Source organism: Pseudoalteromonas neustonica, from assembly GCF_001653135.1.
Lineage (GTDB): Bacteria > Pseudomonadota > Gammaproteobacteria > Enterobacterales > Alteromonadaceae > Pseudoalteromonas > Pseudoalteromonas neustonica.
The window spans coordinates 1-57,671 of record NZ_BDDS01000012.1; the positions used below are offsets into that span (position 1 = coordinate 1).

59 protein-coding genes (1 of these 59 running past the window's edge) are annotated in these 57,671 nt (G+C 39.8%); 15 read left to right on the forward strand and 44 right to left on the reverse strand.

Going from position 1 to position 57,671, the window contains the following annotated elements:
- Positions 1-737 precede the first annotated feature (737 nt).
- Positions 738-1,208 carry a hypothetical protein gene (locus A7967_RS15380; RefSeq protein WP_054206133.1) on the reverse strand — a complete coding sequence of 157 codons (471 nt, stop codon included), beginning with the start codon at positions 1,206-1,208 and terminating at the stop codon, positions 738-740.
- Between the two features lie 187 nt (positions 1,209-1,395).
- Here A7967_RS15380 and A7967_RS15385 point away from each other — a divergent pair, with 187 nt between their 5' ends.
- Positions 1,396-1,932, forward strand: a complete 537-nt coding sequence (locus A7967_RS15385) for a helix-turn-helix domain-containing protein (protein WP_054206132.1) — start codon at positions 1,396-1,398, stop codon at positions 1,930-1,932.
- Between the two features lie 214 nt (positions 1,933-2,146).
- Here the strand turns inward: A7967_RS15385 and rpsQ are convergent, their stop codons facing one another.
- From rpsQ to rpsJ, 11 genes are read right to left on the reverse strand one after another with little or no spacing between them, the layout of a single operon-like run.
- Complete coding sequence (gene rpsQ / locus A7967_RS15390; RefSeq protein WP_054206131.1) at positions 2,147-2,404, reverse strand: 30S ribosomal protein S17; 258 nt, start codon at positions 2,402-2,404, stop codon at positions 2,147-2,149.
- Positions 2,404-2,595 carry a 50S ribosomal protein L29 gene (gene rpmC / locus A7967_RS15395; RefSeq protein WP_054206130.1) on the reverse strand — a complete coding sequence of 64 codons (192 nt, stop codon included), beginning with the start codon at positions 2,593-2,595 and terminating at the stop codon, positions 2,404-2,406. The genes rpsQ and rpmC overlap by 1 nt, the downstream gene beginning before the upstream one ends.
- Positions 2,595-3,008 (reverse strand): 50S ribosomal protein L16, encoded by a 414-nt coding sequence (gene rplP, locus A7967_RS15400; RefSeq protein WP_054206129.1) that lies wholly within the window; start codon positions 3,006-3,008, stop codon positions 2,595-2,597. Before rplP ends, rpmC begins: the two co-directional genes overlap by 1 nt.
- Positions 3,009-3,020: 12 nt before the next feature.
- Entirely contained in the window at positions 3,021-3,722 is a 702-nt protein-coding gene (rpsC, locus tag A7967_RS15405) for a 30S ribosomal protein S3 (RefSeq protein WP_054206128.1), read from the reverse strand.
- Between the two features lie 11 nt (positions 3,723-3,733).
- The gene (gene rplV, locus A7967_RS15410) at positions 3,734-4,066 is read right to left on the reverse strand and encodes a 50S ribosomal protein L22 (RefSeq protein ID WP_004588690.1); all 333 of its coding nucleotides are present in this window, start codon (positions 4,064-4,066) and stop codon (positions 3,734-3,736) included.
- A gap of 14 nt (positions 4,067-4,080) precedes the next feature.
- Complete coding sequence (gene rpsS / locus A7967_RS15415) at positions 4,081-4,359, reverse strand: 30S ribosomal protein S19 (RefSeq protein ID WP_004588689.1); 279 nt, start codon at positions 4,357-4,359, stop codon at positions 4,081-4,083.
- Positions 4,360-4,374: 15 nt separating this feature from the next.
- Complete coding sequence (rplB, locus tag A7967_RS15420) at positions 4,375-5,199, reverse strand: 50S ribosomal protein L2 (protein ID WP_002957895.1); 825 nt, start codon at positions 5,197-5,199, stop codon at positions 4,375-4,377.
- Positions 5,200-5,216: 17 nt separating this feature from the next.
- Positions 5,217-5,519: a 50S ribosomal protein L23 gene (gene rplW, locus A7967_RS15425; RefSeq protein WP_054206127.1), complete on the reverse strand. Its 303-nt coding sequence runs from the start codon at positions 5,517-5,519 to the stop codon at positions 5,217-5,219.
- On the reverse strand, positions 5,516-6,121 hold the full coding sequence (gene rplD, locus A7967_RS15430; protein WP_054206126.1) for a 50S ribosomal protein L4: 606 nt from the start codon (positions 6,119-6,121) through the stop codon (positions 5,516-5,518). The genes rplW and rplD overlap by 4 nt, the downstream gene beginning before the upstream one ends.
- Positions 6,122-6,138: 17 nt before the next feature.
- On the reverse strand, positions 6,139-6,774 hold the full coding sequence (gene rplC, locus A7967_RS15435) for a 50S ribosomal protein L3 (protein ID WP_054206125.1): 636 nt from the start codon (positions 6,772-6,774) through the stop codon (positions 6,139-6,141).
- Positions 6,775-6,801: 27 nt separating this feature from the next.
- Positions 6,802-7,113, reverse strand: coding sequence for a 30S ribosomal protein S10 (rpsJ, locus tag A7967_RS15440; RefSeq protein ID WP_002957900.1), 312 nt, complete (start codon positions 7,111-7,113; stop codon positions 6,802-6,804).
- 408 nt (positions 7,114-7,521) lie between these two features.
- Between rpsJ and plsB the strand changes: the two genes are divergently transcribed.
- Complete coding sequence (gene plsB, locus A7967_RS15445; protein ID WP_064435839.1) at positions 7,522-9,975, forward strand: glycerol-3-phosphate 1-O-acyltransferase PlsB; 2,454 nt, start codon at positions 7,522-7,524, stop codon at positions 9,973-9,975.
- Here the strand turns inward: plsB and tesB are convergent.
- Positions 9,972-10,829 carry an acyl-CoA thioesterase II gene (tesB, locus tag A7967_RS15450; protein ID WP_054206123.1) on the reverse strand — a complete coding sequence of 286 codons (858 nt, stop codon included), beginning with the start codon at positions 10,827-10,829 and terminating at the stop codon, positions 9,972-9,974. The genes plsB and tesB overlap by 4 nt on opposite strands.
- Positions 10,830-10,908: 79 nt before the next feature.
- Between tesB and A7967_RS15455 the strand changes: the two genes are divergently transcribed.
- A complete protein-coding gene (locus A7967_RS15455; RefSeq protein ID WP_054206122.1) occupies positions 10,909-11,367 on the forward strand; it encodes an EVE domain-containing protein in 459 nt (152 codons plus the stop codon).
- 61 nt (positions 11,368-11,428) lie between these two features.
- On the opposite strand, the gene A7967_RS15460 is transcribed toward A7967_RS15455, so the two are convergent.
- Positions 11,429-11,641, reverse strand: a complete 213-nt coding sequence (locus A7967_RS15460) for a hypothetical protein (RefSeq protein ID WP_054206121.1) — start codon at positions 11,639-11,641, stop codon at positions 11,429-11,431.
- A complete protein-coding gene (locus A7967_RS15465; protein ID WP_054206120.1) occupies positions 11,641-12,708 on the reverse strand; it encodes a potassium channel family protein in 1,068 nt (355 codons plus the stop codon). The genes A7967_RS15460 and A7967_RS15465 overlap by 1 nt, the downstream gene beginning before the upstream one ends.
- Positions 12,709-12,869: 161 nt before the next feature.
- On the opposite strand from A7967_RS15465, the gene A7967_RS15470 reads away from it, so the two are divergent.
- Both A7967_RS15470 and A7967_RS15475 read left to right on the forward strand, forming a co-directional pair.
- The gene (locus tag A7967_RS15470) at positions 12,870-13,820 is read left to right on the forward strand and encodes a chemotaxis protein CheV (protein ID WP_054206119.1); all 951 of its coding nucleotides are present in this window, start codon (positions 12,870-12,872) and stop codon (positions 13,818-13,820) included.
- A 65-nt stretch (positions 13,821-13,885) separates the two neighbouring features.
- Entirely contained in the window at positions 13,886-15,196 is a 1,311-nt protein-coding gene (locus A7967_RS15475; RefSeq protein ID WP_054206118.1) for a short-chain fatty acid transporter, read from the forward strand.
- A 48-nt stretch (positions 15,197-15,244) separates the two neighbouring features.
- On the opposite strand, the gene A7967_RS15480 is transcribed toward A7967_RS15475, so the two are convergent.
- The 4 genes from A7967_RS15480 to A7967_RS15495 all read right to left on the reverse strand — a co-directional run bounded on the left by A7967_RS15480 (position 15,245) and on the right by A7967_RS15495 (position 21,599).
- On the reverse strand, positions 15,245-17,401 hold the full coding sequence (locus A7967_RS15480) for a peptidase domain-containing ABC transporter (protein ID WP_082916341.1): 2,157 nt from the start codon (positions 17,399-17,401) through the stop codon (positions 15,245-15,247).
- A gap of 970 nt (positions 17,402-18,371) precedes the next feature.
- Positions 18,372-19,415, reverse strand: coding sequence for an alpha/beta hydrolase family protein (locus A7967_RS15485; protein WP_157756417.1), 1,044 nt, complete (start codon positions 19,413-19,415; stop codon positions 18,372-18,374).
- 75 nt (positions 19,416-19,490) lie between these two features.
- A complete protein-coding gene (locus A7967_RS15490; protein WP_231659072.1) occupies positions 19,491-20,456 on the reverse strand; it encodes an HlyD family secretion protein in 966 nt (321 codons plus the stop codon).
- Positions 20,457-20,582: 126 nt separating this feature from the next.
- Entirely contained in the window at positions 20,583-21,599 is a 1,017-nt protein-coding gene (locus A7967_RS15495; RefSeq protein WP_054206116.1) for a metalloprotease, read from the reverse strand.
- Positions 21,600-21,743: 144 nt separating this feature from the next.
- On the opposite strand from A7967_RS15495, the gene A7967_RS15500 reads away from it, so the two are divergent.
- A complete protein-coding gene (locus A7967_RS15500; protein ID WP_054206115.1) occupies positions 21,744-22,958 on the forward strand; it encodes an EAL domain-containing response regulator in 1,215 nt (404 codons plus the stop codon).
- Here A7967_RS15500 and A7967_RS15505 read toward each other — a convergent pair.
- Entirely contained in the window at positions 22,955-24,031 is a 1,077-nt protein-coding gene (locus tag A7967_RS15505) for a hemolysin family protein (RefSeq protein ID WP_054206114.1), read from the reverse strand. The two genes, A7967_RS15500 and A7967_RS15505, sit on opposite strands and share 4 nt — an antisense overlap.
- A gap of 315 nt (positions 24,032-24,346) precedes the next feature.
- On the opposite strand from A7967_RS15505, the gene A7967_RS15510 reads away from it, so the two are divergent.
- The 4 genes from A7967_RS15510 to A7967_RS15525 all read left to right on the forward strand — a co-directional run bounded on the left by A7967_RS15510 (position 24,347) and on the right by A7967_RS15525 (position 29,775).
- Positions 24,347-26,842 carry an alpha/beta hydrolase family protein gene (locus A7967_RS15510; RefSeq protein WP_064435841.1) on the forward strand — a complete coding sequence of 832 codons (2,496 nt, stop codon included), beginning with the start codon at positions 24,347-24,349 and terminating at the stop codon, positions 26,840-26,842.
- Positions 26,843-27,002: 160 nt separating this feature from the next.
- Complete coding sequence (locus A7967_RS15515) at positions 27,003-27,707, forward strand: response regulator transcription factor (RefSeq protein WP_054206112.1); 705 nt, start codon at positions 27,003-27,005, stop codon at positions 27,705-27,707.
- Positions 27,708-28,130: 423 nt separating this feature from the next.
- Positions 28,131-29,453 (forward strand): hypothetical protein, encoded by a 1,323-nt coding sequence (locus A7967_RS15520; protein WP_054206111.1) that lies wholly within the window; start codon positions 28,131-28,133, stop codon positions 29,451-29,453.
- A 19-nt stretch (positions 29,454-29,472) separates the two neighbouring features.
- The gene (locus A7967_RS15525; protein ID WP_054206110.1) at positions 29,473-29,775 is read left to right on the forward strand and encodes a hypothetical protein; all 303 of its coding nucleotides are present in this window, start codon (positions 29,473-29,475) and stop codon (positions 29,773-29,775) included.
- 281 nt (positions 29,776-30,056) lie between these two features.
- Here the strand turns inward: A7967_RS15525 and A7967_RS15530 are convergent, their stop codons facing one another.
- The 3 genes from A7967_RS15530 to A7967_RS15540 all read right to left on the reverse strand — a co-directional run bounded on the left by A7967_RS15530 (position 30,057) and on the right by A7967_RS15540 (position 33,602).
- Complete coding sequence (locus A7967_RS15530) at positions 30,057-31,568, reverse strand: YifB family Mg chelatase-like AAA ATPase (RefSeq protein ID WP_054206109.1); 1,512 nt, start codon at positions 31,566-31,568, stop codon at positions 30,057-30,059.
- A gap of 34 nt (positions 31,569-31,602) precedes the next feature.
- Positions 31,603-32,217: a trimeric intracellular cation channel family protein gene (locus tag A7967_RS15535; protein ID WP_054206108.1), complete on the reverse strand. Its 615-nt coding sequence runs from the start codon at positions 32,215-32,217 to the stop codon at positions 31,603-31,605.
- 113 nt (positions 32,218-32,330) lie between these two features.
- Positions 32,331-33,602, reverse strand: a complete 1,272-nt coding sequence (locus A7967_RS15540) for an MATE family efflux transporter (RefSeq protein ID WP_054206139.1) — start codon at positions 33,600-33,602, stop codon at positions 32,331-32,333.
- A 39-nt stretch (positions 33,603-33,641) separates the two neighbouring features.
- Between A7967_RS15540 and A7967_RS15545 the strand changes: the two genes are divergently transcribed.
- Positions 33,642-34,673 carry a polysaccharide deacetylase family protein gene (locus A7967_RS15545; protein ID WP_064435842.1) on the forward strand — a complete coding sequence of 344 codons (1,032 nt, stop codon included), beginning with the start codon at positions 33,642-33,644 and terminating at the stop codon, positions 34,671-34,673.
- Between the two features lie 15 nt (positions 34,674-34,688).
- On the opposite strand, the gene A7967_RS15550 is transcribed toward A7967_RS15545, so the two are convergent.
- The 13 genes from A7967_RS15550 to A7967_RS15610 form a co-directional block, all read right to left on the reverse strand.
- Positions 34,689-35,720, reverse strand: coding sequence for a protein-glutamate methylesterase/protein-glutamine glutaminase (locus A7967_RS15550; RefSeq protein ID WP_054206106.1), 1,032 nt, complete (start codon positions 35,718-35,720; stop codon positions 34,689-34,691).
- A gap of 9 nt (positions 35,721-35,729) precedes the next feature.
- On the reverse strand, positions 35,730-36,347 hold the full coding sequence (cheD, locus tag A7967_RS15555; RefSeq protein WP_064435843.1) for a chemoreceptor glutamine deamidase CheD: 618 nt from the start codon (positions 36,345-36,347) through the stop codon (positions 35,730-35,732).
- Positions 36,348-36,349: 2 nt separating this feature from the next.
- Positions 36,350-37,162 carry a CheR family methyltransferase gene (locus tag A7967_RS15560; protein ID WP_054206104.1) on the reverse strand — a complete coding sequence of 271 codons (813 nt, stop codon included), beginning with the start codon at positions 37,160-37,162 and terminating at the stop codon, positions 36,350-36,352.
- A gap of 193 nt (positions 37,163-37,355) precedes the next feature.
- On the reverse strand, positions 37,356-40,076 hold the full coding sequence (locus A7967_RS15565) for a methyl-accepting chemotaxis protein (protein ID WP_064435844.1): 2,721 nt from the start codon (positions 40,074-40,076) through the stop codon (positions 37,356-37,358).
- A 33-nt stretch (positions 40,077-40,109) separates the two neighbouring features.
- Positions 40,110-40,607: a chemotaxis protein CheW gene (locus A7967_RS15570; RefSeq protein ID WP_054206102.1), complete on the reverse strand. Its 498-nt coding sequence runs from the start codon at positions 40,605-40,607 to the stop codon at positions 40,110-40,112.
- Positions 40,604-42,685 (reverse strand): chemotaxis protein CheA, encoded by a 2,082-nt coding sequence (locus A7967_RS15575; protein ID WP_054206101.1) that lies wholly within the window; start codon positions 42,683-42,685, stop codon positions 40,604-40,606. Before A7967_RS15575 ends, A7967_RS15570 begins: the two co-directional genes overlap by 4 nt.
- A gap of 14 nt (positions 42,686-42,699) precedes the next feature.
- Positions 42,700-43,062, reverse strand: a complete 363-nt coding sequence (locus A7967_RS15580) for a response regulator (protein ID WP_054206100.1) — start codon at positions 43,060-43,062, stop codon at positions 42,700-42,702.
- 9 nt (positions 43,063-43,071) lie between these two features.
- Positions 43,072-43,347, reverse strand: coding sequence for an STAS domain-containing protein (locus A7967_RS15585; RefSeq protein ID WP_501193729.1), 276 nt, complete (start codon positions 43,345-43,347; stop codon positions 43,072-43,074).
- Positions 43,348-43,520: 173 nt separating this feature from the next.
- The gene (locus A7967_RS15590; RefSeq protein WP_054206098.1) at positions 43,521-44,132 is read right to left on the reverse strand and encodes an SCO family protein; all 612 of its coding nucleotides are present in this window, start codon (positions 44,130-44,132) and stop codon (positions 43,521-43,523) included.
- A complete protein-coding gene (cyoE, locus tag A7967_RS15595) occupies positions 44,129-45,037 on the reverse strand; it encodes a heme o synthase (RefSeq protein WP_054206138.1) in 909 nt (302 codons plus the stop codon). The genes A7967_RS15590 and cyoE overlap by 4 nt, the downstream gene beginning before the upstream one ends.
- A gap of 8 nt (positions 45,038-45,045) precedes the next feature.
- Positions 45,046-46,035, reverse strand: coding sequence for a COX15/CtaA family protein (locus A7967_RS15600; RefSeq protein WP_054206097.1), 990 nt, complete (start codon positions 46,033-46,035; stop codon positions 45,046-45,048).
- 17 nt (positions 46,036-46,052) lie between these two features.
- Entirely contained in the window at positions 46,053-46,547 is a 495-nt protein-coding gene (locus A7967_RS15605) for a hypothetical protein (RefSeq protein ID WP_054206096.1), read from the reverse strand.
- Entirely contained in the window at positions 46,547-47,284 is a 738-nt protein-coding gene (locus A7967_RS15610; RefSeq protein WP_054206095.1) for an SURF1 family protein, read from the reverse strand. The genes A7967_RS15605 and A7967_RS15610 overlap by 1 nt, the downstream gene beginning before the upstream one ends.
- A 12-nt stretch (positions 47,285-47,296) precedes the next feature.
- Between A7967_RS15610 and A7967_RS23655 the strand changes: the two genes are divergently transcribed.
- Positions 47,297-47,611: a DUF2909 family protein gene (locus A7967_RS23655; protein WP_082379065.1), complete on the forward strand. Its 315-nt coding sequence runs from the start codon at positions 47,297-47,299 to the stop codon at positions 47,609-47,611.
- Here A7967_RS23655 and A7967_RS15615 read toward each other — a convergent pair.
- The 5 genes from A7967_RS15615 to lexA form a co-directional block, all read right to left on the reverse strand.
- Positions 47,511-48,386 (reverse strand): cytochrome c oxidase subunit 3, encoded by an 876-nt coding sequence (locus A7967_RS15615; RefSeq protein ID WP_054206094.1) that lies wholly within the window; start codon positions 48,384-48,386, stop codon positions 47,511-47,513. The genes A7967_RS23655 and A7967_RS15615 overlap by 101 nt on opposite strands.
- Positions 48,387-48,421: 35 nt before the next feature.
- Positions 48,422-48,949 (reverse strand): cytochrome c oxidase assembly protein, encoded by a 528-nt coding sequence (locus tag A7967_RS15620; protein WP_054206093.1) that lies wholly within the window; start codon positions 48,947-48,949, stop codon positions 48,422-48,424.
- Entirely contained in the window at positions 48,949-50,550 is a 1,602-nt protein-coding gene (ctaD, locus tag A7967_RS15625; RefSeq protein ID WP_054206092.1) for a cytochrome c oxidase subunit I, read from the reverse strand. Before ctaD ends, A7967_RS15620 begins: the two co-directional genes overlap by 1 nt.
- Positions 50,550-51,692, reverse strand: coding sequence for a cytochrome c oxidase subunit II (gene coxB / locus A7967_RS15630; RefSeq protein ID WP_064435845.1), 1,143 nt, complete (start codon positions 51,690-51,692; stop codon positions 50,550-50,552). The genes ctaD and coxB overlap by 1 nt, the downstream gene beginning before the upstream one ends.
- A gap of 418 nt (positions 51,693-52,110) precedes the next feature.
- The gene (gene lexA, locus A7967_RS15635) at positions 52,111-52,728 is read right to left on the reverse strand and encodes a transcriptional repressor LexA (RefSeq protein WP_054206090.1); all 618 of its coding nucleotides are present in this window, start codon (positions 52,726-52,728) and stop codon (positions 52,111-52,113) included.
- Between the two features lie 178 nt (positions 52,729-52,906).
- Between lexA and A7967_RS15640 the strand changes: the two genes are divergently transcribed.
- Positions 52,907-53,368 carry a PaaI family thioesterase gene (locus tag A7967_RS15640; RefSeq protein ID WP_054206089.1) on the forward strand — a complete coding sequence of 154 codons (462 nt, stop codon included), beginning with the start codon at positions 52,907-52,909 and terminating at the stop codon, positions 53,366-53,368.
- On the opposite strand, the gene A7967_RS15645 is transcribed toward A7967_RS15640, so the two are convergent.
- Positions 53,346-53,726, reverse strand: a complete 381-nt coding sequence (locus A7967_RS15645; RefSeq protein ID WP_054455401.1) for a hypothetical protein — start codon at positions 53,724-53,726, stop codon at positions 53,346-53,348. The genes A7967_RS15640 and A7967_RS15645 overlap by 23 nt on opposite strands.
- Before the next feature lie 208 nt (positions 53,727-53,934).
- Between A7967_RS15645 and A7967_RS15650 the strand changes: the two genes are divergently transcribed.
- A complete protein-coding gene (locus A7967_RS15650; protein ID WP_054206087.1) occupies positions 53,935-54,645 on the forward strand; it encodes a hypothetical protein in 711 nt (236 codons plus the stop codon).
- 202 nt (positions 54,646-54,847) lie between these two features.
- On the forward strand, positions 54,848-55,501 hold the full coding sequence (locus A7967_RS15655; protein ID WP_054206086.1) for an endonuclease: 654 nt from the start codon (positions 54,848-54,850) through the stop codon (positions 55,499-55,501).
- A gap of 182 nt (positions 55,502-55,683) precedes the next feature.
- Here A7967_RS15655 and hmpA read toward each other — a convergent pair whose 3' ends face one another.
- Complete coding sequence (gene hmpA / locus A7967_RS15660) at positions 55,684-56,865, reverse strand: NO-inducible flavohemoprotein (RefSeq protein ID WP_064435846.1); 1,182 nt, start codon at positions 56,863-56,865, stop codon at positions 55,684-55,686.
- A 22-nt stretch (positions 56,866-56,887) separates the two neighbouring features.
- A protein-coding gene (locus A7967_RS15665; protein WP_064435847.1) for an NnrS family protein crosses the window boundary here: on the reverse strand, positions 56,888-57,671 show its 3' portion. The gene runs 449 nt beyond the window's last position; the window shows 784 of its 1,233 coding nt (coding positions 450-1,233); its start codon lies beyond the right edge, outside the window; the stop codon is at positions 56,888-56,890.

The following is a 57,671-nucleotide window of genomic DNA, read 5'->3' on the forward strand; positions in this document are numbered from 1 at the left end:
TTCAATCTGAGCCATGATCAAACTCTTCAATTAAAAGTTTTTTCTGTTCTCATCCAATAAAGAATGAAGAACCTGCTCAATGAATTCTGAATTTATTTAATATCTTTCGATATTGAATTGACTGTGCCGAATAATTATTAAAAATAACTATTCTGTTGGTCACTCAGTTTCTCTTTCGAGAAATCACATTGAGACTCTAAATTTGTTTGCCTTGCTTAGTAAACTAAGTTCGGCTGTTAGAACTCAATCTGCACGAGTGCCCACACAGATGATTGCTTTATATTGTTAAAGAACGTTGCGATTAAAGCGCTTTGCTTTACGTCGCTAGGGCTGCGCATATTACGCTTTCCTATTTTTTTGTCAACACTTAATTTTTAGTTTCTTTTAAAGAATTTCAAAGTTAAGTTTTACTCGACTCACTGATTAACTCTTGCCCCGCTATGCGTTGCGCTCTGCCGTCTCAGTGGGGTCGCATTATAGGGCGCGGCTGATTTTACGCAAGCGTTATTATCACTAATCTTGCTTTTATTTCGCTTTCATAAGATACACAAAAGAAACTGACATGTTACCCACAAACACCTGTGCATAACATGCACTGTAAAACGATGAAATCGTAATAATCACAATATTCGTTATCCTGAAACATTGATTTATTATTCTATTTTTAAAATCAAACACAGCTAACAATATAAAATATCAACCTCAGTAAACAGATAATAATACTCCAGCGATTACTATTATTGGTTTTGGAAACTAGCTAGACCCAGCTCCTCTGATTCATAACGTGTCCCGGTTAACTTTATCAACCAAACACTATCGATAAAAGTACGGCTAAAATATACAGTTTGACCATTAGGAATGTTAGGCATAAAAGACGTTATTGATTGCCATTGGCCGTCTGTTTTATCTTTTAACTTCATCGCCGCATTAAAAAACGATCCATCTTCGTTTGCCTTTACCTCAAGTGCTGTTAATTGTTTTTCATCTCCTATCTCTATTAATGCACTCTCATTTAATAAGGCTAATAGCACTGGTTGGTGAATTGGAGCCAATGATTTTAGTTTTTTAGCAATTTTACTATCAATTGTTATCTCATTTTTCAATTTATAAATATCGGCTTTAACTGCAAAAACAGGTTCGGCATTAGTTTGATAACTTACCAATAATAAAGCCATGGAGCTAAGTAATAAATAGACGTGTTTTTTCATAATAAAATATATCCTTTCGTTAGTTTGATAATGCTAGCATAATTTAAAACAGCCCATAAAAAACGCTAATCCATTAATATTCATAATATTCTTTTATTCATTTACATGAATATAATCATAAGCTCTATCTCTGGATTAGCTAATTGGTGATAATAATACGGCAAAAATTAAGGAGAGAGTAATAAGTATGCAATCACTAGGAATAGAATTAAAACGTCTTCGAACAAACAAAAAATGGACTCAAGCATTTGCTGCTCGGGAAATAGGCATCCAACAATCTTATTTATCAAAACTAGAGAATGGTCAATTCATTCCCTCTCCTGAAGTGATCGAAAAGCTAAAATTGTGCTACGACGAAGTGTGTTTTAATAACTATTTACCTACAACACCATCAACAAACGTGCCGCTGAAAAAACTGCCCATATTAAGTTTTGTGCTGTTTATAATTGGTCTTATAGTTTGGCTATGTGCAACGTATGAAATTTTTTATTCTGAAACCTACTTTACTTATCAGGCAAAACAAGGTGAATTTTTAGCGTTTAATGTTAGTCAGCAATATCAAGGCGAACGCTTTATTGAAGGTGATGTTACTTACCAAATTGTCGGCGAAAGACAAGTTAGCAGGATCGAAAACCGCTTTCTAATTGTAGGTTCTGTAGTGTGTATTTTACTATCTATAGTTGCAGGTGTATTTTCACAAAGGTATAAGTTTCGTAAATTATAAACCCGATACTTAGTTGTTACTTAATTCTAAGAATATTATTTCAGCGCATTTATGGCGCTCTTTCCTCCTCGGGTTTCTCAATACTCAACCCAAGCTACGGCGCTAACACTTACTGCGAGCAACTGAAAGCTGACAACTTACAGCTTATGGCTTCTTTAAAAACAAAAAGCCCCGGCTAATGCCGAGGCTTTTATAAAACAGACTTAATTAAAAATTAAGCTTGTTTAGGACTAGAAATAACGTCTACTAATGTCCAAGACTTAGTCTTAGAAATTGGAGCGCATTCACGGATAGAAACAACGTCACCCGCTTTTGCTGTGTTATTTTCGTCATGTACGTGTAATTTAGTCGTACGTTTGATGAATTTCCCATAAATTGGGTGCTTCACGTAACGTGCGATAGCGATAGTGAAAGATTTTTCCATCTTGTCGCTGATTACAGTGCCTTGAAGAGTACGGATTTTATCGCTCATTATTGACCTGCCTTCTGGTTAATAATTGTTTTTACACGCGCGATATCGCGACGTACTGTTCTTAGCGTATGTGTCTGAGCTAACTGACCAGTGCTTGCTTGCATGCGCATATTAAATTGCTCACGAAGAAGTCCTAGAAGTTCAGCATTAAGCTCTTCTACGCTTTTGTCTTTTAGTTCGCTTGCTTTCATCACATTACCGTCCGAGTTACGAAAGTTGTTTTGAATGGCAGTTTACGAGCAGCAAGGTTGAATGCTTCACGAGCAAGCTCTTCAGAAACACCTTCCATTTCGTAAAGTACTTTACCAGGCTGAATTTCAGCAACCCAATATTCAACAGAACCTTTACCTTTACCCATACGGACTTCAAGCGGTTTGTTTGTAATAGGCTTATCAGGGAACACACGGATCCAGATTTTACCTTGACGCTTTACGTGACGTGTCATGGCACGACGAGCTGCTTCGATTTGACGAGCAGTCATGCGGCCACGGCCAGTAGCTTTCAAACCGAAAGTACCGAAGCTTACTTTGTTACCGTTTTGCGCAAGACCACGGTTGCGGCCTTTATGCGTTTTACGGAATTTTGTACGTTTTGGCTGTAACATTACTCGCTACCTCTACTTAGCACTTTTCTTGGCTTTCTTTGGTGCGCGTTTAGCTGGCTTCTCTTGCTCTTGTACTAGTGGTAAACCACCAATAACTTCGCCTTTGAAGATCCAAACTTTAACACCAATGATACCATAAGTGGTTAAGGCTTCAGAAGTTGCGTAGTCGATATCAGCACGAAGAGTATGTAGAGGTACACGACCTTCACGATACCATTCTGAACGTGCGATTTCTGCGCCGCCAAGACGACCGCTAACTTCAACTTTGATTCCTTTTGAACCAATGCGCATTGCATTTTGTACCGAACGCTTCATAGCGCGACGGAACATAACACGACGCTCTAGTTGAGAGGCAATGCCATCTGCAACTAACTGTGCATCTAGTTCTGGTTTACGTACTTCAGAGATATTGATCTGAGCAGGTACACCAGCAATCTTAGTTACCGCTTGACGTAATTTTTCTACGTCTTCGCCTTTTTTACCGATAACAACACCCGGACGAGCCGTGTGAATTGTTACGCGGATTGATTTTGCTGGACGCTCAATAACGATTTTAGACACAGAAGCCGCTTTCAATTCCTTAGTAAGGAATGTACGTACTTTGTGATCGCCAAAAAGCTGTGCAGAGAAATCTTTTGAACTCGCGTACCAGGTAGAAACCCAAGGTTTAGATATACCTAGGCGAATACCAGTAGGATGAACTTTTTGTCCCATTACTTATACTCCTAGCTATCTGAAACCACAACAGTGATGTGGCTTGTACGCTTAAGGATGCGGTCAGCGCGTCCTTTAGCACGTGGCATAATACGTTTCATTGTAGGACCATCGTCCACAAAGATCGTTGTTACACGTAGCTCATCAATGTCAGCACCTTCGTTATGCTCTGCGTTAGCAATAGCAGACTCAAGTACTTTCTTAACTAATACAGCCGCTTTTTTAGGGCTGTACGCCAGGATTTCTAGTGCGCGATCGACAGGTAACCCGCGGATCTGATCTGCAACTAGACGTGCTTTTTGCGCCGAACCAGAGGCGAATTTATGTTTAGCTAATGCTTGCATTTATCATTCCCCTCTTAACGTTTCTTCGCTTTCTTATCCGCAGCATGGCCACGGTAAGTGCGAGTTGGTGCAAATTCACCTAGTTTGTGACCGATCATTTCGTCAGAAACGAAAACTGGTACATGCTGGCGACCATTATGGACAGCAATGGTCAATCCGATCATGTTAGGTATGATCATTGAACGACGGCTCCAAGTTTTAATTGGCTTCTTTTCACCGCTTTCCAAAGCTTTCTCTACCTTCTTCAGCAAGTGTAGGTCTATAAAAGGACCCTTCTTGAGAGAGCGTGGCATGGCTATTCCTCAATATTACTTAGTACGACGACGTACTATAAATTTATCCGTACGCTTGTTCTTACGCGTCTTAGCACCTTTAGTCGGCTTACCCCATGGAGACACAGGATGACGACCACCAGATGTACGACCTTCACCACCACCGTGTGGGTGATCAACCGGGTTCATGGCAACACCACGAACTGTCGGACGAATACCACGCCAGCGATTTGCACCTGCTTTACCAAGTGAACGAAGCATATGCTCAGCATTGCCTACTTCACCTAGTGTCGCACGACAATCAGATTCAACTTTACGAACTTCGCCTGAACGAAGACGTAATGTTACATATTGACCATCACGAGCAAGGATTTGAACGTATGCACCAGCAGAACGTGCGATTTGAGCACCTTTACCTGGTTTTAATTCTACGTTGTGAACAGTCGAACCTACAGGCATATTGCGCATAGGTAATGCATTACCAGGCTTGATTGGTGCATCAACACCAGACTGGATTGCATCACCAGCTTTTAAGCCTTTTGGTGCGATAATGTAACGACGCTCACCGTCTGCATATAATACAAGAGCGATGTTTGCGCTACGATTTGGATCATATTCTAAACGCTCAACAGTGGCTGGAATGCCATCTTTAGTACGTTTAAAATCGATTAAACGGTAATGCTGCTTATGACCACCACCGATATGACGAACCGTAATACGACCATTGTTATTACGACCACCTGATTTAGAGTTTTTCTCTAAAAGTGGTGCGTATGGCTTACCCTTATGTAGATCAGAGTTAACCACTTTAACTAGGTGACGACGGCCCGCAGAAGTAGGCTTACACTTTTGAAGTGCCATAATTCTAACTCCCCTTATTACTCGGCGCCGCCGACAAAGTCTAGTTCGCTGCCTTCTTTAAGAGTAACGTAAGCTTTTTTCCAGTCGCTACGACGACCGAAACGTGCGCCAGTACGTTTTGTTTTACCCTTAACGTTAAGTGTGCGAACACCAGTTACTTCCACTTCAAAAAGCTTTTCAACAGCAGCTTTAACTTCAGCTTTAGTTGCGTCATTTACTACTTTAAAAACAATCGTGTTGTTTTCTTCAGCAGCAATGGTGCTTTTTTCAGAGATATGTGGAGCAAGGATCACTTTTAAAAGACGTTCTTCACGGATCATGCTAGCGTCTCCTCAAGTTGCTTAACAGCAGCAGCTGTAATAAGTACCTTGTCGAAAGCAATTAAGCTTACAGGGTCGATACCAGCTACATCACGCGTGTCAACCTTGTACAGGTTACGTGCCGATAAAAATAGATTCTCATCTACTTCTTCAGTTACGATTAGAACATCTTTAAGCTCAAGTTCTTTAAGCTTAGCAACTAGTTCTTTAGTTTTAGGTGCTGCTAGAGCAAAACTTTCAACAACGATTAAACGCTCTTGACGAACTAATTCAGATAAAATGCTTTTGATCGCACCGCGGTACATTTTACGGTTTACTTTTTGGCTGTGGTCTTGTGGTTTAGCTGCAAAGCTAACGCCACCTGAACGCCAAATTGGACTACGGATTGTACCAGCACGTGCACGGCCAGTACCTTTTTGAGCCCATGGTTTTTTACCACCACCGCTTACTTCAGAACGTGTCTTCTGAGCACGAGTACCTTGACGAGCGCCTGCTGCGTATGCAACAACTACTTGATGTACTAATGCTTCGTTAAACTCACGTCCAAAAGTAGCTTCAGAAACTTCAAGACCGCCAGAAGCGTCTTTAATTGCTAATTCCATCACTAAATCTCCAGGACTTATGCTTTAACAGCAGGTTTAACGATAACGTCACCGCCGATAGCTCCAGGTACTGCACCCTTAACTAAAAGCAAGTTACGCTCAGCGTCAACGCGTACTAGTTCTAAGTTTTGAGTCGTTACACGCTCAGCACCCATATGACCGGCCATTTTCTTACCTTTAAACACCTTACCAGGTGATTGGTTTTGACCGATTGAACCAGGAGCACGGTGAGATAGAGAGTTACCATGTGTAGCGTCTTGCATGCTGAAATTCCAGCGCTTAACACCACCTTGGAAACCTTTACCTTTAGAAGTACCGGTTACGTCAACCTTGTTGATTTCGTTGAATAATTCAACAGTAAGCTCAGCGCCTACTTCAAAATCGCCTTCACCACCGTTAAGGCGGAATTCCCACAGACCGCGACCCGCTTCAACACCAGCTTTAGCGAAGTGACCCGCTGTTGCTTTGTTTACACGGCTTGCTTTTTTAGTGCCTGCGGTTACTTGAAGCGCGTTATAACCGTCTGTTGCGTCAGATTTGATCTGAGCAATGCGGTTAGGTGTCGCTTCAATAACTGTCACAGGGATAGATACACCATCTTCAGTGAAGATACGTGTCATACCCACTTTACGACCGACTAGACCTAATGCCATTTTCCTAAAACCTCTCTAATCTTTCGATTAACCCAGGCTGATTTGAACATCAACACCAGCAGCAAGATCTAAACGCATAAGTGCGTCAACAGTCTTGTCAGTTGGTTCTACGATGTCGATCAGACGTTTATGGGTGCGGATCTCGTACTGATCACGCGCGTCTTTATTAACGTGCGGTGATGTAAGTACAGTAAAACGTTCAAAGCGTGTAGGTAGTGGAATTGGACCACGTACTTGTGCGCCAGTGCGTTTCGCAGTTTCCACGATTTCCGCCGTTGATTGGTCAATCAAACGGTGGTCAAAAGCTTTTAGGCGAATACGAATGCGTTGATTTGACATTCTTAAACCTCAATATAAAGAGCATTTAAAAGAGCATAAAAAAACGACCGAAACAATCTTAAAAACATAAGATGCCGGTTGTTGATTTATATCTACGTTGAGTTCCAAATCGGAACTCCTGTTTTATTAGCTTGAAATCCAAGCTTAATGTTCCTTTCAAGTTCCCGGGGGAATTTTGAAAGCCTGCGTATTATAGTGATATTGGTGATAAATGCAACAACTATTTCAATCAACCCGAATGACTGTAATTTATACTGTAAAAAAGGGCCTGTCATCGTGTCGTCATTACTGTGGATTTACTATAGTGAGATCATGCATAGTATGAATGATAATGGTCAGTCCAGTTTTTAATTGTTATTATTCCCCCTTGTTTGCTTTTATCTCTTAATCCTTAACCTTGGTGAGTTGATGCGTATTTTTAATTATTGTTTGAACTTTATCTCAATGGTGACCAACCGCCTGCTTGTAAAAAGTAAGGTGCTGCCAGAGAGCCCTATTGAACAATATGCCCTTAACCCGGCTTATCCCACTTTTTATATCGTTAAACTCAATGCTCGATCTGATTTAGCTGCACTCGCACGCGTATGTAAAAAGCATGGCTTACCAAATCCGACCGAACAACAACTGCTTGGTAATGCCTCATTAGATCGCTTTATTGGCCTACAGAACCCACCACCACTGTTTGGTGACAAGGCAAAGCCTACTGACGCGTTAAATCAAGGTAAGCAGATCATTGAACAGTTAATCGCCAGTGGTGAAAAAAACGTACAAGTCATTCCGGTCACTATTTTATGGGGTCGCAATCCGGGTAAAGAAAAACCAGGTTTAGGTACACTCGTATCACACTCTTTAACGCCTAGCTGGTTTCGTAAATTTTTTGTTTTACTGTTCTCTGGCCGTGATAATTTTGTACGCTTTAGTCAGCCGTTAGATTTATCGCTATTAGTAAACGAAAAAGCCGATGTGGATGAGCTGCCGCATAAATTATTGCGTGTAGCCCGCGTACATTTTCGTCGTCAAAAATTAGCGGCTACGGGCCCTAAAATGCCCTCACGCGAGCAATTATTTAATTCGCTATTAGCATCCCCCACGATTAAAAAAGCTATTAGCGATGAAGCAAAGAGTAAGAATATAAGCCAAGCACAGGCACGTCAAAACGCATTAAAACTACTGGATGAAATAGCCGCTAACTACAGTGACGCGACCATCCGCGTTGCTGAGAGGGCATTAACCTGGTTATGGAACAAGCTGTATAACGGTATCGAAATAAAATACACCGAGCAAATTCACGACCTGACCAATAAAGGCCATGAAATCATCTATATGCCGTGTCATCGCAGCCACATGGATTATCTACTGCTAACCTACTCTATTTATCATCTTGGTTTAGTACCGCCACATATTGCTGCGGGTATTAATTTAAACTTTTTTCCAGCAGGTGGAATTTTCCGTCGCTCAGGCGCCTTTTTTATTCGCCGTTCATTTGCGGGCAACAAACTTTATTCAGCGGTGTTTAAAGAGTATTTAAGCCAACTATTTATTAAAGGCTACTCTGTTAAGTTTTATACCGAAGGCGGGCGTAGCCGTACCGGGCGTTTACTGCCACCAAAAACCGGCATGTTGGCTATGACACTGCAAGCCATGCTTCGTGGTATTGATCGCCCAATTTCAATTGTGCCTGTGTACATTGGTTATGAACACGTTATGGAAATTAATACCTACCTTAAAGAGCTCGCCGGTGATGATAAAAAAGGTGAATCAATATTTGGGATTTTTAAAGCAATTAAAAACTTAAAAAACTACGGCCGTGGTTATTTAAATTTTGGCGACCCCATTTCGGTCAATCAATATTTAAATGACCAACAACCAGATTGGCGTGATTCTATTCATCCTACGGATGTACAAAAACCACAATGGCTTGGACCACAAGTAGCCACCTTAGCTGATAAAGTAATGGTTAACATTAATAATACGGCCGCGCTTAACGCTGTTAATTTGCTTGCTATGATTTTATTAGTAAACGATAAGCAAGCCTTGAGTAAACCAAAACTGCTTGCACAACTTGATTTTTATCTGCACTTACAACGCAATGCTAGTTACAGCGCAAAAATCACCATTCCAAATGAGAGCCCGGAAGAGCTATTAACTCACGCCTTAAAGCTAAATAAATTTGATGTAATAAGCGATGAGTTTGGCGAGATTATCGCGATTAACGATAAAGAAAAAATCCTCTTTAACTACTATCGTAATAATATTTTGCATGTGTTTTCTGTACCAAGTTTGCTGGCGCTGCATATATTTAAAAGCCATAAAACCACCATTTCGCAGTGCCAAGCATTGATTAACTGCTTTTACCCTATGTTTGCTAAAGAATGGTTTTTGCACGCGCTTGATGAAAATTACATTACCCGAATTTTAGCCAGCTTTGTTGATCAAGACCTGATAGAGATTGAGGGCGACAATATCAAAATCACGAATAGTAATGACTGCTTAGCCAAGCTTGAAATACTTGGTCGTGCGCTGAGTTTAACTCTACAACGCTACGCCATTGTGATTGGCTTTATCCAAACGAGTAAAGGTATTGAACGCGCCGAACTTGAGCGTGAAAGCCAAGTACTCGCGCAGCGATTAGGTACATTGCACGGTATTAAAACTCCTGAGTTTTTTGACAAAAAAGTATTGGTAGGTTTTATTAGTAATTTGCGTGAACAAGGCTTAATTAGCGAAACGAGTAATGGCTTAGAAGGCAGCACTGAATTATGTGAAGCCTATATGCACCTTAAGGCGTTACTGCCAGCACGGATCTGGCAGTCTATTAGTGATATTGTACTGAGCCAAGCACAACACTCAGTGCATGATTAGCGCTGACGCATGACCCCTTCTTGAATCGTTGAGGCAACTAAATTGCCTTGACGGTCAAAGAACTGCCCGCGAACCATGCCACGCCCAGAACTCGCACTTGGGCTATCAATAGTATATAAAATCCAATCGTCCATTCTAAACGGACGGTGAAACCACATTGCATGATCAATCGTTGCAACTTGCATATTTGGCTGCATAAACGATACGCCATGCGGCTGTAATGCAGTTGGTAAAAACTCAAAATCAGACGCATACGCTAGTAAGTAATTATGAATGCGCTGATCATCTGGCATTTCACCATTGGCTTTAAACCAAATATGCTTAACGGGTTCCATTTCTTGTGGTTTGAACGGGTTATGAAATGTCACCGGACGCATCTCAATGGGCATTTCGCGGATAAACTTATTCCGAATTACCTCTGGTATATGCTCGGCGTTTTCTTGATAAAACTCTAATGATGAGCGCAGTTCTTCAGGTGCAGGTACGTCAGGCATAGTAGCTTGGTGAGATAAGCCTTCTTCAACAGCCTGAAACGACGCCGTCATATAAAAAATTGGCTTACCGTATTGAATGGCACTCACACGCCGAGTACTAAAGCTTTTACCATCTCGAATGGTTTCAACATCGTACACTATCGGCTTTGCTGCATCGCCCGGGCGTAAAAAATAAGAATGCAATGAATGAACAATACGCCCTTCAGGTAAGGTCTCTTTAGCTGCTGAGAGCGCTTGCCCCATCACTTGACCACCAAATACCGCCCGAAAACCTAAATCTTGGCTTTGCCCACGATATAAGCCCTGCTCTATTTCTTCTAGCGTTAATAATGACAATAAATCATCTAAAACTTGGCTCATTTTTAATATCCTCAATCCCACAATAGTTAAATCATACTATACAATGACTCTAAGTAAATCTTTGTTAGGAAACCTTACTATGGCTTATTGGCTATTTAAAACCGAACCCGATGCTTTTTCAATTGATGATTTAAAGAGTGCACCCGCACAAACAACAGCCTGGGAAGGTGTACGTAATTATCAAGCTCGCAACTTTATGCGCGATGATGTAAAACTTGGCGACCTAGTGATGATCTATCATTCAAGCTGTAAGCAAGTAGGTGTAGCCGGTATTGCAACAGTGACCGCTGAGGCCTATCCAGACCCGTGCCAATTTGATTTAAGTAGTGATTATTATGACCCTAAATCAAGCAATGATAAGCCACGCTGGGTGGTCGTTGAGGTCAGCTATCAGCAGCACTTAAGTAAACTTGTTAGTCTTAAAGCGATTAAGAAAAATGATGCCATTACCGAAATAGCGCTAAAAAAAGGTGGTCGATTATCGGTAATGCCGGTCACCCAGGCTGATTGGAATGAGATAATGAAAATGGCGCAATAGAGCGCTAAGCAGTAAGCGTGGCCTTATCCCGCGCTTTTATTCACAATGACAACTGCCGGAATTAACCTTTCGCTTTTTTTCTAGCCCCTTTTTTCTTATGCCCATGTTTGGGCACGATGGCAAAATACATTATCAGTGCAAGCCATGAGAAGAAGATAATACCGATTAGCCAGCCGTTTTTTTCGTGGCCTTGAGTGCGTTTAGTATTGAGAACGATCACTACAGGTAGAATATAGGCACTCAATACTAAAATTAAAAACGCGACTTCATCCATTACTTAGCAAGCTCTTGCCAGTTAACTTCACTGCTTAATACGCGGTCAACAGCAATGTAATGCAAAATATCGCCACTATTCACAGGGTAAGCAAGCGGTGGATTTAAATCCATATTTTGTGCGCTTAAGTTATGTGCTACACCCAATAAAATAGCATCGTGATCGTGTTTAAAATGGTGAAAAAGTTTACCGAATTCCATGGTATTTAAATCTTTTGGTATCGTTAAGCTAAACTGTGTGTCGCCATGCAATGTAGATAGTAATTCTTCTTGCACACGACTAGACCCTGGATCTTGCATTGAACGCACTAATATTTCAGCTGATTTAGCACTACTACATTCAACATTACCGCAATGCTCTAACAACATTTCAATTTTACTCTCGTCATTAAAATGTGCGCTGATATGGCAATCACCTTTGACTAGCTTGCTTATGCGCAGTGCGGTAGTAAATGTTTGATCGTCATCTTGACCATCAATAATAATTTTATCTGCCTGCTTGATAGCTACGCGTTCAAGTTGCTCGCAATCTGTAAAGCTTGTTAAACGTGCAAAATCAACATGAGCATTGGTTAAAAATGGGTGCTCCATAGGCTCTGTTACCGCAAGTAAAATACGTCGCTCAGTGCGTTTTTGGTCAGCCAAAATATAGTCAACCATTTTTTTTGTGCGCGTTGGGTGCCAGCCAAAAATAATAATATGGTTGTTGTAATGTGAAAAACTTTTATCACCTGTCATAGCGCGCCTAATTAAATAAGTAACTGTTTGCCCTGTTTTTCCTAACAGAACACCAAATAATGCCAACCCAAAAGGGATTTGTAATAGTGCAACAATCCAGCGACCTAGATCTGTACTCGCACTAAAGTCACCGTAACCCACGGTTGATGTAGTCACTATATAGTAATATACAAAGGTGCTTAAAGGACTTAATGCGGATTCTCCGGCAAGCACTAATAGCAACCAAATTAATGCCATATGCAATAATGTGGCAACAGCAACCGCCTGCCAACTTACCTGATCTATATGGCTTCTAACTAACAAAAAAAGTTGTTTAAATATAAAAGGCATGCCACCACTTGGTTAATCCGTTATCAATTACCCGATAAGTTACTGCAATGCTTTATTGAAGGCAATGTTTGTAATATGTAAGATTATTTTCTAGGATGCTTTTCTCAACTGGAACAGTGTAAGCTATACTTAAATTCGTTAACCATAAAGTCGAGCGTATTATGTCGGGTGTATTAGCTTCTGTAGATCAACGAACTCAATTAGTCGGAGAGAACCGTCTAGAGCTTTTACTGTTTTATTTACATAGTCGCCATTTGTTTGCACTCAATGTATTTAAGGTTAAAGAGGTGGTTAAATTGCCACATTTAAACATTATTCCCCATGCACACCCTAAAATTTCTGGTGTAGCGAATATTCGTGGTGAGTCAATCCCTGTTATCGATTTACGTAAAGCCATTTGTATGTCTGAGGCGCGTAATATAGAAGACTGTAATCTTGTAATTACTGAATACAACCGCACAGTGCAAGGGTTTTTAATTGGTAAGGTTGATCAAATCGTCAACATGACATGGTCAGATATCATGCCGCCGCCAAGCTCTGTAGGTAAAAATCACTATCTAACCGCACTAACAAAGATTATACGTGATGACCAAGAGCAATTAGTCGAAATCATTGATGTAGAAAAAGTACTCGCTGAAATTATTGAATATGAAGTTAAAATTTCTGATGACTTAGTTGATCAAAGTATCGTTAATGAGTTTGCTGGACGTAAAATTCTCCACGCTGATGATTCACCGACAGCACGCAAACAAGTCAGTGATACACTGTCGCAACTGGGTATTGAAATTATTCCTGCTAGTAACGGCCTTGAAGCGCTGAATATGCTTAAGAGCTGGGCTGATCGGGGTGATAATGTTGAGCAAGACTTATTAATGGTGATCACCGATGCTGAAATGCCCGCAATGGATGGATACCGACTAACGCATGAGATCCGTAATGATAAACGGTTGAAAAATTTATTTGTCGTTTTAAATACGTCTCTCAGTGGCAGTTTTAATCAGGCCATGGTTGAAAAAGTGGGCTGCAACTCATTTTTATCTAAATTCCAACCAGACTTATTAGTCGAAGAAGTGCAAAACCGTCTTAAAGTTGTGCTTGAGAAAAAAAGTTAGGCTATTTGCCAATTAACCACTTTCATGGTTAATTGGCACTCTCTATAAATAATAAAAATACTTCTATGCTCAATTCAGTTGCCAAACAGTTCACAAAATTAGTTGAGCGTTACCTCCCCGATCCATTCGTGTTTGTGATTTTATTAACCCTGGTTACTTTTGCCCTTGCCTGTATTTTTACACCTTCAAGTAGCCTTGAAGTGCTTGATGCATGGGGAAGTGGGTTTTGGAACTTACTAAAGTTTGCCATGCAAATGCTACTGGTGCTGCTAGCGGGTTATATGCTTGCAAGTACTGCTGTTATTAATTCAATTCTAAATAAACTAGCCACGTATGCTAACAGCCCTGCCAAAGCGATTATTTTTGTTACTGTGGTGTCATTGTTTGCAAGCTGGCTTAATTGGGGATTTGGGTTAGTGATTGGCGCTTTGTTTGCCAAAGCCATTGCTCGACAAACAAAAGTGGACTATCGCTTACTCGTTGCCAGTGCTTATTCTGGTTTTATTGTATGGCATGGTGGTCTTGCAGGTTCAATTCCACTCACTATTGCTACTACTGGTCATTTTTCAGAGCAAAGTATTGGGGTCATTAGTACTGGAGATACATTATTTTCAGGGTTTAATATTGCCATCGTCATCGGTTTATTTATCATTATGCCGTTGGTTAATCGCTATATGTTACCTTGTGATAAAGACAGTGTGTATGTCGATCAAGCTAGCCTTAGCGAACCAATACCTAAAAAATTAGACTTACTTCGCCCTGCAGATCATATTGAACACAGTCGCTTATTAGGTATGAGTATTGGCATTATGGGGTTAGCATATTTAGTTTATTATTTTGCCCTTAATGCCGGTTCACTTAATCTAAACAGTGTGATTGCGCTGTTTTTATTTTCAGCCATATTACTACATCAAACGCCATATAATTTATTAACCAGCTTACAACAAGCAGTGCCCAGCGGCGCAGGTATTATTATCCAGTTCCCATTTTATGCAGGGATCATGGCGATTATGGTCGACACTGGATTAGCACAACAAATTTCACAAGGCTTTATTGCTATTGCCGATGCTGAATCACTGCCATTGTTGAGTTTTTTAAGTGCAGGATTAGTGAATATATTTGTGCCATCAGGTGGCGGTCAATGGGCGGTACAAGCCCCCATTGTAATACCCGCCGCACAAGCTTTAGGGGCTGATATGCCCCGGGTTGCAATGGCGGTAGCATGGGGAGATGCCTGGACTAACCTAATTCAGCCATTTTGGGCCTTGCCAGTGCTAGCAATTGCCGGCCTAAAAGCCAAAGACATCATGGGCTTTTGTTTAGTGCAATTGATTATAACCGGCGTGTTTATATCGTTGGTATTGAGTTTTTATTAGCTGCAAGCATTATGCAAAGGCGTGCAATATATGCACGCCTTGATCACTTTAAGCACTCTCACTTTGCTGGTCTAAATCCACCAATTCACCCGCTTTTAAATGATAGACCTTACCAGCCATATTGATGGTTTCTTGGCGGTGAGCAATCATAATGCGTATGATGGGTAAGTGCTGAATTTGCTCACTAATTTTGGCTTCGTTATCTTTATCTAAATGACTGGTTGCTTCATCCATAAATAACACACACGGAGATTGATACAGTGCGCGAGCAAGGAGCAAGCGTTGCACTTGCCCGCCGGATAAATTTGAACCCATATCACCCACCAAGGAATTGTAACCCATGGTCATTTTAGTGATATCATCATGAATTGCCGCATGATGGGCACACTGCTCTATTTTTAAGTAATTGGGTTGTGGGTCAAAAAAACTGATGTTATCGGCGATTGAGCCTGCTAATAACGTGTCATCTTGCATTACGGCGGCTATTTGTTTACGGTAGTTTTTAAGGCTAAGCTGGGTAATATCTTTACCATCAAGCAACACCTTGCCTGAGGTGGGTTGTAATAACCCCAACATTATTTTCATCAACGTGGTTTTACCTGCACCAGATGGCCCTGTAATCGCAATTGAGCCTCCCGCATTCAAGATTAAGTTAACGTTATTTAGAATCGGGGCTTGGTCATCACCGTAACTAAAGCAAATATTTTCAAGGATAAGCTGGCCTGTTACTTTACCCTCATTACTGCCTATATAAACCATTTCACCGTCGCGATTGGCTTCTTGTTGAGTTAGGGCAATATCAGCAATACGGTCTAAGTGTAAGCGCATCATTTTAAATTGAATGATTTGTTCTATTAAATTAGCAAAGCGGCTAGTCAGTTGGTTTTTATAGGCAATAAACGCCAATACCATACCGACCGACCGACCGACCGACAAACTATTACTCATAACCAATAACGCAGCAAAGTAAATCACCAGTACATTTTCCAGACCAAATAACAGCTTATTAAATGAATCAAAGCTGATGTTTAACCGCCCTAAACGGATTTCGCTGTTTATTACCTCAGCATAACGGTTTTGCCAAATGCCTTGGCGCTGCGATTCATTACCAAACAGTTTTATGGTTTGCATACCGCGAATATTTTCTAAAAAGTTGGATTGCTCTTTGGCTGAATTTTGAATCATTTCTTCAGTGGCTTGATGCAGCGGCCGATACAGCGCTAAGCGCACTAAGGTATACAGCACTATTGCACCAACAACCACAGCTGTCAGTTTTAGCGAGTAAATTAGCATCATAATGAGTACGGTAATAGCCATCACGCCATCGACCAGTGTTTCAACAACCCCTGTGGTAATGCGCTCCCGTATTTGTGCCAAGGAGCCAAAGCGCGAGACAATATCGCCAACATGGCGTGACTCAAAATAGTTCATTGGTAGTCGCAATAAGTGCCGAAGCAAGTTCACGCCCATTTGCATATTGAGCAAACTTGAAAGCCGTAAAATCAACCAACTCCGCACCGCATTGGTCACCACTGAGATAATCGCAATTAATGCAAAACCCATACCCAGTACCGTTAATAACGATTCATCAAAACTGATTAATACTTCATCCACCACCCACTGCATATAATAAGGGGTCATTAGGGCGAATAGCTGTAATACTAATGATAGCGCAATCAGTTTTAGCAACCCTGCCTTTAAGCCCTTCATCGAGCTCCAAAGCTGGGTAAACTTCATTCTTGCTTGTTCTTGTTTGGCTTCGAACTTACTGGTTGGCATGAGTTCTAAACAAATACCGGTAAAGTGCTTGCTAAATTCATCACTATTTAAACTGCGTTTACCAACAGCGGGGTCGTTAATAGCAAACTTAGCCGAAGTACCTTTACCAGACACTTTTGTCAGTACCACAAAGTGGTTCATATCCCAGTGCAATATACACGGCGTTTGCAGTTTATGTACTTCCTCTAATGAGCACTTTAACGCACGGCTTGCTAACTCTAAGCTATCACCCAGTTCAATCAACTGTTGTAAATTCATACCTTTTAAATTCGCCGAAAAGCGCTTGCGCATGGCAGGCATATCCAACTGATGACCGTGATAGCAAGCCAACATCGCCATTGAGGCGAGACCACATTCGGCTATTTCGGATTGCAAGATAAGCGGCACCGACCTAGGGATAGTAAAGTTTAACTTTGATTCACTCATAACATCCAAAAACTTTGAAAATTCTATTAAGGTATTGTTTTAATTAGCAAGTAACACTCAACATACAACTTAGCAAACACCGAAGCTAAAGTAATAATGATACTTGCCACTACATTGGAAATATTGAAGAAAAATAAAGAAAAAACCGAGGACATATAAGCTTTTAACCTTACATAATAGAGGCAAGCTCACTAGTTCTTTGTAAAAGTCGTATTCACTTTCAGTCAGCCTTTATTCAAATTCTTTGGCCGTCAATTTCCCAGAGCTAACAGTTTTACGTCCAATCTTTGTAATTATTGACCACTCAAGCATTGGCCTTTTTTATTGTTGACTAATGACTTAGCATTTAGAAGTCACTCTCCTTAAAATCTATTTATACTCATTAGACAATAAATAGTAGAGTTTGATAAAAACATTTTATATAACTTAACTTTATAAATATCCAAAAATGAAGTGGCAGTAATGAAGCATTATTACCGCTCAAAGCAGTTTAATTATTATTATGAACAAGAAATACAGACCCCCCCTGCATCACAAATATCAGGCCCTCAACCACACGCTGGAACACAGCGCCCACGGCATGGTAATTCGGCAGCGCTTTTCCCACCAGTTACATTTTTTAATAACGCAGATTCGATAATATATTCTTTACTAAAATTACTAATATCTTCAGCAGAACTATTTTCTAGCGTTTTTTATCATCTTCTTTCATATACTTCCTTTTCCTTATTGGTAGTTAAAAGTTTTAACAAGAAATCTATCTCCTTCTTATTTTTAAAATTTTTCGGCAGAATATTTTTCAGGAAACTCAATGCCAAGGAATAAAGTACCCTTACCAAGTAAATCATAAACAAAGACCTAAAGCTCACTAGCCATTTTAGGTTAAGTATATAAGGTCTCGAAAAACCACCCAATCAATACACTAAGTCATGAAAGCACTATTTGACATACAACAATAGCCACCTTCAAATCAAAGGGTGTTCGCAAACCAGTTAATAATTTCTGTTTGAATCTTTTCACTATGCTCTATCAAGGTATGAGAACCATTGGGATATTCAATATATTTAGCTAGTTTATTTTGCTGTGAAAATAACGTATGAAATAGCCTAGCATGCTTGGGGTTTACATATTGATCGTCTTCTCCATGCAGCATAAGAACCGGAATGCTGGGTAAATCTTGATACCAGTTGATTGCAGAACGATTAAAAAGCTCCTTGTCTTTATTATTTGCGTACTTTGGAATTAACCTTTTTAATACTTGCTGCTCAAACTCAGGCCTTTCTTCTGCTGTTGCAGATAAATCAACTAATGATCCACCTAAAGCCATGCTCTTTATTTTTGCACCGCTTTTTAATGCCAGTAAAGACATCATAGAGCCTCGACTCCAACCAACCGTTCCGAGCTTTTCAATATCTACCATTGGCATTGACTTTAAAATTGATACCAAAGCAAGTACATCTTGTAGCTCTTTCCCACCAAACTCATCTACTCCAATGGCAAATTCTCTATCTTCAGGCCACACTTGAGCACCGCCATACTGACTAGCAATAACAACATTTCCAGCTGCCGCAAGCTGATACGGTAGTAAAAATAAATCCCCAACTTTTAATGTGTGGCGATTCGAATCATTACCTCCACGGTTAAAAACAATTGCGGGTAACTTAGAAAGTTTTTGCACTTTAGGATAAAGAACAAAGCCACGAACATAGTAGTTTTGAACTTTATATATAATGGAAACACAGTTCACTGATGACTTATAATAGTCATACTCTTTCTCAGTAAGCCTTTGCTCAAACTCTTTGTCGGTAACCTTTCCAATAGCTACCAGCTTTTCTCTCCAATTATTATAGTTACTAAATAAACCACTTAAACATTGGCCTTTTCTTATTATTGATTCATGATTTAGTTCTTGAAAACTATTGTCTTTAATAAAAGATACATACTCATTTGCTAACAAACTTTCAGAGCTCATTGAAATAAATAAAAAAATCAGCAAATACATTTTTCTATACAAGACCGTCATTTTACATTCATCCAAAGTTTAAGAGGGAGTGTGGCAGTAAAGTATTTTACTACCACTTAAAGTAGTTTATTTATTATGGTGGGCTAGAGATACAGAATTCTCCCCATGGTGCACAAATATCAGGCCCACAACCACATGCTGGAACACAGCGCTCACGGCATGGTAATTCGGCAGCGGTTTGGCTTGAGTGAGTGTTTCACCCTCAACCACTTGAATACCAGTAACTGTACCGCTATTACTTGCAGTGATGGTGTATTGATAGTTACTTTTAATTTGTGTGAGCTGGTTTTGAATATCCGCTTGTTGGCGTTTAAGGCTATTTATACGCAGCGTGTATTGCTGCGGTACATTGGCAATACTAAAGTTAAGTTGACTTAACTGGTTTTCTTGCTGCATTAATAAACGCGCAAGGTTTTGTTTTTCTTGTTTGGCATCTAGCAGGGCTTGCTGTTGTTGCTCGCGCTCAATGTTTGATAAAAAGCCATTTTTATTAAGTTGATTAAGGTTGCTCTGCTGGCGGTTAAGTAGTGCTAACTTTTCATCGGTAAGTTTTAGCTGGCTTTGTAATGCAGCTTGTTCATTAGTCAGTGCACGTTTTTGCGCTTGCAAGTTTAGTGACTCTTGCTTTTGTAAGGTATGATTTTGTGTGATTTCGTCATTAAGCAGCTGTATTTGCATACTTAGCTGCTCAACAAGCTGGGTACTTAAGGCAACCCCTTGGCTATTATTTTGCTGCACAATAATGGTCGCTAATGGCTGACCTTTTATAACGGCATCACCCTCTTGTACAAATAGCTGCTCAATCATGCCGCCTTGGTTAGCAAAACTTTGGATCACCCCTTTGTTGGGCATTAAAAAACCGCGCACAGTTTCTTTACGAGAGTATTCAGCAGTGAATAAGAAGGTAATAACTGCGATAGCCACACAAGCCAGAATAAACACAGTTAATTTTATTGATAAAGGTTGTGCGAGGGTAATAGCCCCCGTCAAACGCTCACTTTGCTGAGCGACAGCTTCCTTTCTAAACAACATCCCTGAACAACCCCCAAATAAACACTAATATAGGGACAATACATATTAAGTTACAAAAAAGCAACAACTCCAGTACAAAAAAACAGCACGACGAACAAATATCAAGCTAGCATGCTGTTGTTATTGCTAACTCGATAAAATCTTCATCGGCAGGCTTAAAATCGGATTTTCTGAATCAGCAAAATGCATCATCACCGCGACGTGTCCTGCAACGACGAGTGCATACATTACTGCTGAAAAGCCTTGGCCATATTTATCTAGCGGTACTAGGTGTGAGAAGTGACGACCGCGCCATTCAAAGGCAATTTCCAGTGCACCGATAAATAAGAAAAACACGAGTAACATTAAGCCAAAGGTATAGCTTATCCACAATCCAAATAACACTCCTAAAATACATATACTCAAACCTACCCATGAGCGCATTGAAAAGCTTATGCTTTTTAGCACATGACCACCGTCTAGCGGAAGAATGGGCAATAAGTTAAATAAGTTAAGTAATGCGCTGAGCACCGCGACACCTGCGAAAATTTCCATCTCAGTGGCGTAATAAAGCACTACACCCAATACAGAGGTGATCAAACCAAACGCGGGCCCCATAAGTGAGATAACTACATCTTGCCAGCGGGTGGTAATTTTATCATCAGAGACGGCAAGCCCCCCGACAAATGGAATCAAGTAAATCCCTTTGGTTTTAATACCAAAATACTGCATAGCTCTAACATGACCGTATTCGTGGATCACCAAGCACGCTATTAACATTAAAGCGAACTCAAACGTAAATAGCCAGGCATAACCTGCAACTGATGCGCCGGCTAGTGCTACTTTAACCACTTTTGCACTTTTAAAAATTTTAAAACCTAACGCAAACAGTCCAAATAAACCTTGCTTTGGTTTAGTTTTTTCCATTGGGGGAAGTGTCAATTGCTTTGCAAGCTCGCCGTCTATATACAATACCAAGCTGTTATCGAGTACTGCACTAGTATCTAAACCAATTACTTGGCCATTAGACTTAAATTCAAAATAATTTTCACGTGTATTATCAAACCCTATAGCTTGTTGCTCTTGAAATATTTGGACAATTTTTTGCCCTACTAAAACCAAACTATAATCTTGTTCAGCAAGGGTTAGTTGTATTCGAATCATCGTATTCACAGCCTTAAAAATATTACGTCAAGTATACCTATTTTTTTTCGACTATTCGGGTATTTATTTTAGTCGTTATGCTGACACCTAATACTTTATCTACTACTTTTAAATTATAAATAAGTTTTTTTTCAAGGAGCGAACATGACTAAAACAGCCCGCTGTATACTTGTTGTTGATGACTCAAAAGCAATTTTAGTCGTGATGCAAGCCATTTTAAATGAACTAGATGTTCCACATATAACTACATGTTTAGATGCCCAAGAAGCACTTGAAAAAGTGAAGAAATCACCATTACTGTATGATGCTGTTTTTACAGACCTCAACATGCCTAATATGGATGGTATGGAGCTTATTCGCCACTTAGGTGATATTCATTACCCCGGCGCCATTGTTATTATTTCAGAAATGGCACCAAAAGTGATTGATTTAGCAGCCGACTTAGCCCGTAAAAGTAATGCTCATTTAATCGGTAATATTGCTAAACCCGTGCAATTAACACAAGTGCATCAGTTACTGCAAAAATTAGAACATTTAGCGTGTCATACCGAAAAACCTTCTGAGCCTATATCTGAACACCAACTCCTACACGCTATTAGTCATAATGAAATTACCCCGTTTTATCAACCAAAAGTAAGTAGGGCAACCAACAAGGTAGAAAGTATAGAAGTGCTCGCCCGCATCATAACCCCGCAAGGCACTGTATTTTTACCTGATCGCTTTATTTGCGTGGCCGAACATTTAGATTTAATTAATCTTATTACTTTTCAGCTTTTTGAAAAGGCAACCAATGACTTTATCGATATAAAGAAAAATCTAGGTTACAACCTAAAACTGGCATTTAACTTATCGCCATGCCAGCTAGAAGATTTAAGCTGCCCTGATAAATTGGCACTTATATTAAAACTTAACAACCTCAAGCCAAGTGAAATTATTTTAGAAATAACAGAACAACATGCTTTATGTAGCTCTGCTCAACTTGAAACATTAAACCGTTTGAGAATACGTGGGTTCGATATCTCTCTTGATGATTTTGGTGTTGGCTTTACCAACATAAATCAACTCAAAACACTCCCATTCACAGAAGTAAAAATAGATCGCACTTTAATAAGCCACATTGAAACAGATCAATTTTCACAGGTGATTGTTAGCAGCCTAGTTAACATTGCGACGCAAGGAGATCTCACTATCGTTGCCGAAGGTATAGAGCGCGTTGAAGAGCTTGAGTACCTAGACCGCTTTAAAGAACATATTTTAATGCAAGGCTTTCTAATTTGCCGCCCTAAAGGAAAAATAGAGCTTACCCGATGGGCCAAGTCTTGGTTGCATATGGTTAGTGCCAGTAAAACCAGACGCTAGTTGTCGCCTCGGCCATGCTTGTCTTCTTCACTTAGTAATTTATCATTACTGGCTAATCGTTGTTGCCAACGTTGTTTGGCAACCATTTGCATATTCACTGACTGATCATGCTCATCAATAATATCAAGACCCATTAAAGCTTCTATCATATCTTCAAGCGTCACTATCCCCTGCACATCTCCGTACTCATCAATAACAAGACAAATATGCGTACGTTCGGCTAATAGTGTATGTAATAAAGTCGGTACATAGAGAGTTTCTGGAACAGTGTAAATTGGTTTAACCAGCTTACTTATTTTGTATTCTTTATCTAGGCGATGATATGCCAACATAATGTCATTTTTATGCACAAAGCCAATAATGTCATCAGTGTTTTTATCGTAAACCAATACACGTGAAAAAGAAGCGGCTCCATGCTCTGCTAAGTACTGATCGACAGTTAAATCTTTATGTACCTTAAATAAAACCGTTCTCGGAGTTATTAACGAGTCAAGTTTGGTGTGTCTAAAATGCAATAAACTGCGGATAATCTCAGACTCTTCTTTGTGCAATGCTCCTGATTCAGTGCCTATATCTGCCATAGCTTCAATTTCTTGGCGAATATAAAAGGCTTCATCGTAATTGCGGCCAAGTATATTTGTTAATTTATCAGCAAACCAAACAAAAGGTTTTAATACAATAACCAAATACCTTAACGATGCGGTAACGATAGGCGTTAAAGCACGCCAATAATTTGCGCCAAGTGTTTTGGGAATAATCTCTGAAAGCACCAATACTAGCAATGTCATAATTGCAGATGCAATGCCTACTGCTGTATCTGAAAAAACCACGGCAGCTTGCGCGCCCACACCCGCAGCACCAGCAGTATGCGCTACCGTATTAAGGGTTAAGATAGCCGCTAACGGCTGATCAACATTTTTCTTTAGCTTTTCTAACTGTTTAGCTAACTTTGGTGTTTGTTTGCGTAGCACTGCCACATAACTAGGCGTTATGCTTAATAACACAGCCTCCATAATCGAGCATAAAAAAGAAATTGTAATCGCCGTTATCATGTAAACGATCAATAATGTCACTGTTATTCCTTAGCTATTTAATTAGATACACCCAGACTACAGAGTTTAGCGTTTCAAAAGTTTTAATATCAAAGTGTTACTTTGCAAGAGTAGCAATCTCTTTTAAAAAGTAGCAACGCAAAGAATAAGCCCCTGTAAAACGCCAAAACGGTTAATTAAAACCTGCATTTTGAGGTGGTTTGAGTATACACCTTAACAACTGTCAGTATTAACCTCAAACTTTCTACTAAAGGAAGATAAAATCCATCGCAGAGCGCTTTTTGGCGCCACTTTCACATGTTATATTAAATTAAATTACCCACTTCAGGCTCAACTATGAACCCTAGATCCATTTGGCTCGGTAAAAAACCAAGCCTTAAAACGACACTCGCCGTTTTAACGTTAAGCACTTTTAGCAGCTCACTATTTGCTGCACCTTTAAATAAAGCGGATATAAAATTTATTGGCCCTATTGCCGCTGATATGCAATTGAAACCATATCAAACAGAGCATCAAGATGCGATTATTAACAACCTTTTGCCTAGCCTTCAACAACCAAAAAAAAGCATCACAGTCTTTGGTGAAAAACTAAAATGGCAGTCGTTTGATAGCGTAAATGCATTAACATTAGGTGGCTTACAAGCATTAAAGCTAACCGCTAGCGCTGAACGCTTTACACAAGGCACTCTGACAATTAAAGGGATAGAAAAAGCACAGCTTTTCATCAATTCAGAGAAGCAAACTCCCACAAAAGATGTGTATGAGCTGGCATTAAGCCAAGGTGATCATCAAATTGTAATAATCGCAGAGCAAGTTGCTAACTGGAATGATGTAGAATTTGATTTTACAGCGAAAACAGATACCCACACACTGACTTTTAGCAGTAAAGAACAACATGGCTTATCTGCTAAACAGTTATTTGATGCACCAACAGTAAGTGCATTATCGCTATCACCTGACGCCAAGCAGCACTTAGTGTCTACGCGGCACTACCAGGACAGCACCGGTAACACTGCAAACACGGTGACTGAACTAAAAGATGATGACAACCGAACAATTTACCGCTTTGAATCTGGCCAGCCTAGTAATGTAATTTGGAGCCCAGACAATAACTACATAGTGTATTTATTAGAGGGTAAATTAAAGCAGTTAAACCGTAAAACCCTAAGCCTAAGAGTGATCGCTGAAAATTTAGATGGCGCTGGCGGATTTTCGTACTTTGACAACACAAGCTTAATTTTCAACTGGTCAAAATCACCTACTGCGGATAGTAGCCTGACAAAACACTATAAAGGCTTACAAGATCGTTGGTCATATGCGCGTATTACATCACAAGTTTACTTATTAGATATTAATACTGGGCTAAGTAAAATATTAAGCCAAGGACCTCTAAGTCACAGCATTGAAGACTTTAATAGCAAACGCGGCACAGTATTACTTAGTCGCGGCACACAACCAATGCTTGCAACAACTCACCCAACCACAGAGCTAATCGAACTTAATATCGCCAACGGTAAAAGTGAAGTTATTGGCCTATTTAATATTTTTAACCAAGCCAAATACAGCAATAACGATATTTATGTTACTGCTGGGCCTGATTTTAAAAATGGCTTAGGTCGGAATTTACCTGAAGACATGCTCTCAAACAATTACGATGGGCAACTTTATTTATTAACCGATAATGGTAAAAAAGCATCTGCATTAAGCCGTAATTTTGATCCAGCAATTGGTCAACTTGAAGTACTAAATAATGGCGATGCAATCGTTAAAGTTACCGATCAAGATACTATCGCTTTGTATCTTTACGATAAAAGTAAACAGCGCTTTAACAAGTTAAAAACTGGCTTTGATGTAGTTGAGCAATTTAGTTACTCAAACAACCGTAGCCCTGCTATTTTAGTTAGCGGTTCTAACGCATCATCACCACAACAATTAAAACAACTGAGTATAAATAAAAATAAAGCAAAAACGCTTTGGGATTCTAAACCAGAAGGTTATGCCAATACTGATATTGCCAGCCTAGACGAATTTAATTTCACCAACGCTGAAGGTGTTGAAATTAAAGGCCGTGTTTACTTACCAACTGACCTTGATAAAAACAAACAGTACCCTGCTCTCGTTTATTATTATGGTGGCACCTCTCCAGTTACGCGTGGCTTTACTGGACGATACCCTTTTAATCTATGGGCAGAGCATGGTTATGTTGTATATGTAGTGCAACCGACAGGTGCAACTGGGTTCGGTCAAGAGTTTTCAGCTAAGCATGTGAATGCATGGGGGCAATATACTGCTGATGATATTATGCAAGGCACGCAAGCGTTGCTAAAACAATACCCATTTATTGATAAAAACCGATTAGGTAATTTAGGCGCCTCGTATGGTGGTTTTATGACTATGTTGTTAGCGACCAAAACAGATATGTTTAGCGCATCCATTGCCCATGCAGGTATCTCTAATATTACATCGTATTGGGGCCAAGGTTGGTGGGGGTATTTATATTCAGGTGAAGCATCTAAAAATAGCTACCCGTGGAATAATGCCACGCTTTATAGTGATCATAGCCCAGTATTTCATGCTGATAAAGTAACCACACCGTTATTACTTTTACATGGAGATTCTGATACCAATGTACCTGTAGGTGAAAGTCACAATATGTACACAGCTCTTAAGCTGCTTGGTAAAGATGTTGATCTTATTGAATACAAAGGCGCAGATCATCAAATATTCGCCCGTGATCAACGCTTTGATTGGTGGAGTACCAAACTTGCGTATTTTGACCAGCATCTAAAAAATGAACCACAGTGGTGGCAATATTTATACCCTAAAAAATAATTAACACTGTTTATGTTATCAACAGGTAAGGGTACCTCCCTTATCTGTTGATATTTACCAAACAATGACATAAATAGTACAGAAATACTCAAGATCGCCCTTCTCACCTTTTACTAATGAGTGCTAACATAGAGCTATCATTAAAGGTAACTAAGATACTATGGCCATTCATGTTTTATTGGTTGAAGATGACGAACTATTAGTTAAGCGCATACTCAACCATTTTAAAGAGACTGAATTTCACATCGAGAACGATGCAACAGGTGCTGATGCCTTAGCCATTGTGCAATCGCGTGTAAATAACAAAACAGCTATTTCTTTAGCGATTGTCGATATAGTATTACCAAAACGTGATGGTTTACACCTAACAAAAGAATTAAACACCCTTACTGATATTGGCGTGATCATGCTATCTAGCCGTGACTCTCAGGCCGACCGTATTGCAGGCCTAGCACAAGGCGCAGATGATTATATTTGCAAACCCGTTGATTTATTAGAGCTTGAACTACGTATGCGCGCTTTATATAAGCGCCTCAAAGGTAATAATCATCATGACGAAAGCGAAGAGTTTATCGAATATGCTGATTTTAAATTACACCCCGATAACCGCACACTAATCACTGCTAGTGGTATTGAATCTAGACTCACTGAGGCCGAACACAAAGTCCTTATTTGCTTGATTTCAAATGCTGGAAAAGCAACGTCTCGTGAAAAAATATCTGAAGAAATTGGCCAACCTGATTGGAGTCCAAACGACAGAACAGTGGATGTGCTAATTGGTCGCTTACGTAAAAAGCTCAGTGATGAAAAGGATCAAAAACGCATTGTTACCGTACGCGGCAAAGGCTACATGTTATCGATATAGTTTTTTATTGATTTTAATTCAATGGGCTAAAAGTAACAGCGTAGATATTCATCTCAACCTATTTCACCAAAAAATAGACACTTCCTGACCCTGTGCAACTTGATTAACTTGAGCTTCGATAAGAAATTATGGAATAAAGGGGAAGCTAAACTCTCGCCCCCTGTTCAGATCACTCAAGCAAGTGTGCAATGTAAAAATAAGGTGCACATTATATTCAAAGCATGCCTCCTAAAGGTGCCAACCATATTTATACATATTATTTTTAAGTAAAAACAATGAAATACATGAGGTTTTTATTCACTAATTCGTTTTATTTAGTGCAATTTAAACAAAAGGTGTAAAAATGCGCAATCTAAAAACTAACCTATCATACTTTTTACTTTTTACTTTTTCTCAAATTACGTCTGTGCAAATGAGCAATCTATGACATTAGATGATTTTGACAAAAAAGTTCTAACAGAGTCCCCGTGGCTAACTCACTACCAACAATCAATTCATTTTATTGATTCAGGAAATAACGAAAAAGCCATAGCAAAATTAGAAGAACAACTATTAGAAAGTGTACATAGTGAATCTGACTTTGGTAGAAGCTTCGTAAGATATTTAATACTGTCCCAAAATATGGGCTGGTTAGCTAAATCTCACCAATTTTTTAAAGACCTTAATAAACAACAAAACTACTATTGGGTAAAAGCAGCTCACTTATATATGAAGTTAATCTACGACTTATCAGTCAATAATACAGCATTTGACATATACTCTTCTAAGAATTTTAATAATGAAGAAAATAAGATGGTTTACTGGTTATATCATCTTAACAATAGTTGCTCTAAAGAGAACAAGATAAAAATAATGAGGCCGCTTAAAAGCATTTCTTTGTCAACTGAAGATTTATTTAAAATATCTAATTCAAAATATATCATCAACACAAACTTACCTGAATTAAAAAATATTTTACAAACACAAAACGGAGATATTGATTTTTTCGATAACACTTCATATTACCTTGATGAGTATTACAACATAACTCAAGATGCAATTTCAGATATAAGAAACTTTAGAGAGAGCTACCCTGACAGCCTGTTTTTAGCTATAACGCACAGTTTCATTTCATTTTACGATACTGAATCTGGGTACTATAAAACGATAAAAATTTTGGATGAATTTAAGCTTAGTGAGCATTCTAATTTATTAATAAAGTTTATCATTAAACACCACGTAAACATTCTTAATGATACTAAAAATAAAGAATATCTGGATTACAGCCTTATTGAAGGAGCACCTCCTGCTGTAGTAAAACCAAGATCAGCTCCTTTTTGTGAATTAGGTGAGGACAAAAAGCCAAACCTTTCACCTAACATTCCAGTTCATGAAGTTTGGGGGACAAAAATACCGGCAGCCCCTAGAGGACATGACTTATTTGGAAAATTCAATGAGTTTGAATCTATATCATATTTAAATTTACAGAAACTATTAACACCTCCTTTCGATTCAAGAGGTTTGATTATTCCTCCAACTGACTCTGAACAAAAAAAGAAAGAATGCAAAAATAGAATTGAAAAAAACGTTGATAAATTCAAAAATGCTTATTTTTATTATACAACTGGAGCAGGTACGCTCTGCGTAAGATTAGAAAATAAACTTGGAACCATCTGTGGTGCAGGTATTTCTTCCCTTATTTATGAGAGTGCACGATACTGTGATGCTCAAGGAAAAGCATCATTAAAAAGCCAATGTGGTTTATAAATAATATAGGGGTTCGCCCATGAGTAGAGAAGATTTAGCAGTACTATTTATTTTCTTTGTCATTGTAGTTAGCAGTGTAGCTAAGATACTAAAAAAGTTAACATTATTGCATGAAGAAACAGCAGCTAAGTTAAACTTTTTAATTGCCAATAATCGTGAAAATTATCCATCTACATCAATGCTGAATAGCGAGCACATAGACTCAATTTTGCGAGAAAAAGAAGAAGTCAGCGTAAAAAAATTAAAGAAGCGCTTTTATTGCACTTCCACCCAAGCTGAGACGCTCATTACTCAAGTGAAGGCACAATTCAAACATCACTGATGATTATTCGCCTTGCTAGGGCGTGTTGATCTTTCGTGATTAATTTTGCAGCAGTATGTTTGGTATTTAGGCAAGGCAGAGCCTATGTCGTGTGGTTGTTCCCCATAAATAGGCGATAACGTAGTATAAATGCCAAACATGCGCTGCCCAAAGGGTTCTTTCTAGGGGCGATTAACTCTTTGTTGCTCGATTTTTACTTAGCCCACTAGGTTACAAACCTCGCGCCGCGATTAAATCGCCCCTAGATTGAGCAAATTTCAATCCACAAAGGTCAATACGCCCTAGTATTGTGTTAACTGGTGAATCAAGCGTTCAAAAGCCCTGTAATTCAGGGCTTCTTTTAACTCAATTAAACTGATATTTGTTTGCCCTTTTAAATCGCTTATCGTTCGCGCAACTTTAATGACTCTATGATAAGAGCGTGGTGACAAGGCCAACTTCTCACTGGCTTTAGCTAAAAACTGCAACTCAGCCGTACCAAGCACGCAATGTATGCCCATTTCCTTATTATTAAGCCGTGCATTAACTTTACCTTGACGTTTTAACTGACGACTATACGCCGCCTCAACCCGCGCTCGCACCACAGCACTGCTTTCTTCTTCTTCGGTACTTTGCAATTGCGCGCTGTTCAAACGCGGTAATTCTATTTGTAAATCAATACGATCGATAAACGGCCCAGATACTCGAGATAAGTAACGCATAACCTGATCCGGTGTTGCTCGCTTATCATTATGACACCCTGTTGGGCTTGGATTTAACGCTGCAATAAGTTGAAACTGCGCAGGAAACTCCATTTGCCTAGCGGCTCTTGAAATTGTTACCGTGCCGGTTTCCATAGGCTCACGCAGTGAATCAAGCACTTTACGTTCAAATTCTGGTAACTCATCAAGAAATAAAACACCGTTATGAGCCAATGAAATTTCGCCCGGCTTTGGATTTGAAGATCCCCCTACTAACGCCACTGCTGAACAAGTATGATGCGGACTGCGAAATGGCCTTTTACGCCAATTAGTTAAATCAATCGATTGCCCTATAATTGAATAAAGCGCGGCGCTAGAGAGCGCTTCGTCATCCGACATCGCAGGCATAATGGTTGGCATACGTTGAGCAAGCATTGATTTACCGGTTCCTGGCGGGCCTAAAAATAGTAAGTTATGACCACCGGCGGCAGCTATTTCTAATACTCTTTTAGCCCCGGGCTGACCCTTTACATCACTTAAATCATGAATAAAATTAGCGGTATGAACTCGCTCTGCGTATTCAATATTCAATGGTAAAGGTTGCTGATTGAGTAAATCGCTCCATACTTCTTGAATTGATGAAACTGCTTTGCGCTCAACACCATGTACTAAACTGGCTAAACTGTCGTTAACATAAGGCAGGAAGCAACAGCGCCCTTGCTCTTTCGCTGCAAGCACCGATGGTAAAATAGCGTTAACCCCACGCACTTCTCCATTTAAGGCAAGCTCACCATAGAATTCATAACGCTCAAGATCATTACAAACCACCTGCCCTGATGCGACTAAAATACCCATGGCGATAGCTAAATCAAAACGTCCTCCATCTTTTGGAAGGTCGGCAGGTGCGAGGTTTACTGTTATACGTTGATCTGGAAAACCAAACTGAGAGTTTTCAAGGGCACTGCGCACCCTATCTTTAGCCTCTTTTACCGACGTCTCTGGTAAACCAACGATATGAAAAGCAGGTAGACCGTTTCCCAAATGAACTTCAACCATCACTTCAGGTGCTTGAATCCCCACTTGAGCACGAGAATATATACGAGCTAATGACATTTCCTTTGTCCCTGTAATATTGTTTTATTACAGTCTAGTCAGGATATTTAAAAATATGTAGTGTCAATTGCCACTTCATTGCTGCTAAACGTAATATTAGCGTTGTTAACATCGCAAGCACCATGGCCATTTCGGTCATGATTCCAAACGCGATACCTTGGGTATAGACGATTCCACCAGCAATACAGGTAATAGCATATAGCTCACCTTTTAATAACATAGGTATATTGTCCGCCAGTACATCCCGGATCACGCCACCAAAACACCCTGTTATCATCCCCATGATAATCGCCGTTGTTGCGGGCATGCCGGCCAAGAGCGCTTTTTGTGCTCCCATAACCGCAAAAAAGGCTAAACCAAATGCATCAGCCACTTGTAGATGATAATAAGGTATGGATTTTTGCTTGTTAATAAAGCGCGTTGTTATAAAAATCGATGCAAAAATAGCGACAAAATAACTTTGATCGTGTAGCCAAAAAACAGGCACATCCAAAATCAAATCACGTAACGTTCCTCCACCCACCGCTGTCACCGTCGCCAGTACAACGACACCAAAGCCGTCCATTTTTTTATCGTAGGCAATTAAGGTGCCTGACACAGCAAATACTGCCACGCCGATTAAATCAAACCAATGGTAAAGTTCAGTCATATACTCAAAACACCTCAAGATGCGAATTTAGATACCCAAACGTGCTAAACGACGCTGTTTTAGCACAATAAACTCTAAGTTTTAAGTTAACTTTAAATTAATCTACATTTAAACTAACTCAATAAGCGCTGCGATGTTTGTAGTTGCCTATAACGGACTATCAATGTAATGCCACGAAGTAACATAAAGCAGGTCATCGAAAACCATAACCCATGGTTTTGCCATTGCTGAGATAGCAAAAAAACACCAAAAAAACCGAATAGCGCTGAAAAAACCATCGTGTTACGCATGTCTTTTGCGCGAGTTAACCCAACAAAAATACCATCAAACAGAAAACAACTCATTGCTGCTAGCGGTAAAATTATTAGCCAAGGCAAATATTTTTGGGCTTCACTAATCACTTGCGGAACATCCGTTAATAACGTGATTATCTGCCCGCCGAACAATGCAAAAAACACGCTATAACATAGGGCAAACAACATTCCCCAAAAAACACTTATACGCATCCATAAATTAATACGCCTAACACTATTTTGCCCTTTCGCCTGGCCTATTTTTGCTTCACTTGCGTAAGCGATACCATCTAGTGCAAAACTAACTAACATTAAAAAGTTCATTAATACTGCGTTTGCCGCAAGCGTCACATCACCAATGCGAGCACCATAAAAAGTCATAAAACTAAAACACAACTGCAAAATCAGCGAGCGAATAAAAATATCACGATTAAGACTTAATAATGCCCACATTTTTTTACGACTAAACCAACCACCAACAAATAAAGGCACTGACATTTTATTTGCTAATCGTATGACTAAAAATAATGCAAACACTAAGGCAATATAATCAGCAATCACCGAAGCCCATGCAGCACCAGCAACTTCCCAATCTAAAAACACGACAAAATATATATCTAATACGATGTTGGTAATATTAGTGACAAGCAGCAAATAGAACGGCCCTTTACCATAATGAATACCAAGCATCCACGCTAGTAACACCAAGTTACACAGCGCTGCTGGTGCGCTAAAAATACGAATATAAAAGTAACTATAAGCTTGTACTAACACCTCCTCACTGGAACCAGACAGGTAAGCGATTACATTTTTCATTAATGGGGATAAGGCAATTAAAATGAAAGCAACAATAAGCGCCAGTACTAAACTACGTTTTAGTAACCCAGCTAATTGAGCATAGTCCTTTTTACCATAAGCTTGTGCCACAAGGCCTGTGGTACTCATTCTTAAAAAGCCTGCTAGCCAAAAAAGCAACGAAATAATCGTGGCTCCTAGTGCTATACCAGCAAGATAATGCGCACTACCTAGATGGCCAATTACTGCTGTATCAACAATTCCTAACAATGGCACGGTTATATTTGATAATATCATCGGACCTGCTAACAACAGCAAGCTTTTATGGTGTGCCTTATGACGTTTAAGAAATTTTTTCACAGTGTACTATCGGTCCTATTTTGTCTGTCTTTGCCTGCGCAAAGTGCAGTTATTTTGCAGTATCACCATGTCAGTGAAACTCTGCCAGCGGTTACAAGTGTCAGTGCTGATACTTTTACCGAACATCTTACTTACCTGCAAGAGCATGATTTTAAAGTGCTCCCACTCAATGAACTATTAACTCGCTTGCAACAAGGCGAAAGTTTACCAGATAAAACCGTCGCAATTACGTTTGATGATGGATACAAGAATAACTATGAGCAAGCAGCGCCCATATTAGAGAGGTTTAATTACCCTTATACTATTTTTGTAAACCCTAAACTGATTGATGAAGGTAAAGGCTATGTGATGGGTTGGCCCCAATTGAGAGAGCTCGCAAAAAAAGGAGCCCTTATTGCTAATCACAGTGCTCAACATGACTACTTACATCGTAAATTAGCTGAAGAAACAACAGAGCAATGGCAAGCCCGGATCAAGCAAGATATTTTGTCGTCACAACAGCGCATTAAAGAAGAAATAGGACATGACTATAAATACTTAGCCTATCCTTACGGTGAGTTTAATAATCAGCTGCAAGACTTAGTAACTGAGTTGGGCTTTATTGGTATTGGCCAACACTCAGGAGCTATACACACAGACTCTGACTTTAGCCGCTTACCTCGCTTTCCTGCATCAGGGTTTTATAGCACACTCGATACTTTAATTACTAAAATGAATGCGCGTGCATTCCCTATTAAAAAGCTAATTTATACTGATAGTGTAACAACTGAGGATCTTCCCCAGATCAGTATCCAATTTAATATGGGGGATTTCCATAAAAGCCAACTAGCATGTTATGTATCTAGTGTTGGACAAGCAAAGCTAACATGGATATCTAAAGATACAGTGCAAGTACAAACACCAAAAGCATTAGGTAAAGGTCGCTCTCGCTTTAATTGTACTGCGCCATCTATTAAGCATGCAGGTAGTTATTACTGGTTTTCACAACCTTGGGTAATCGTTAAATAACCTATTTTTTGCAAATTATTTTTTAACAGCATGACGCAATAAATTACTCGCGATTTTATCCAAGGAAACCACATCTATAGCGGCATTTAGCTCAATTGCCGCTTTTGGCATTCCCCATACTACTGATGACAGCTCATCTTGCGCCATAGTGTAAGCCCCCAACTCCCTTAGAGACAATAAACCTTTAGCGCCATCACTTCCCATTCCCGTTAATAGTGCTGCTACTGTATGCGTTGGACATACCTTTGCCATCGAATTAAATAACACATCAACAGAGGGGCGATGACGATTTATCGGGTCACTTGCATCAAGCTGGCAATACAAACTGCCATTTTGTAACTTAATACTTAAATGCTGATCCCCTGGTGCGATATAAGCCCAGCCTGGCGCTAGTTTGTCACCATGACATGCTTCTTTTACATTTATTGCGCAGGTTTTGTCCATTCGTAGTGCAAATGACTTACTAAAAACTGGCGGTATATGCTGAGTGATCATAAGCGGCGGACAATTCACTGGCATATTTATTAATACTTCTTTAATTGCCTCAGTCCCCCCTGTTGATGCTCCGATCGCTAACACTTTGGTATTGATAAAATGTTGTTTAGCAGAAGTATCAATTGCAACATTAGCAGGGAGCTTAAAGCTGCGTATCCTAGCACCTGCAGCAGTGCGCACTTTTTGCTGTACTAGCTGCGCATACTGAGCAAATTGTTCAGATACATTAATTTTTGGCTTAGCAACAAAATCAACAGCCCCTAACTCTAATGCTTCAAGCGTAATGGGCGAGCCTTTTTGAGTTAAAGTAGAAATCATTACAACCGGCATTGGTCTTAGTCGCATTAGATTTTTTAAAAAACTAATGCCGTCCATTCTTGGCATCTCAATATCTAATGTAAGTACATCAGGATTGAGCTGTTTGATCATGTCCCGGGCTTGATAAGGGTCTTCAGCACAGCCAACCACTTTAATATCATCAGCTTGATTTAAAACTTGGGTTAAGATTTGCCTTATCAGCGGGGAGTCATCTATCACGAGTACATTAATCATTTAATCCCCTTAGAATAATTCAATATCAGTTTTTAATTCTTGTTTTTCAATATTATGAAGATAGTTCACTTCACGTTTTTCGATATTCTCATTTTGCACACTACGCAGCTTTTTCACATGAGCTTTACCCGTCTGCGGGTGAAACACCACTTTACGAGGCCATGGGCCCCCTACATCCTGAGAAACTAACCTCAATCCCTCTTCTTGAACGTATGCTTGTGCAAAACTTATATTACCAAGACCGATATCCGTCATTGTCCGAATAATCTGCCCGCCACCAAAGAGCTTTATTTTTAAATTCGCGCGCGATGCACCATTTTTAAGCACTTCATTAATTAAAAATTCCATTGCCCAATTTCCATAACGGCAATTTAGGCTGTGAGCACTTGTAAGCTCCTGTCCTTTTTCAATAGGCAGCATAAAGTGATTCATGCCCCCAACACCTACTTGCTCATCATAAACACACGCAGCAATACATGATCCGAGCACAGTCGTAATTAACTCATCATTTTTTGATACATAAAACTCACCGGGCAAAACCTTTGCAACAACATTTTTATGTCCACTATCCCAAAACCGTCTTACATGATCGAAGCCTTTTAGTACTGGTGAAAAATGCTTATCCATAATTAAACCTTCTGATACATTGTCTTCCCTAAATTCTTAAACTCTTGATGTGCCTTACTCATTGTTTCAGAGTGACCCAACATTAGATGTCCATCCATAGCTAAAACTTGGTGATAACGCTCGAAAAGCTGCTCTTTCGTTTCTTTATCAAAATAGATCACCACATTACGACAAAAAATCACATCAAATGGGCCTTTAAGCGGCCACTCTTGCAGTAAATTCAAACGTTTAAAAGAAATCATCTGTTGCAGTTCAGGTTTTACTTTAAATTGCTCACCATCTTTACTTCTTAAAAACCAGCGCTTTAACTGACTAGGCTCAAGCCCATTAACATTTGCTGCGGTATAAGTACCAGACTGCGCTTTCGCCAAAACGTTGGAGTCTAAATCGGTTGCTAGAATTTTTACATCCCAATCACGTGGGAATACACCACTCAATACCATAGCTAAAGAATAAGGTTCTTCACCCGTAGAGCAGCCCGCAGACCAAATACGTACTCGCCGCGTATCTTTATTGGCTATTAATAGCTTTGGAAAAATCTGTGTTTGTAGATAGTCAAAATGGTGCTGCTCGCGAAAAAATGCCGTCAAATTTGTGGTTATCGCATTAATGAAATCACTAAACTCTTGATTATGGTGAGCTTCTAAATACTCTAAGTACTGCTTGAAATTGGAGAGCTGCAATGATCTTACTCGCCGCGCTAAACGTGAATAAACCATTTCCCGCTTATGCTCACCCAATACAATGCCGCAAGAGTTATATACTTTTTCTGATACTTTCTTAAAATCATCGTCGGTAAACAAAAACTCTTTCATCACAATCACTCGCAATTATAACAGTCGGAAATAACGGCTATTAAGGGTTTAGTAATTAGCTGCTCAGGATTCTAAGCATTGGCGTGCGCTAATCGCGCTGCACAATAAATCAAATACTTATGTGATATAAAATGTACAGCGCACCTTTTCTAAATCCATATAGAAAATATTCTTTGTTGTTTATTAATAAACTTTAAAATTCTTCCCACTCATCAGAAGGCTCAGAGAAATCATTCCCTCTTGGTTCGCTGCGAATATAACGACTATGTGTGACGGGTGTTTCAGTACTTCTTACGTGTGGGGTCGTCGCTTTAGGCTTTTCTATGTTGGGAACTACAGCCTCTTCTTGGCCTAATGAGAAGAACCGTAATAGCTTACGCATATCATTCGCTTGCTCTGCCATCGACTCACCAGCAGCAGACGCTTGTTCAACCAAGGCCGCATTTTGCTGTGTCATTTCATCCATTTCAGAAATTGCTTTATTAACTTGCTCAATGCCTGAGCTTTGCTCTTCAGATGCTTCTGCAATATCCGAAATCATGCCTGTGACACGTTGCACACAGGTAACTATTTCTTGCAACGTTGCACCTGATTCATTGACCAATTGCGTGCCATCTTCGACCTTATCAACACTATCTCTAATTAACTCTTTAATCTCTTTTGCAGCCCCTGCAGAGCGCTGAGCTAAGTTTCGTACCTCTCCTGCGACAACAGCAAAGCCTCTACCTTGCTCTCCTGCTCTTGCGGCCTCAACAGCGGCGTTAAGCGCTAATAGGTTAGTTTGAAAAGCAATTTCGTCAATCACACTTATAATATCAGCAATTTTTTTACTGGATTCATTGATCGCTGACATGCTGGTTACAGCTCGATTAACGACCTCTCCTCCAAGTTGTGCTTTGTCTCGTGTTTCTGACGCCAGTTCATTGGCTACTTTAGCGTTATCTGCATTTTGACGAACTGTACTTGTCATTTCTTCCATACTTGATGCTGTTTCTTCTAATGCTGATGCTTGCTCCTCCGTACGCTGGCTTAAATCTGCATTTCCTTGCGATATCTCTTCCGCACCACTGGCAACCATAGTCGCGGATGAATTTATTCGGTGGATAACTTCTGTTAATTTATCTGCGGTTGCATTAGCATCACGTTTAAGCTTATCAAATGAACCTTGATAATCTTGTTCAATACGTTTTGATAAATCGCCATTAGCCATCGCTGATAGCATTTCCCCTGTACCGGACACTGCATCATCTACAATCCCAACCAAACTGTTTAATCCTTTGGCTAAGCGTAGGAAAAATCCATTTTTATCTGCTTCTTTTATCCTAATATCTAAATCACCACTTCCAGCGACACTAATTAAATCATTAATTTCTTTTTCTATGGCAACTTCTTCTGTACGGTCAACCCACTCAACGACAGTGCCTATACGCTCACTATCAGGTGTAATAATAGGGTTAGCAACTAGACCAAAAGTTCGCCCGCCAACCAGTATTTCAGCACTATACGTTTTATTTAATTTGCTTAATATATTACGCTGGTGGACTGGGTTCTTATGAAATACATCAATGTTTTGCCCTAATAACTTACTACTATCAAAAGTAGGTAGGTCTTTGCGTAAATCTTTCTCTGCCGTGCGCATCATATTAACAACCGCATCATTCATATAAATGATGTTATTATCTGCATCCGCAATCATAGTATTAGTAGCAACGCGATCTAACGCTCGTCGCACACGTAAATTCTCTTGTGATTCACGTTTTTCTTGCTCAGCTTTATTTTCACTATCTGTTATATCTTGCCACTCAACAATCGTTCCTAACCGCTGCCCATCACTACCAAGCCAAGGCGTAGCGATGAGACTAAAAATAAGTTCCGCTAAACGTAAAGTGGCTTTATGTGGCTCGTTAAGTTCTGACAATACTTTGCGCTGATGCGATGGCTGCTTATGAAAATCATCTACACAGGTACCTATAAGATCCGCCACTGAAAATGATGGCAAAACGGTTTTTAGCTTAGCCTCACGCGCCTGCAGCATTTGTTTTACTTTCTCATTTACAAAAACAATCTTTAAATCGTTATCTGCAATCATCACATTTGCTTGGCATACTTTTAAGGCATTCGCTAAATCTGCAGTCGAGCGCGCTTTTTCAGATACTGCTTTTTGGGCACTAATATCACTAGCATATTTAATGACTTTATATGGTTTTCCGTTAGGGTCAAAAATAGGATTGTAAGACGCTTGTATCCAGATCTTTCTACCATCTTTTGCTATACGCAAGTACTCACCTGAGTCAAATTCTCCATCTCCTAATTTTCGCCAAAACTGGTTATATTCAGTACTTTTAGCATATTCCTGTTCAACAAATAAACGGTGATGCTTGCCTCTAATTTCATCCAGACTATAACCAAGTGTGTTTAAAAAATTATCATTGGCCGTAATAATGGTGCCATCAAGGTTAAATTCGATCACTGCTTGGGATTTATTAATTGCTTCTATTTGACTGGCCACATCAGCTGCAAGGCGTTTTTGCTGTGTGATGTCTGTGGCAAACTTAACAACTTTTAATACTTTTCCTTGCGCATCTATGACAGGGTTGTACGTCGCTTGTATCCAAATTTCTTTACCATGATTACCTGTGCGCTTGAATTCATCGCGGATAAACTCACCACTTTTAAGTCGCTGCCAAAACTCTTGATATTGCGCGCTGTCGACCTCTGTAGGATCAACAAACATGGCATGATGTTGACACTGAATTTCCTCAAGCTGGTAACCCATTACATTTAGAAAATTGTCATTGGCAGTAATAATTTGCCCCTCGGGCTCAAATTCAATGACCGCTAAAGACTTATTTAATGCAGCAACGACTAGGTCATTACTTGATTCTGACTGTTTTGAATTACTAAACCACCACATGCCAATCACCTTTTTATTTATCTGTTATGGTTTTTAATGCGTACATTTAATCTTCATTGTTTTTTTCAAATCAAGTAACGCAACCATTTTTTCACCTACATTTACCAGCCCTGCAACAAACTCTGAGTTATCAGAATCCGTAAAATTAGGCACTGTTTTCGCGTCTTCTTCTGCGATGCTATAAACATCAGATACAGCGTCCACGACTACGCCCATAATCTTGCTGCCTTGTTCAAAATTCACTTTTACGACTATCACAACAGTTAAAGGACCATACTCAATACTCGGTAATCCAAACCGCAACCTCAAATCTAAAATAGGGACTATGGTCCCACGTAGATTAATAACCCCTTTGACGTAATCTGGTGCATTAGGTAGCACTGTAATTTCTTCCCAACTACGAATTTCTTGCACAGTTAAAATATCTACACCGTACTCCTCATCCGCCATAATAAAAGTGAGAAATTGCTTCACCCCTTTTGCTTGTTCTAGCATTATCTTGTTATCTAATTCGCTTTGCCCAGAGATCATGACGCCTCCAAATTAGCTTGCGATTCAATAATCAACTCTTGGCTTCCTGGTTTTCGTAAGCCAGATAATTTGATTAAACCACTAATATCTATAATTAGAGAAACACGGCCATCACCTAAAATTGTCGCCCCAGATACACCGTCTACCTTTTGATAATTAGCTTCTAAGCTCTTAATCACAACTTGTTGCTGAGAAAGTAAATCATCTACTAGTAAACCTATTTTTTGATTATCGCTTTCAACAACGACTAACAAGGTTTTATCTAAGGTCTCAATAGCACCTTGATGATTAAAAATATTGTACAAACGTAAAATAGGGATGTATTCATCACGCAGCCTTAAAACATCAAGATCTTTACCCACTCGACTTACTTTGGTGATATCGATTTGCAATGACTCAACAATTGAAATTAAAGGAATAATGTATGTGTGTTTTGCAACTTTAACTAACTGACCATCTAAAATAGCCAGCGTCAGTGGTAAACGAATCGTAAAAGTCGAGCCAATACCCGTCGCGGACGACACTTCTACAGAACCATTAAGCGATTGAATATTACGCCTAACTACGTCCATTCCAACGCCGCGTCCTGAAATATCACTTACCGCATCTGCAGTTGAGAATCCCGGCATAAAAATTAATTCGTTGATTTCGTCATCGCTAAGCTCGTCGCCTAATGCTATCAGTCCATTTGCAATAGCTTTTTCTTTGATTTTAGTGGTATTAAGGCCTTGCCCATCATCCATAATTTCAATAACGATATTACCGCCTTGATGAAATGCATTGAGCGTGACAATACCTACGGGGTCTTTACCTACTGCAAGACGCTGATCGACAGTTTCAAGGCCATGATCAAGCGAATTACGAACTAGATGCACCATTGGGTCGGAGATTTTTTCCATTACCGTTTTATCAAGCTCTGTCTGCTCTCCGAGTAATTTCAACTCAACTTGTTTATTTAACTTTTGTGAAATATCTCTTACTAAACGAGGGAAACGACTGAACACAAAACTTATGGGGAGCATCCGTATTCGCATTACATTTTCTTGTAAATCACGAGTGTTATGCGCTAACTGCGCTAATCCTTCTTGCAAAGAAGCAATCGTCGCTTCAGTAATTTCCTGCTCCCCAAGTTGCGTTAGCATCGCTTGGGTTATTACTAACTCACCAACCATGTTGATCAGTGAATCCACTTTATCAATACCAACGCGTATAGAAGTTGATTCAGTTGCTGGAGGTGGTGCCTTGCTTACCACCGCTTTTTTAACCTCTTGCGTATTTATAGGTGCTGATGAAGCAGGTTCTATTTTACTATCTGGGTTATTTTCTTCGGCTCCTTGCGCCGTATCATCTTCTGAGAAAAGCCCGCCACACAGCGTGATTGTTAAATCACAATCATCTTCCACCCATTCAAATATCTCTCTAATAACACGCTCTTCTTTTTCGGTATTTAAAAAGAAGCGCCAGGAAAGAAAGCAATCATCGGCCGTTAAATCTGTAATATCAGGGATTTCATTATGAGATACATGGGTTTCGAGCTCACCTAACTCAGCTAGCTCGCTGATCATGTATAAAGGCTCATTACCTGTTTTAAATAAATGATGGTAGGGCTTAAAATCTATTTGGTATGTGTTTACTTCTGCCTGCTGTTCATCTGCACATTCTGAGTTAGGATTATCGTGTTCGGATTGCCCTAGCCCTAAAATAGCCTCAAATTTAAGCCTTAAGGCATTAGCTTCTTCAAGATCTGGTTCTTGCTCTGATTGCAAAGCACTGAGCAAAGCGCGTAAACAATCCACCGATTTTAGTAACAGGTCAACGTGCTCTGTTGTTAACTCTCTTTTGCCTTCTCGTATTTGATCTAATAAAGTTTCGAGTACATGAGTGAAGTCAGATACCGAGTTAAAACCAAATGTGCCACTGCCGCCTTTAATTGAATGCGCAGCACGAAAAATTGTATTGATCGTTTCTAAGTCTTCCTCTCCGGGAACCAAGTTTAGCAACTCAGCCTCCATTGCATCCAAGCCTTCGAAACTTTCCTCAAAAAAGACTTCAAAAAATTGACTTAAATCTATACTCATGCCCGCTCCCTAAATTAGCGAATCACTTTCTTGATGACAGCCAATAATTGCTCAGGGTTAAAAGGCTTTACAATCCAACCTGTGGCTCCTGCCGCCTTCCCTTCAACTTTTTTATCCATACCGGATTCAGTTGTTAACATTAATAACGGCGTGAATTTATAGTTTGGCAGAGTCCGTAACTCACGGATCAAAGTAATACCATCCATTATTGGCATATTGACATCTGATATAACAGCATCAAAACCTTGCTGCTTAGCGATGCTTAATGCTTCACTACCATCTTTTGCTTCAGTAACATCAAACCCTGCCTTTTTTAAGGTGAATCCCACCATTTGGCGCATTGATGCGGAATCATCCACCGCTAAAATTCTTTTCATATTGACCTCTTAATCTGTACTTTCGAGTATTAGATATTCACTCAGACCCAAACTATTAATGGTACTTTTTAATGGATCGCTCTGCCCTACCCAAATAATTTTATGATGTACAGAAAGTAAATGTTTTTGCAAAGCACATAACAACTGAATAGTTGCAGTATCCGCACTAGAGACATCACTAATATCCAAACATACATCATCATTGCTATTTAATTCGCGTAATATATCTTGATGTAAAACCTCAACTTGGGTGATAGTCAATTCTGCAGGAAGCTTTAACATAATTTTATTACTTTCCTTGTTTTACCAATTCATAACAAAAGCTTAGACCGAGTTAGTAAAAAAGCCACAAAAGCACTGAAAAAAGAATAAATATATTTCATGATGAAAAATTCAGATAAAAAAAGGAGCACATCGTGCTCCTTCATGAATACATGTAGTTTTTAATTAGCAATTAATTATTGATATTGATCTGCAATTACTGAAAATTCTATTATTAGTTTTTTTGCATCAATCAAAGGCGTGCTGCCTGCTTTAAATTCAGGTTTAAAAATAGCCCTAACAGCTCCAGTTGAATCAACCATTGCAACTGATGCACTGTGATCGACAGCATACTCTTGCTCATCACTATCGCTGATTGCGTATATTAGCCCTAGTTCTCGCACTAATGGGAATAAGTCTTTATGTGGGCCTGAAACAGCTAAGAAATCTGGATTAAAATAGTCAATATACGCTTTGCGCTTGTCGGGTGTATCTCGTTGTGGATCAACGGATAAAAACCAAACTTGCAGCGGATACTTGTCTTTTAATGCCTTATGAACATTATTAAGTTTAGCTAAGGTAAGCGGACAAATATCTGGACAGCTCGTATAGCCTAAAAAAACCAAGTTCCACTGATTTAAAAACGCTTGCTTAGTCACCGGCTCACTATTTTGATCTTGCAAGATAAAATCATTAAGCGGCTTACTTTGCTCGTAAACAAGTGCGTCAACCGTAGCTACTTTATTTTCACTACAAGCAACCAAAAAAAACAAACTTAAAACTAATAATACATTCGCATTAAACTTCATATAACAAGCCATTTGTCTACAAATAAGACCACAAAGAGTACCATTAAATGAACGATTGAAAAACGGAATAAATCCATCGCAGTGTCGTCACTTCCTGCCATTTTAAGTTTTACTGCTTTATAAATAAAAATCCCATTAAGTACCGTTGAGGCTATTAAATAAATAGCACCTGACATGCCAATTAAGTAAGGCAGTACACATACCAGTGCTAATAAAATTGAATAAGCGACTACACATGTTTTACAAAAATCAATACCGTGAGTAACAGGTAACATGGGTATTTTTGCTCGTTCATAATCACTTTTTCGGGCAATTGCCAAAGCCCAAAAATGTGGAGGCGTCCAGGTGAAAATAATCATTACCAGCAACCAAGGAGCAGCTGCCATTTGCCCAGTTTCAGAGACCCAGCCTAGTAATGGTGGCATTGCACCAGCGAGTCCACCAATAACTATATTTTGTGGGGTTGCTCGTTTTAAAAATGAAGTATAAATAAATGCATAACCAACCAATGCAAATAAGGTCAATATTGCAGTTAACGGATTAGCCCATAGCATCAACATAATAAAACCACTAACGCCAATCACTGTTGCAAAACTCAATGCATGAAACTTAGATAACCGCCCCTTAGCAACTGGACGATGACGTGTGCGCGCCATTTTACTATCTATTTCGCTATCAACCACGTGATTAATAACAGCTGCCGCTGCTGATAATAACCCGATCCCTAACAAGCTGATTAGCTGTACACCCATCCCTCGACCAACATCTGGTGCAAGCGCTAACCCCACCCATGCTGTTAGTACCAACATGGCGACTACTTTGAATTTACAAATTGCGAGATAATCATTAATTAACGCGCTAATTTGACTAGGTGCTAACTTTGTTATTGCTATTAGTTGTGTCATAACTGCCCCTAAGTACGTACTTTTAAGTAAAAACATAAACGAACTACCGTTAATAAGAGTATGGCAGCCATTAGGTTATGTGCCAGTGCGATACCTAAAGGAAAATGCCAATGCACAACCGCTAATCCTAAACAAATCTGACATAGCAGTGCAATTAAGACCGCCACAGTGCAATGTTTTATCTTTTTAGATAGTGCATGGCTATAAATGCGCCACATGATCAGTGCTAACACTACACACGTAACCAATGCCCATATTCTATGCAGTAAATGAATCGACATTCTTGCTTGCTGTGAAAGCACGCCATATTCATAAGTACTTTGCTCTAACGGTAATTGAAATACACTACTAAGCGAAAATGGTTGGCCATAACTACACAGCGGTAAACCGTTACAATGTGGGGCAGCATAATTAGCAGCTAACCAGCCGCCTAGCGCAATTTGAATTACCAGTACCACTAACGCAACCAAGCTCAGCTTAAAGTGACGCCTTGCAGGGGCATCGCCTCCACTAATAGGCTGTGCAGTAAGTCGTAAATACAACAGTGTAACTAAAGACAAAATACTAAAGCCGCCCAAAAGGTGGCCCATTACAATGACAGGCTGCAAGTTCATGGTAACAGTCCACATGCCTAGCGCGGCCTGAAAAACCACTAACGCAAGTAGTAACAACGGTAACTTAACAGGCGTGGTCGGATGTTGACGCTTTGAAAAAGCCAATATAAATAGCGCTAAAATTAATAAGCCAAGGGTACCTGCAAAATAGCGGTGGATCATTTCCTTCCACGCTTTCGCGGTTTCAAACATCATATCAGGGTAACTTTGCTCTACATGAGCGAGGTCAGCTGCATGCTTGGGCACGGTTAAAAATCCATAACACCCTGGCCAATCAGGGCAACCTAAACCCGCATCACTTAAACGAGTATAAGCGCCAAGCCCAATAACTAAAATCGACAACATAAACGTAGCTAATACCAAGTTTTTATAATTTTTATACATAGTTAGCACTCCTTAAATTAGCTTGAACGCGAGTAGTTAAGTAATTTTTTTAAATCTTTTAACAATCCTTTTTGAGTTAAACGGTTTTGCTGAGGTTCTACATGATACGGGTACTGCAAAACGACCAACCCCATATGGTCAATTAAATATAAACTTGCTGGCTGGAGCACATCGACTGCAGGGAGTTCACGCCAGCGCAATGTTTGCTGTTGCGCCTGCCCAAGTATTGCCATATCGACTTTGCCTTGGTTTTTACCAAGGGCAACATAAAGATTGTTTAGTGCGTGTAATTGCTCAGCGCACGCTTGCTCACATTGTGCAGGGTGATTAAGCGCTATAGTCCACTGTTTATGCTCAGATTGTTGCCAATCTTGCAGTTTAATTTCTTGAGTTAAAAACTCGCCTTTATTACTCGATGCGCTTGGGATCCAGTCAAGTTTTAAGGCTAAATACGCCATTATTAAAGGCACTAAACAACAACCAATAAATATCATTAATGGATTATTTTTCATTATAATTCCTTCTTTTTACTAGCGAATATTGCAATAACTAGGCAAGCAACAGCGATTAAAAACCACTGCACAGCATATGCTTGATGTTTTTCGGGGCTCATCACCACAGCTTTATAATGAGGCACAGCGATGTTATCGCCATCACCTTGACGATACCCCATAAATTCAACGATGTTACGACCCGTCTGCTGTGTAAATAATGCTAAGTCAATAATTTGTATGCGCTTAGGCCAGTTTGAATCTATGTGTTGCGTTGCTTTTTGCAACGTAAAGCCACTGAGCGTGCCTTGCTTTAATTGCACTGTCATGGTGAAAGGGGTTGCTGGTAAATGAACCAGAGGTAACTGTTCGCGGCTAATGGGGGCCTTAACCCACCCCAAATTTACTAATAAGTTATCATCACTGTTGGTCAATTTTAATAAAGTAACAACATCGTAGCCAACTTGCCCTTGATAGACTTGATTGTCTAACAGCCAGTATTGCTCTGTATCAAGCATGCCCGTCACAGTTACATGCAACCCGGTTTTATTCCACTTAGTTGGAAGCTGATGCATTTGCTTCCAACTCAAAACTCCCTGCTCTTGTAGCTCGGCTATTTGTGTTAGCTGTAGTGCTTTGTTTTCAGCTCTTTGTAACTGCCAATACCCCAAACGTAAGCACACTAAAATCACAATCACCACCACGCAAAGTATGATAATTGAGCTAAGCTTTTGTTTACGCCATAAAATTAACTGCATAAAGGTGACCCAGTGATTATTAAAATTATTATCGTACTGTTGCTACTATTTATACTTTTTAACTTGTTCCGAGCTTTATTTATTATGGTCTCAGGTAAAGCGGATGGACGGCCTATGTCTCACTATTTAGGCCGTCGTGTATTATTTTCTGTTGTTGTATTAGTGATTGTAATTGCAGCGTTAAAGATCGGTTTTATCCACAGTAACGCATCGCCTATTCACAAAATTACAGCACGTATACAAATACAAATAAACACAGCCATACCACATCAACAAAATGCCAATACCAAGCAGCCGCTTGAAAAGCAAAATGTTTATCCGGGCTAAAATGGCCTTTAATAATTCGAATTAGAATGACCAATAATAAAACCGTACCTAAGGTCACATGCAGGCCATGAAAACCGGTCAGTAAAAAGAATGTATTGCCGTATACACCAGCATCTAAGGTCAACCCAAGATCTTGGTAGGCATGAATATACTCTTCAACTTGTAGGCCTAAAAAGCAAACTCCTAGCGCAACCGTTAATGCCAAAAATACCTTTAATGGTCCGCGCTTATTATTCTCCATTGCGACATGTGCAAAATGCAAAGTGACCGATGAGGTGAGTAATATTAATGTGTTGATCAGTGGCAACCCCTGCCAACCCATGGCTTGTGTTGTACCTCCTGCTGGTGTTGTGACTAATGGCCACATAGCCTCGAAGGTTGGCCATAGCACCTCATTGGTCATTGCATTATTACCCGCTCCACCCAACCAAGGCACAGAGAGGATACGGGCATAAAACAATGCACCAAAAAACGCCATAAAAAACATCACCTCAGAGAAAATAAACCAACTCATACCTTGACGAAAAGAGCGATCCATTTGCGCTGAATATAAACCCTTATCAGACTCTTCAATGACATTTTTAAACCAACTAAATAACATAAACAACAACACGCCAATGCCTACATAGAGAATATAATGACCATTGCCACCTTCATTCTTAGCCTGCATCACAGTAAGCGCGGCACCCACTGCAATAAAAAACATTGCAAATGCACCGACTATTGGCCACGGACTTTGCGCGGGCACATAGTATTTTTCGTGATTTTTATCCATTTTATTTGCTCCTAAATAGCGATTAGTTTGGCGGCCTAATTACTGGCGACTAACTGCTTGCTAATATCAAACACGGTATAAGATAAAGTTATTTCTTCCACATCATCAGGGAGTTCCGTATCAACATAAAAAAGTAATTTAAACTCAACCTCCTCCCCTGCTTTTAAGGGCTGTTGATCAAAACAAAAACAGGCCATTTTATGTAGATACTTAGCTGCTTTACCTGGCGATACCGACGGCACAGCTTGCATTACTTTATCTTCATTACTGATATTTTTTGCTTTGAATAACACCTCACGCATAGCACCAGGTTTAACAACCACACTATATTCATGTGATTTCACCTTAAACGGCGCGCCACTTTGTGCATGCGTAGTAAAACTCACATCTATTTCACGCTTTTCATTTATATGCGTGCTTTGCTTTGCTTGCTCTAGCGAGGGCTTACCATTAAGCCCTGTAACATCACAAAAAACGTCGTACAACGGCACCATTGCAAACGCAAAAGCAAACATGCCTAGGCATATTAAAACTAAGCGTTTAAGTAATGGTGCATGACTCATTACTTAATCTCCGGTGGGGTTTCAAATGTGTGATAAGGCGCTGGAGAAGCAACCTCCCACTCAAGACCTTCAGCACCATCCCATACTTTTGCCGGAACTTTGTCGCCACCGCGTGCGCATTTATACACCACAACAACAAACAGCAATTGTGAAAGGCCAAAAGCAAAGCCGCCAATACTAATAATCGCGTTAAAATCGGCAAATTGCAGCGCATAATCAGGGATCCGACGTGGCATACCTGCAAGACCAACAAAGTGCATTGGAAAGAACAGCACATTCACACTCACTAACGACAACCAAAAGTGCCATTTAGCCAAAGTGATATTAAACATATTACCCGTCCATTTTGGCAGCCAATAATAAGCCCCCGCCATGATTGAGAAGACCGCACCTGTCACTAATACATAGTGAAAATGTGCCACCACAAAGTAAGTGTCGTGATATTGAAAATCTGCAGGGGTGATTGCCAACATTAACCCAGAGAAACCACCAATCGTAAACAACACAATAAAGGCGATGCTAAATAACATGGGTACTTCAAAGCTAATCGAACCCCGCCACATAGTGGCTACCCAGTTAAATACCTTAACGCCCGTTGGCACCGAAATCAGCATGGTCGCATACATAAAAAATAGCTCCCCAGCGACCGGCATACCCGTCGTAAACATATGGTGCGCCCAAACAATAAAGCTCAACAACGCAATTGAGGACGTCGCGTAAACCATAGAGGCATAGCCAAATAGCCGCTTACGCGAAAAGGTAGGTACTATTGTTGAGATAATACCGAAGGCCGGTAATATCATGATGTACACCTCAGGGTGCCCGAAGAACCAGAATATGTGTTGGAACATCACCGGATCACCGCCCCCAGCCGCGTCAAAAAAGCTGGTCGCAAAGTATTTATCCGTCAGGACCATAGTCACGGCACCTGCCAATACAGGCATTACAGCAATAAGTAAAAATGCCGTTATTAGCCAAGTCCATACAAATAACGGTAGCTTCATCCAAGTCATACCTGGAGCTCGCATATTAACAATGGTCACAATGACATTGATTGCTCCCATGATTGAGCTAATTCCCATGATATGCACAGCAAACACAAAAAACGCGGTGTTATCGTTACTGTATGTAGTAGAAAGTGGTGCATAAAATGTCCAACCAAATGCAGGGCCACCACCAGGCATAAATAATGAGGCTAATAGAATTAAAAACGCGAATGGTAAAATCCAAAAACTCCAATTATTCATTCGAGGTAACGCCATATCTGGCGCACCGATCATCAAGGGCACCATCCAGTTTGCCAGCCCTGTGAAAGCAGGCATAACAGCACCAAATACCATGATCAAGCCATGTACTGTAGTCATTTGATTAAAGAAGTGAGGATCAACTAATTGTAGTCCCGGCTGAAACAACTCAGCGCGTATAACCATCGCCATCGCGCCACCAATTAAAAACATGGTCAACGAGAAAATTAAATATAAGCTGCCAATGTCTTTATGGTTAGTTGTGTACAACCAACGCTTAAACCCTTTTGCAGGGTGATGATGTCCGCCGTCATGATGCCCAGCTTCATTATGTTGTTGCTCTGTTACGCTACTCATTATTTAGCCTCCGAAGTTGCATCAATCGCGGCTTGTATTTGACTCGGTTGAATCACATCCCCAGTATCATTACCCCATGCATTACGTTTATAGGTAACGACAGCTGCCAATTGCTTAATTGATAACTGCTTAACAAATGCTTGCATCGCAGTACCTGGGCGACCATTAATCACCACATCAATATGATCATTAATATCCCCCAACACCACAGGGTTACCTTTGAGCGCAGGAAATACACCTGGTAAACCCATTCCTGTTGGTTGATGGCATGCGGCGCAACTAGCCATATACACCTGCTCTCCCAACACCATTAACTCCTCTTTAGGGAGGGTTTGGTCAAGCAGGGCTGCATCTGCTGCTGCTGCCGTTTTTTTGGCTTGCTTCGCTTGTTGCAACCAATCGGTAAACGCTTGCTCAGACTTAGCCTCAACAACAACAGGCATAAAACCATGATCTTTACCACATAGCTCAGCACACTGACCTCGATAAATTCCCTCTTCATTAATTTTGGTCCACGTTTCATTGATAAAGCCAGGGTTTGCATCTTTTTTAACAGCAAAATCAGGTACCCACCAAGAGTGGATAACATCGTCTGAAGTCATCAAAAAACGTACTTTTTTATTAATTGGTAATACCAATGGTTTATCAACTTCAAGTAAATAGGTGTTTGTTTTATCTACTTGGTTGGAAATTTGATCTTGAGGGGTTGATAGAATAGAGTAAAAAGCAACGTCTTCACCCATGTATTCATAATGCCACTTCCACTGCGACCCCGTAATTTTAATGGTCAAATCAGCTTTGCTGGCATCTTCCATCGAAATTAGAGTTTTAGTAGCGGGTACCGCCATAGCGATTAAGATTACAAATGGTATTGCCGTCCAGAGGATTTCTACTTTTGTACTTTCATGGAATTGGGCAGGTTTTGCCCCTTTTGATTTTCGGTGATGGATTAGTGCCCAAAACATAACCGCGAACACAATTACACCAATCACACAACATATAATAAATATTGTCATGTGCAGTTGATAAACATCATTACTTATATCTGTTACGCCCTTTCGCATATTAAATTGGCTATTTGCCAATACTTGCTGCGGTAGAACAAACAATATAAGCCACAAGGTAGAGCTCAGTTTACCCATGTGACGACTCCTTTGAATGCTATTGCAAAAATGCAAAGCGAAAAGGCGGCACTGCTATTAAATCGCGCCAATTCGTTTATTGTTATTTTAACTGAAAGTTAACAATTTATTTATACCACAGGCATAAACACACTCATTAAAGAGCAATTGTTAATACAGCGTATTAACCAATTAGTTAAAAAATGAACAATTAGCAAGTTTTAATGGCAATTAAATTTTATTTTACTGCAAAAATAACAACTAAAAATCAGCGCGTTATTTTCCAAAGGAAGGTAATATTAAATAGCTAAAAGCAGTGGATAAGTAGGGGTAATAAGGCTTTGAATGGTACTTACAAGTGTGGGTTCTAATATATTAGGGGTTAAAAAATGTAAAGCATCAAACTTCAGCTATTTGATGCCACTCTATGAAAAAGTTATTACATCCAATCGGCGTTACGAATAACACCAACAGCCAAACCTTCTATATTGAAAGATTCATGCTCTAGATCAACTTCAATTGCGCAGAAGTCATCATTTTCAGCATGTAAGAAAACTTTTTTCCCAGCTTTTTCAATACGCTTAACGGTTACATCATCATCAACACGTGCCACCACTACTTGGCCATTTTCAGCCACTTGAGTACGATGTACAGCTAATAAGTCACCATCCATAATACCAATATCTTTCATGCTCATGCCTTGTACACGCAGTAAAAAGTCAGCAGCTGGCTTAAATAACAGCGGATCAACTTGGCAATGGCTTTCAACATGTTGCTCAGCCAATATTGGTTCACCCGCGGCCACCCTACCAATAAGCGGTAAACCTAGTTGCTCTGGCTCATCTTCTTCAACCAGTTGAATACCTCGGCTTGCACCAGGTTTCATTTTAATCACACCTTTTTTAGCAAGTGCTTTTAAATGCTCTTCTGCCGCATTTGCACTTTTAAAACCTAGCGTCTGCGCAATTTCTGCACGCGTTGGTGGCATGCCTGTATCTTTGATAAAAGCTTTAATAAGTTCGAGAATTTGAGCTTGGCGATTCGTTAATGGGCGCATACAACTGGGTTTCCATACAGTACATTTAACTGTGAGTATATACAGTTATATGAAAATCGCAAATTTAAATTGGCTTAAATAAAACCATAAATATTGATTGAATTTATTAGTATGAAGTTACCGATATGAATGTTAAAAAGTATAAAGTAAATTTAAACCCATTGGAGAATATGAACATATGAGTATTTGGTATCAACCTATCACCCTTGAACAATGCAAAAATCTTGATAACGGTATAAGTGGACAAGGCACATTAATGAAAACCATGGGCATTGAGATTAGTGAAATTGGTGACGATTACCTCGTTGCAACTATGCCAGCCATCCCTGAGCATCATAACCCAATGGGAATAGTGCACGGTGGTGCTAATGTTGTTTTAGCTGAAACCGTCGCCAGTTATGCCGCTAATTTTGTGGTCGATTTCACAAACTTTTACTGCGTTGGACAAGAGATCAATGCGAACCATTTAAAAGCATCACGTAATGGCACGTTAACAGCAATAGCTAAGCCACTGCATTTGGGTAAGCGAACATCTGTATGGGAAGTAAAAATAACCAACAGCCGAGGTGAATTATGCTGCGTATCGAGGATGACCGCAGCAGTTGTTGAGCGTAAAATTAGCTCTGAACAGGATAAATAGTAATTTCAACACCGGCACCTATTGCAGATATGCGTAACAAGGTATCAACCTGTAATGCTTGATTAAAGCACTTTGGCGAGGTACCTGATTCAAAGCCAAGATCAAAAGTACGCTTTGAGCACGATAACCATTGTTTTAATGCTGCACGCGAACACGACTCTATTAACTCGCATAAGTGATTAATCGCCTTATCAGGAGAGGTTACTTCTCCTTTAGATTCAATGCGTGCAAGCTGTCGGTACTCATCTTTATCATAATGTAAAACCACAGCACTCTTTTTTAAGTCTGCAACTAACAGGCTAATATCTTGTTTGGATTCAAGCTCAAGATCTACATTTAAAAATTGAATTTCCGACATTATTTCTCTTTTATCTCACATTAAAAACAATGCAAACTTTAACCTATTTTTGCTTTTATACCAAATAATCTATCCCCAAGTCACCTCAAGATACATAATTCAACGTTTTATCTAAGCTAAAATCTACATGCGACAATTTGCCACATTGGCAAACCGAGTATAGCTTATAAAATACCGCGCTGAAAAATAATAACAAACAGGTAGTAATATGAATAAACGCATTTTTAAACACGCTCGTAAATTTCACAAATGGCTCGGGTATTTACTAGCAATTCAAATTTTTGCCTGGTTGTTAGGTGGTTTAGTAATGAGCGCAATCCCTCTTGAAAAAGTGCACGGTAAGCATCTTGCAGCACGCTCAATTAATAACCCATTTAATCAAGCCGATTACCCTACCTCACTTGATAATATTGTCTTGCAAGTTCCACAGCCAACTCAAATAACTTATAGTCATTTTTTAACCACCCCAATAATTACAGTGAATAACAGCGAAGGTGAGCATAGCTTTAATGGCCTTACTGGGCGTCCATTTTTACCACCGAGTAAAACCCAAATTATTGCAAATGCCCACGCTCATTTATTAATAGAAGCAAAAGTTAATAATGCTGTAATACTAACAACAGGCCCTCGTGAGGTGGGTTATAAACAAAATATTTGGCAAGTAACTTTTGACGACACCTTTAGCACAACGTTATATCTATCAGCAGATAATGGAAACGTTATTACTGTACGCAGTACTATTTGGCGTATTTTTGACTTTTTTTGGATGCTACATATTATGGATTACGACGAACGAGAAGACTTTAATAATCCATTACTGATCAGTTTTTCTGCCTGTAGCGTGTTATTTTGTATCACTGGATTTATTTTACTACTACAAAACTTCAGGTTGCCTCGACGTAAACGAACTCGCACATAAAATTCTCTTAATGGTGATGGCGATAACCACACGCCATCGCCGACTAAATTGCATATAAAAATATGCAATGTAAACTTTCTGATCTATAAAAATATACATTAGTTTAATTATTAAGTACTTAAGCTCGTCCGTTCAGCTGATTTACGCTATTGAATAATAACTCTAAAATACGCCCTCCTGTAGTTCACTTAAGTGATTGGATATGCCGTATTTTATTATTGCCTTATTGGCATCGTTGTTTAGTTTTAACCTTAATGCCGAGCAATTTACTCGCTTTTCTACAGCGAAAAGACATTTAATCAAAACATTACCTACCGACGCTAAAAGCATTTATTGTGGCTGCGACATAAAACGCCAAGGTAAAAAGCTCGTTCCCGATCCAACTCAGTGCGGTTATGTACCGCGTAATGCAATAACCCGTTCAGGAAAACCAAATGCACGCGCTGTACGCATTGAGTGGGAGCACATTGTACCTGCATGGGAATTTGGTCACCAACTACAATGCTGGCAAGATGGCGGGCGAAAAAATTGCGTTAAAACCAGTGCTCAATTTCGTAAGATGGAAGCCGATATACATAACCTCGCGCCAGCCATTGGTGAAATAAATGCAGATCGCTCTAATTATCGATTTGGAATGATAGCGGGGGATGCTAGCCAATATGGCCGTTGCCAAGTAAAGGTCGACTTTAAACAACGCGTAGTTGAACCCCCTCTTTACTCGAGAAAACGTATCGCAGATGCTTATTTTTATATGCAAAAAACGTATGGATTAAAAATTTCGAGCAAACAACAAAAACTATTTAGCGCATGGCAACATCAAGAATTAGCCCAAAAAATCAGCAACACCAAGTTATAGGTAAACGGTTGATTGGGCTAACTCGCAATAAGTTAAATATTGACGCGTAAACTCGCTTTATTAAATCCGCAATATTAAGCTTTATAAAGGGTACTTTTATATTTTCTAGCCAAGTCACCTCAAGATGCAAGCGTCTTGAGGTGACTTGGATATATAAAGCACCCGACCTAATTTCAGGCCAGTTAAAGATCTTGATGTGGGCCAAATACCTCATAATGTATGCGTGCAGCATCCACGCCTAGAGCAAGTAACTGCTGTTTAATTGCCGCCATGAAACCACTTGGCCCACAAATATAAAAGTCACCTTCTGCCAGTGGTAATTGCTCAGCAACACGTGCAACATCCATTAAACCTGAAAAGTCAGACTCCTCGCCACCTTGGTTTAACCAAGTATGGTGTGTTAATCGAGCATGCGCTTCGCCCTGCTCACGAATAAATTGATCAAACGAGTGCTGTTGTTTATTTTCACAGGCATGTAAATACGTCACTGGCTGATTAGATTGCTCACTTAGTAATGTTTGCAGCATTGCTAACATAGGTGTTTGCCCAACGCCCGCAGAGATTAATACCGCAGGCTTATCTTCTGAACGTAGAAAGAAATCTCCCGCTGGCGGATAAAGATCAACAAAGCTGCCTTCTTCCAATGAATGTAAATAGTTAGACACAATCCCCGGTGCTGGAAGCAATTCTTTTTTCACGCTAATACGGTAACTTTTACCATTACTTTGCTGTGAAATAGAATATTGGCGGATCTCACTGTACTGTGCATTATCGGGTTGTACTTTAATCCCTAAATATTGCCCGGATTTATGAGTGATCACTGCTTTTGAATCTAATGGTCTTAATATAAAGCTGGTCACTAACTGCGATTCAACCTGCTTATGTGCAATGATAAAACGACGCGTCCCAGACCAACCACCATGGTTATTTTTGCTATGGGCATACAAAGCCGCTTCTTCGGTAATACAGATATCTGCAAGTAATGCGTACGCTTCACGCCAAGCATATTCAACTTCTGGGGTAAACTGCTCTGGGATCAGCTCTTTTAATGTGCCAATTAAGTGACCGCCAACTATCGGGTAATGCTCCGGTAAAATATGCATACTGGCATGCTTATGATTAATACGCGCAAGCGACTCTTTCAAAACACCTAAATTATCAATATTTTGGGCATATGCAGCCAGCGCATTAAAAAGCGCAAATTGCTGACGACCACTGCGTTGATTAGCCATATTAAAAATATCTTGCAGTTCAGGGTTATGGCTAAACATACGCTTATAAAAATGCTCAGTAACCACAGTACCGGCCTCAGCTAACAAAGGGACTGTGCTTTTAACTATTTCAATGGTTTTATCAGATAACATACTACTTCCTAAAGCTAAATTACTAACCATGACGCCCATCAACACGACGCCGCGTTAAAATAGGAATGCAATGGATCAAGAACAACAAAAAGGCCACTAACCACAAAACAGCACTTAGCTGCCACGTAATATGCGGCCCAATAACAAAGGGTAATAACGAACGAACAATCGCTGCAACAAGCACCAAAGCAAACGCCACGGCCATTGTGTGTGGAATAATTAAAGGCCGGCCTGTATGGCCATGAGATACGCGTGTCATCATCGCAAGAATCATCATGCCAATCGTACCGATGGTGATCATATGTAGTGCGTCTTTAAACAAAATAACAGGGCTATAGAAACTTAGTGCAACCAATGCTAAACCAAACCCAAGAGCTAGATACGAGAAGTGCAACGACCATAGCAGTGGCACTTTGAGCATTTTATTATTCCACCACAACAATGAGCGGCTTAAATGCAATACAGCAACAACGGCCAATACCCAACCGGGATTAACACTTGATATGAATAGTTGGCTGATAAAATAAAACGCGACAGCAAATAACGAGCTGTAAAGCAGCACTTTATCCAAACGTGGAATACGTACTTGTTCAGCTAAATCTAAGCCGCGAGCGGTAAAAAAGGGCAGTACTCGCCCTGCCACCACGCCTACCAATAAGGTCATGACCAAAACGGCGGTATCGACAGTAGCCAAAGCCAACAGCATTTTTTGCTCAATGGCGAGCCATAAATAAACACTATTGAGCACGCACAATGCACCTAGAATTGGCAAAAACTGGTAGTTATTTTTACTTTTGGCTTTTAGT

Bases quoted from the DNA above. Each gene is read 5' to 3' on its own strand.
- A7967_RS15540 (WP_054206139.1), bottom strand. From the start codon at position 33,602: ATGATATTATCAAATATAACCGTGCCATTGTTAGGAATTGTTGATACA.
- A7967_RS15510 (WP_064435841.1), top strand. From the start codon at position 24,347: ATGAACCCTAGATCCATTTGGCTCGGTAAAAAACCAAGCCTTAAAACG.
- rplC (WP_054206125.1), bottom strand. From the start codon at position 6,774: ATGGCATTAGGTCTAGTCGGTCGTAAAGTGGGTATGACACGTATCTTC.
- A7967_RS15385 (WP_054206132.1), top strand. From the start codon at position 1,396: ATGCAATCACTAGGAATAGAATTAAAACGTCTTCGAACAAACAAAAAA.
- cyoE (WP_054206138.1), bottom strand. From the start codon at position 45,037: ATGACACAACTAATAGCAATAACAAAGTTAGCACCTAGTCAAATTAGC.
- A7967_RS15460 (WP_054206121.1), bottom strand. From the start codon at position 11,641: ATGGATGAAGTCGCGTTTTTAATTTTAGTATTGAGTGCCTATATTCTA.
- A7967_RS15600 (WP_054206097.1), bottom strand. From the start codon at position 46,035: ATGTATAAAAATTATAAAAACTTGGTATTAGCTACGTTTATGTTGTCG.
- A7967_RS15525 (WP_054206110.1), top strand. From the start codon at position 29,473: ATGAGTAGAGAAGATTTAGCAGTACTATTTATTTTCTTTGTCATTGTA.
- cheD (WP_064435843.1), bottom strand. From the start codon at position 36,347: ATGGATAAGCATTTTTCACCAGTACTAAAAGGCTTCGATCATGTAAGA.
- A7967_RS15455 (WP_054206122.1), top strand. From the start codon at position 10,909: ATGGCTTATTGGCTATTTAAAACCGAACCCGATGCTTTTTCAATTGAT.
- rpsJ (WP_002957900.1), bottom strand. From the start codon at position 7,113: ATGTCAAATCAACGCATTCGTATTCGCCTAAAAGCTTTTGACCACCGT.
- ctaD (WP_054206092.1), bottom strand. From the start codon at position 50,550: ATGAGTAGCGTAACAGAGCAACAACATAATGAAGCTGGGCATCATGAC.
- A7967_RS15520 (WP_054206111.1), top strand. From the start codon at position 28,131: ATGACATTAGATGATTTTGACAAAAAAGTTCTAACAGAGTCCCCGTGG.
- rpsC (WP_054206128.1), bottom strand. From the start codon at position 3,722: ATGGGACAAAAAGTTCATCCTACTGGTATTCGCCTAGGTATATCTAAA.
- lexA (WP_054206090.1), bottom strand. From the start codon at position 52,728: ATGCGCCCATTAACGAATCGCCAAGCTCAAATTCTCGAACTTATTAAA.
- A7967_RS15380 (WP_054206133.1), bottom strand. From the start codon at position 1,208: ATGAAAAAACACGTCTATTTATTACTTAGCTCCATGGCTTTATTATTG.
- A7967_RS15560 (WP_054206104.1), bottom strand. From the start codon at position 37,162: ATGAAAGAGTTTTTGTTTACCGACGATGATTTTAAGAAAGTATCAGAA.
- A7967_RS15500 (WP_054206115.1), top strand. From the start codon at position 21,744: ATGACTAAAACAGCCCGCTGTATACTTGTTGTTGATGACTCAAAAGCA.
- plsB (WP_064435839.1), top strand. From the start codon at position 7,522: ATGCGTATTTTTAATTATTGTTTGAACTTTATCTCAATGGTGACCAAC.
- A7967_RS15570 (WP_054206102.1), bottom strand. From the start codon at position 40,607: ATGATCTCTGGGCAAAGCGAATTAGATAACAAGATAATGCTAGAACAA.
- A7967_RS15465 (WP_054206120.1), bottom strand. From the start codon at position 12,708: ATGCCTTTTATATTTAAACAACTTTTTTTGTTAGTTAGAAGCCATATA.
- A7967_RS15640 (WP_054206089.1), top strand. From the start codon at position 52,907: ATGAGTATTTGGTATCAACCTATCACCCTTGAACAATGCAAAAATCTT.
- rpmC (WP_054206130.1), bottom strand. From the start codon at position 2,595: ATGAAAGCAAGCGAACTAAAAGACAAAAGCGTAGAAGAGCTTAATGCT.
- A7967_RS15535 (WP_054206108.1), bottom strand. From the start codon at position 32,217: ATGACTGAACTTTACCATTGGTTTGATTTAATCGGCGTGGCAGTATTT.
- A7967_RS15650 (WP_054206087.1), top strand. From the start codon at position 53,935: ATGAATAAACGCATTTTTAAACACGCTCGTAAATTTCACAAATGGCTC.
- A7967_RS15575 (WP_054206101.1), bottom strand. From the start codon at position 42,685: ATGAGTATAGATTTAAGTCAATTTTTTGAAGTCTTTTTTGAGGAAAGT.
- rplD (WP_054206126.1), bottom strand. From the start codon at position 6,121: ATGGAATTAGCAATTAAAGACGCTTCTGGCGGTCTTGAAGTTTCTGAA.
- A7967_RS15655 (WP_054206086.1), top strand. From the start codon at position 54,848: ATGCCGTATTTTATTATTGCCTTATTGGCATCGTTGTTTAGTTTTAAC.
- A7967_RS15480 (WP_082916341.1), bottom strand. From the start codon at position 17,401: ATGAGTGAATCAAAGTTAAACTTTACTATCCCTAGGTCGGTGCCGCTT.
- rplW (WP_054206127.1), bottom strand. From the start codon at position 5,519: ATGATCCGTGAAGAACGTCTTTTAAAAGTGATCCTTGCTCCACATATC.
- A7967_RS15580 (WP_054206100.1), bottom strand. From the start codon at position 43,062: ATGAAAAGAATTTTAGCGGTGGATGATTCCGCATCAATGCGCCAAATG.
- A7967_RS15610 (WP_054206095.1), bottom strand. From the start codon at position 47,284: ATGCAGTTAATTTTATGGCGTAAACAAAAGCTTAGCTCAATTATCATA.
- A7967_RS15590 (WP_054206098.1), bottom strand. From the start codon at position 44,132: ATGAAGTTTAATGCGAATGTATTATTAGTTTTAAGTTTGTTTTTTTTG.
- A7967_RS15490 (WP_231659072.1), bottom strand. From the start codon at position 20,456: ATGTTGTTTAGAAAGGAAGCTGTCGCTCAGCAAAGTGAGCGTTTGACG.
- coxB (WP_064435845.1), bottom strand. From the start codon at position 51,692: ATGGGTAAACTGAGCTCTACCTTGTGGCTTATATTGTTTGTTCTACCG.
- A7967_RS15545 (WP_064435842.1), top strand. From the start codon at position 33,642: ATGACGTTTAAGAAATTTTTTCACAGTGTACTATCGGTCCTATTTTGT.
- tesB (WP_054206123.1), bottom strand. From the start codon at position 10,829: ATGAGCCAAGTTTTAGATGATTTATTGTCATTATTAACGCTAGAAGAA.
- A7967_RS15645 (WP_054455401.1), bottom strand. From the start codon at position 53,726: ATGTCGGAAATTCAATTTTTAAATGTAGATCTTGAGCTTGAATCCAAA.
- hmpA (WP_064435846.1), bottom strand. From the start codon at position 56,865: ATGTTATCTGATAAAACCATTGAAATAGTTAAAAGCACAGTCCCTTTG.
- A7967_RS15615 (WP_054206094.1), bottom strand. From the start codon at position 48,386: ATGGATAAAAATCACGAAAAATACTATGTGCCCGCGCAAAGTCCGTGG.
- A7967_RS15530 (WP_054206109.1), bottom strand. From the start codon at position 31,568: ATGTCATTAGCTCGTATATATTCTCGTGCTCAAGTGGGGATTCAAGCA.
- rplV (WP_004588690.1), bottom strand. From the start codon at position 4,066: ATGCAAGCATTAGCTAAACATAAATTCGCCTCTGGTTCGGCGCAAAAA.
- A7967_RS15495 (WP_054206116.1), bottom strand. From the start codon at position 21,599: ATGATTCGAATACAACTAACCCTTGCTGAACAAGATTATAGTTTGGTT.
- rplB (WP_002957895.1), bottom strand. From the start codon at position 5,199: ATGGCACTTCAAAAGTGTAAGCCTACTTCTGCGGGCCGTCGTCACCTA.
- A7967_RS15470 (WP_054206119.1), top strand. From the start codon at position 12,870: ATGTCGGGTGTATTAGCTTCTGTAGATCAACGAACTCAATTAGTCGGA.
- A7967_RS15620 (WP_054206093.1), bottom strand. From the start codon at position 48,949: ATGAGTCATGCACCATTACTTAAACGCTTAGTTTTAATATGCCTAGGC.
- A7967_RS15605 (WP_054206096.1), bottom strand. From the start codon at position 46,547: ATGAAAAATAATCCATTAATGATATTTATTGGTTGTTGTTTAGTGCCT.
- rplP (WP_054206129.1), bottom strand. From the start codon at position 3,008: ATGTTACAGCCAAAACGTACAAAATTCCGTAAAACGCATAAAGGCCGC.
- A7967_RS15550 (WP_054206106.1), bottom strand. From the start codon at position 35,720: ATGATTAATGTACTCGTGATAGATGACTCCCCGCTGATAAGGCAAATC.
- A7967_RS15515 (WP_054206112.1), top strand. From the start codon at position 27,003: ATGGCCATTCATGTTTTATTGGTTGAAGATGACGAACTATTAGTTAAG.
- A7967_RS15475 (WP_054206118.1), top strand. From the start codon at position 13,886: ATGCTCAATTCAGTTGCCAAACAGTTCACAAAATTAGTTGAGCGTTAC.
- rpsQ (WP_054206131.1), bottom strand. From the start codon at position 2,404: ATGAGCGATAAAATCCGTACTCTTCAAGGCACTGTAATCAGCGACAAG.
- rpsS (WP_004588689.1), bottom strand. From the start codon at position 4,359: ATGCCACGCTCTCTCAAGAAGGGTCCTTTTATAGACCTACACTTGCTG.
- A7967_RS15565 (WP_064435844.1), bottom strand. From the start codon at position 40,076: ATGTGGTGGTTTAGTAATTCAAAACAGTCAGAATCAAGTAATGACCTA.